The organism is Ensifer sp. EB106-05-01-XG146, from assembly GCF_058791875.1.
Window position 1 is genome coordinate 3843649 of the sequence record NZ_JBYTDX010000001.1, and the last position, 56989, is coordinate 3900637.

General features: G+C 61.1%; 46 protein-coding genes and 1 tRNA gene (2 of these 47 running past the window's edge). 18 read left to right on the top strand and 29 right to left on the bottom strand.

Annotated elements, in window-relative coordinates:
* Together AC3WVQ_RS18875 and AC3WVQ_RS18880 are read left to right on the top strand one after the other, a co-directional pair.
* On the top strand, positions 1–327 hold the 3' portion of the coding sequence (locus tag AC3WVQ_RS18875) for a DUF47 domain-containing protein (RefSeq protein ID WP_043622835.1). It extends 318 nt beyond the left edge of the window; the window shows 327 of its 645 coding nt (coding positions 319–645); its start codon lies beyond the left edge, outside the window; its stop codon occupies positions 325–327.
* Entirely contained in the window at positions 327–1331 is a 1005-nt protein-coding gene (locus tag AC3WVQ_RS18880; RefSeq protein ID WP_034804933.1) for an inorganic phosphate transporter, read from the top strand. The genes AC3WVQ_RS18875 and AC3WVQ_RS18880 overlap by 1 nt, the downstream gene beginning before the upstream one ends.
* A 49-nt stretch (positions 1332–1380) precedes the next feature.
* Here AC3WVQ_RS18880 and AC3WVQ_RS18885 read toward each other — a convergent pair whose 3' ends face one another.
* A complete protein-coding gene (locus AC3WVQ_RS18885) occupies positions 1381–2769 on the bottom strand; it encodes a serine hydrolase (protein ID WP_210187444.1) in 1389 nt (462 codons plus the stop codon).
* Positions 2770–2909: 140 nt separating this feature from the next.
* Positions 2910–3809, bottom strand: coding sequence for a LysR family transcriptional regulator (locus AC3WVQ_RS18890; protein ID WP_090296140.1), 900 nt, complete (start codon positions 3807–3809; stop codon positions 2910–2912).
* A gap of 133 nt (positions 3810–3942) precedes the next feature.
* Between AC3WVQ_RS18890 and AC3WVQ_RS18895 the strand changes: the two genes are divergently transcribed.
* The 3 genes from AC3WVQ_RS18895 to AC3WVQ_RS18905 all read left to right on the top strand — a co-directional run bounded on the left by AC3WVQ_RS18895 (position 3943) and on the right by AC3WVQ_RS18905 (position 6431).
* On the top strand, positions 3943–4692 hold the full coding sequence (locus AC3WVQ_RS18895) for an SDR family oxidoreductase (RefSeq protein ID WP_089043338.1): 750 nt from the start codon (positions 3943–3945) through the stop codon (positions 4690–4692).
* 204 nt (positions 4693–4896) lie between these two features.
* Positions 4897–5532, top strand: coding sequence for a DUF1326 domain-containing protein (locus tag AC3WVQ_RS18900; protein WP_492382893.1), 636 nt, complete (start codon positions 4897–4899; stop codon positions 5530–5532).
* A gap of 5 nt (positions 5533–5537) precedes the next feature.
* Positions 5538–6431, top strand: a complete 894-nt coding sequence (locus tag AC3WVQ_RS18905; RefSeq protein WP_090296142.1) for a DUF2182 domain-containing protein — start codon at positions 5538–5540, stop codon at positions 6429–6431.
* Between the two features lie 63 nt (positions 6432–6494).
* On the opposite strand, the gene dnaJ is transcribed toward AC3WVQ_RS18905, so the two are convergent.
* From dnaJ to AC3WVQ_RS18925, 4 genes are all read right to left on the bottom strand, one after another.
* The gene (gene dnaJ, locus AC3WVQ_RS18910; RefSeq protein ID WP_034804924.1) at positions 6495–7625 is read right to left on the bottom strand and encodes a molecular chaperone DnaJ; all 1131 of its coding nucleotides are present in this window, start codon (positions 7623–7625) and stop codon (positions 6495–6497) included.
* A gap of 251 nt (positions 7626–7876) precedes the next feature.
* Positions 7877–9799, bottom strand: coding sequence for a molecular chaperone DnaK (gene dnaK, locus AC3WVQ_RS18915; protein WP_034804922.1), 1923 nt, complete (start codon positions 9797–9799; stop codon positions 7877–7879).
* A 261-nt stretch (positions 9800–10060) separates the two neighbouring features.
* The gene (locus tag AC3WVQ_RS18920; protein WP_060580539.1) at positions 10061–12331 is read right to left on the bottom strand and encodes a transglycosylase domain-containing protein; all 2271 of its coding nucleotides are present in this window, start codon (positions 12329–12331) and stop codon (positions 10061–10063) included.
* Between the two features lie 236 nt (positions 12332–12567).
* The gene (locus AC3WVQ_RS18925) at positions 12568–12918 is read right to left on the bottom strand and encodes a hypothetical protein (protein ID WP_090296145.1); all 351 of its coding nucleotides are present in this window, start codon (positions 12916–12918) and stop codon (positions 12568–12570) included.
* 570 nt (positions 12919–13488) lie between these two features.
* On the opposite strand from AC3WVQ_RS18925, the gene AC3WVQ_RS18930 reads away from it, so the two are divergent.
* Entirely contained in the window at positions 13489–13977 is a 489-nt protein-coding gene (locus tag AC3WVQ_RS18930; RefSeq protein ID WP_090296146.1) for a hypothetical protein, read from the top strand.
* A 27-nt stretch (positions 13978–14004) separates the two neighbouring features.
* Here AC3WVQ_RS18930 and AC3WVQ_RS18935 read toward each other — a convergent pair whose 3' ends face one another.
* The 3 genes from AC3WVQ_RS18935 to AC3WVQ_RS18945 all read right to left on the bottom strand — a co-directional run bounded on the left by AC3WVQ_RS18935 (position 14005) and on the right by AC3WVQ_RS18945 (position 17505).
* Positions 14005–14964: a lysylphosphatidylglycerol synthase transmembrane domain-containing protein gene (locus tag AC3WVQ_RS18935; RefSeq protein WP_090296148.1), complete on the bottom strand. Its 960-nt coding sequence runs from the start codon at positions 14962–14964 to the stop codon at positions 14005–14007.
* Positions 14965–15438: 474 nt separating this feature from the next.
* On the bottom strand, positions 15439–16830 hold the full coding sequence (locus tag AC3WVQ_RS18940) for a M20/M25/M40 family metallo-hydrolase (protein ID WP_090296151.1): 1392 nt from the start codon (positions 16828–16830) through the stop codon (positions 15439–15441).
* Between the two features lie 231 nt (positions 16831–17061).
* Positions 17062–17505 (bottom strand): MarR family winged helix-turn-helix transcriptional regulator, encoded by a 444-nt coding sequence (locus tag AC3WVQ_RS18945; protein WP_060519455.1) that lies wholly within the window; start codon positions 17503–17505, stop codon positions 17062–17064.
* Between the two features lie 511 nt (positions 17506–18016).
* On the opposite strand from AC3WVQ_RS18945, the gene polA reads away from it, so the two are divergent.
* Together polA and purU are read left to right on the top strand one after the other, a co-directional pair.
* Positions 18017–21025 carry a DNA polymerase I gene (gene polA / locus AC3WVQ_RS18950; RefSeq protein ID WP_492382894.1) on the top strand — a complete coding sequence of 1003 codons (3009 nt, stop codon included), beginning with the start codon at positions 18017–18019 and terminating at the stop codon, positions 21023–21025.
* Positions 21026–21261: 236 nt separating this feature from the next.
* On the top strand, positions 21262–22116 hold the full coding sequence (purU, locus tag AC3WVQ_RS18955) for a formyltetrahydrofolate deformylase (RefSeq protein WP_051659688.1): 855 nt from the start codon (positions 21262–21264) through the stop codon (positions 22114–22116).
* A 57-nt stretch (positions 22117–22173) separates the two neighbouring features.
* Here the strand turns inward: purU and AC3WVQ_RS18960 are convergent, their stop codons facing one another.
* From AC3WVQ_RS18960 to AC3WVQ_RS19000, 9 genes are all read right to left on the bottom strand, one after another.
* Entirely contained in the window at positions 22174–22818 is a 645-nt protein-coding gene (locus AC3WVQ_RS18960) for a TetR family transcriptional regulator (protein ID WP_034804901.1), read from the bottom strand.
* Positions 22819–22869: 51 nt separating this feature from the next.
* Positions 22870–26010, bottom strand: coding sequence for a multidrug efflux RND transporter permease subunit (locus AC3WVQ_RS18965; protein ID WP_492382895.1), 3141 nt, complete (start codon positions 26008–26010; stop codon positions 22870–22872).
* 9 nt (positions 26011–26019) lie between these two features.
* Entirely contained in the window at positions 26020–27231 is a 1212-nt protein-coding gene (locus tag AC3WVQ_RS18970) for an efflux RND transporter periplasmic adaptor subunit (protein WP_472323144.1), read from the bottom strand.
* Positions 27232–27499: 268 nt separating this feature from the next.
* Positions 27500–28501, bottom strand: coding sequence for an ABC transporter ATP-binding protein (locus tag AC3WVQ_RS18975; protein WP_034804877.1), 1002 nt, complete (start codon positions 28499–28501; stop codon positions 27500–27502).
* A 13-nt stretch (positions 28502–28514) separates the two neighbouring features.
* Positions 28515–29579: a Gfo/Idh/MocA family protein gene (locus AC3WVQ_RS18980; protein WP_110818580.1), complete on the bottom strand. Its 1065-nt coding sequence runs from the start codon at positions 29577–29579 to the stop codon at positions 28515–28517.
* A complete protein-coding gene (locus AC3WVQ_RS18985; protein ID WP_060609508.1) occupies positions 29576–30415 on the bottom strand; it encodes a carbohydrate ABC transporter permease in 840 nt (279 codons plus the stop codon). Before AC3WVQ_RS18985 ends, AC3WVQ_RS18980 begins: the two co-directional genes overlap by 4 nt.
* An 11-nt stretch (positions 30416–30426) precedes the next feature.
* Positions 30427–31377 (bottom strand): carbohydrate ABC transporter permease, encoded by a 951-nt coding sequence (locus AC3WVQ_RS18990; protein ID WP_034804869.1) that lies wholly within the window; start codon positions 31375–31377, stop codon positions 30427–30429.
* Between the two features lie 342 nt (positions 31378–31719).
* Positions 31720–32979, bottom strand: a complete 1260-nt coding sequence (locus AC3WVQ_RS18995) for an ABC transporter substrate-binding protein (RefSeq protein ID WP_034804866.1) — start codon at positions 32977–32979, stop codon at positions 31720–31722.
* Positions 32980–33036: 57 nt separating this feature from the next.
* Positions 33037–33933 (bottom strand): N-acetylmuramic acid 6-phosphate etherase, encoded by an 897-nt coding sequence (locus AC3WVQ_RS19000; RefSeq protein ID WP_060519462.1) that lies wholly within the window; start codon positions 33931–33933, stop codon positions 33037–33039.
* A 198-nt stretch (positions 33934–34131) separates the two neighbouring features.
* On the opposite strand from AC3WVQ_RS19000, the gene AC3WVQ_RS19005 reads away from it, so the two are divergent.
* Genes AC3WVQ_RS19005 through nagA form a run of 4 tightly spaced genes read left to right on the top strand, consistent with a single transcriptional unit; the run spans position 34132 to position 37990 of the window.
* Positions 34132–35016, top strand: a complete 885-nt coding sequence (locus AC3WVQ_RS19005) for a glucosamine kinase nucleotide-binding domain-containing protein (RefSeq protein WP_060519464.1) — start codon at positions 34132–34134, stop codon at positions 35014–35016.
* Positions 35013–35777, top strand: coding sequence for a GntR family transcriptional regulator (locus AC3WVQ_RS19010; RefSeq protein ID WP_034804855.1), 765 nt, complete (start codon positions 35013–35015; stop codon positions 35775–35777). Before AC3WVQ_RS19005 ends, AC3WVQ_RS19010 begins: the two co-directional genes overlap by 4 nt.
* A gap of 33 nt (positions 35778–35810) precedes the next feature.
* Positions 35811–36833, top strand: coding sequence for an SIS domain-containing protein (locus AC3WVQ_RS19015; protein ID WP_034804852.1), 1023 nt, complete (start codon positions 35811–35813; stop codon positions 36831–36833).
* Positions 36830–37990: an N-acetylglucosamine-6-phosphate deacetylase gene (nagA, locus tag AC3WVQ_RS19020; RefSeq protein WP_060609504.1), complete on the top strand. Its 1161-nt coding sequence runs from the start codon at positions 36830–36832 to the stop codon at positions 37988–37990. Before AC3WVQ_RS19015 ends, nagA begins: the two co-directional genes overlap by 4 nt.
* 86 nt (positions 37991–38076) lie before the next feature.
* Here the strand turns inward: nagA and AC3WVQ_RS19025 are convergent, their stop codons facing one another.
* Genes AC3WVQ_RS19025 through AC3WVQ_RS19035 form a run of 3 tightly spaced genes read right to left on the bottom strand, consistent with a single transcriptional unit; the run spans position 38077 to position 41077 of the window.
* Complete coding sequence (locus tag AC3WVQ_RS19025; protein ID WP_060609500.1) at positions 38077–38811, bottom strand: copper homeostasis protein CutC; 735 nt, start codon at positions 38809–38811, stop codon at positions 38077–38079.
* Positions 38808–39719 (bottom strand): ROK family protein, encoded by a 912-nt coding sequence (locus AC3WVQ_RS19030; RefSeq protein WP_060609497.1) that lies wholly within the window; start codon positions 39717–39719, stop codon positions 38808–38810. The genes AC3WVQ_RS19025 and AC3WVQ_RS19030 overlap by 4 nt, the downstream gene beginning before the upstream one ends.
* Complete coding sequence (locus AC3WVQ_RS19035) at positions 39716–41077, bottom strand: amidase (protein ID WP_110818578.1); 1362 nt, start codon at positions 41075–41077, stop codon at positions 39716–39718. The genes AC3WVQ_RS19030 and AC3WVQ_RS19035 overlap by 4 nt, the downstream gene beginning before the upstream one ends.
* 194 nt (positions 41078–41271) lie before the next feature.
* Between AC3WVQ_RS19035 and AC3WVQ_RS19040 the strand changes: the two genes are divergently transcribed.
* On the top strand, positions 41272–42003 hold the full coding sequence (locus AC3WVQ_RS19040) for a sulfate transporter family protein (RefSeq protein WP_034804837.1): 732 nt from the start codon (positions 41272–41274) through the stop codon (positions 42001–42003).
* A 75-nt stretch (positions 42004–42078) separates the two neighbouring features.
* Positions 42079–42288 carry a SlyX family protein gene (locus tag AC3WVQ_RS19045; protein WP_034804834.1) on the top strand — a complete coding sequence of 70 codons (210 nt, stop codon included), beginning with the start codon at positions 42079–42081 and terminating at the stop codon, positions 42286–42288.
* Positions 42289–42372: 84 nt separating this feature from the next.
* Here AC3WVQ_RS19045 and AC3WVQ_RS19050 read toward each other — a convergent pair whose 3' ends face one another.
* The 3 genes from AC3WVQ_RS19050 to AC3WVQ_RS19060 form a co-directional block, all read right to left on the bottom strand.
* Positions 42373–43365 carry a BMP family lipoprotein gene (locus tag AC3WVQ_RS19050; RefSeq protein ID WP_034804831.1) on the bottom strand — a complete coding sequence of 331 codons (993 nt, stop codon included), beginning with the start codon at positions 43363–43365 and terminating at the stop codon, positions 42373–42375.
* A gap of 305 nt (positions 43366–43670) precedes the next feature.
* On the bottom strand, positions 43671–44324 hold the full coding sequence (gene msrA, locus AC3WVQ_RS19055; protein ID WP_110818577.1) for a peptide-methionine (S)-S-oxide reductase MsrA: 654 nt from the start codon (positions 44322–44324) through the stop codon (positions 43671–43673).
* Between the two features lie 39 nt (positions 44325–44363).
* Entirely contained in the window at positions 44364–44681 is a 318-nt protein-coding gene (locus tag AC3WVQ_RS19060; RefSeq protein WP_034804825.1) for a membrane protein, read from the bottom strand.
* Positions 44682–45063: 382 nt separating this feature from the next.
* Between AC3WVQ_RS19060 and AC3WVQ_RS19065 the strand changes: the two genes are divergently transcribed.
* Positions 45064–45153 (top strand) — tRNA-Ser (locus tag AC3WVQ_RS19065).
* Positions 45154–45321: 168 nt separating this feature from the next.
* Here the strand turns inward: AC3WVQ_RS19065 and AC3WVQ_RS19070 are convergent.
* Positions 45322–46239: an HNH endonuclease gene (locus AC3WVQ_RS19070; protein WP_492382896.1), complete on the bottom strand. Its 918-nt coding sequence runs from the start codon at positions 46237–46239 to the stop codon at positions 45322–45324.
* Positions 46240–46474: 235 nt separating this feature from the next.
* Between AC3WVQ_RS19070 and AC3WVQ_RS19075 the strand changes: the two genes are divergently transcribed.
* Entirely contained in the window at positions 46475–48277 is a 1803-nt protein-coding gene (locus AC3WVQ_RS19075; RefSeq protein WP_492382897.1) for an AAA family ATPase, read from the top strand.
* The gene (locus AC3WVQ_RS19080; RefSeq protein ID WP_492382898.1) at positions 48274–49566 is read left to right on the top strand and encodes an LlaJI family restriction endonuclease; all 1293 of its coding nucleotides are present in this window, start codon (positions 48274–48276) and stop codon (positions 49564–49566) included. The genes AC3WVQ_RS19075 and AC3WVQ_RS19080 overlap by 4 nt, the downstream gene beginning before the upstream one ends.
* Here the strand turns inward: AC3WVQ_RS19080 and AC3WVQ_RS19085 are convergent.
* The 3 genes from AC3WVQ_RS19085 to AC3WVQ_RS19095 all read right to left on the bottom strand — a co-directional run bounded on the left by AC3WVQ_RS19085 (position 49489) and on the right by AC3WVQ_RS19095 (position 53149).
* Positions 49489–50871: a DNA adenine methylase gene (locus tag AC3WVQ_RS19085; protein WP_492382899.1), complete on the bottom strand. Its 1383-nt coding sequence runs from the start codon at positions 50869–50871 to the stop codon at positions 49489–49491. The genes AC3WVQ_RS19080 and AC3WVQ_RS19085 overlap by 78 nt on opposite strands.
* The gene (locus tag AC3WVQ_RS19090; RefSeq protein WP_492382900.1) at positions 50872–52374 is read right to left on the bottom strand and encodes a DNA adenine methylase; all 1503 of its coding nucleotides are present in this window, start codon (positions 52372–52374) and stop codon (positions 50872–50874) included.
* Between the two features lie 217 nt (positions 52375–52591).
* A complete protein-coding gene (locus tag AC3WVQ_RS19095; protein ID WP_492382901.1) occupies positions 52592–53149 on the bottom strand; it encodes a recombinase family protein in 558 nt (185 codons plus the stop codon).
* A gap of 540 nt (positions 53150–53689) precedes the next feature.
* Between AC3WVQ_RS19095 and AC3WVQ_RS19100 the strand changes: the two genes are divergently transcribed.
* Positions 53690–55825, top strand: coding sequence for a hypothetical protein (locus AC3WVQ_RS19100; RefSeq protein ID WP_492382902.1), 2136 nt, complete (start codon positions 53690–53692; stop codon positions 55823–55825).
* A 143-nt stretch (positions 55826–55968) separates the two neighbouring features.
* Here AC3WVQ_RS19100 and AC3WVQ_RS19105 read toward each other — a convergent pair whose 3' ends face one another.
* Positions 55969–56989: the 3' portion of a hypothetical protein gene (locus tag AC3WVQ_RS19105; protein WP_492382903.1), read on the bottom strand. The gene runs 395 nt beyond the window's last position; only the last 1021 of its 1416 coding nucleotides appear in the window; its start codon lies off the right edge, out of view; its stop codon occupies positions 55969–55971.

A 56989-nucleotide genomic window follows, 5' to 3' on the forward strand; every position in this document is an offset into this window, starting at 1 on the left:
CAGAAGAGCTTCGATCCCGGCATGCGCGAAATGGGCACCACGGTCGTCAAGGCCGCGCACCTGATCGCCGAGGCCATTCCGCTGCTCGATAGGATCGGCGCCAATCACGACCGCCTGATCGCGATCGCCGAAGAGGTCACCCGCATCGAGGGCCGTTCCGACGAACTGCACGAACAGGGCCTCAAGGACCTGTTCCGCCGCCACGGCGCCAGCAACCCGATGGCCTACATCATCGGCAGCGAGATCTATGGCGAGCTCGAAAAGGTCGTCGACCGCTTCGAGGACGTCGCCAATGAAATCAGCGGCATCGTGATCGAGAACGTCTGATGGATGCGACGCTCGCCTTTCCGTTGCTCGTCGGGCTGATCGGCATCGCGCTGTTCTTCGACTTCCTGAACGGTCTGCACGACGCAGCCAACTCGATCGCGACGATCGTCTCGACACGGGTGCTCCGGCCGCAATATGCCGTCATGTGGGCGGCCTTCTTCAACTTCATCGCCTTCCTGTTCTTCGGCCTGCACGTGGCCGAGACGCTGGGCAAGGGCATCATCGATCCCGGCATCGTCACGCCGCTGGTGATCTTCTCGGCGCTGATCGGCGCGATCGTCTGGAACATCGTCACCTGGCTCTTCGGCATCCCGTCGAGTTCGTCGCACGCGCTGATCGGCGGCCTCGTCGGCGCCGGTCTTGCGAGCACCGGTTTCAGTTCGATCGTCTGGACCGGCCTTTTGAAGACCGTGGGCGCCATCTTCATGTCGCCGGCGATCGGCTTTTTCCTGGCGCTCATGCTGGTGCTGATCGTTTCGTGGATCTTCGTGCGCCAGACGCCCTTTGCCGTCGACCGCACCTTCCGCGTCATGCAGTTCGTCTCGGCCTCGCTCTATTCGCTCGGCCATGGCGGCAACGACGCGCAGAAGACCATGGGCATCATCGCGGTGCTGCTCTACTCGCAAGGCTATCTCGGCTCGGAGTTCTATGTGCCGTTCTGGGTGGTGATCACCTGCCAGGCGGCGATCGCGCTCGGCACGCTGTTCGGCGGTTGGCGCATCGTCCACACCATGGGCTCGAAGATTACCAGGCTCAATCCGATGCAGGGCTTCTGCGCCGAGACCGGCGGAGCGATCACGCTCTTTGCCGCCACCTGGCTCGGCATCCCGGTCTCGACGACGCACACCATCACCGGAGCGATCATCGGCGTTGGTGCTGCGCGTCGCGTTTCGGCCGTGCGCTGGGGGCTTGCCGGCAATATCGTCATTGCCTGGTTCATCACCATGCCCGCCGCAGCGGCGATTTCGGCGCTCGCCTACTTCACCATCGATCTGCTGTTCTGATCGATCTGGAAATCGTCTCCCGCCCTCATAAGCAGGCGGGAGGCGCCCGTCATTTCGAGACCCGAGGCGCAGGGCTGCTCTGCCCACCCTGGTGCAAGGTCAGGCTTTCGGCACGGTCGCCTTTGAGCGTGAAGCTGATCTGGGCATCGATGAGCTTCGTAAAGAAGCGGTGCTCGGCCTCCGGAAGGATTTCGAGCCGGTCCTGCCCGGTCGCCTGGGCAAACAGACTATCGCCATCCCGAAAGATCGTGAGTTCGAAGTCGGGCGCCAGCCTGTAGGTGCCGACATAGGCATCATAGCGCGCCGGGTCGATCACTATGGCCGTGCGCTTGACGATCGGCGGCGCAAGCGGCGCGTTGCGATTGAGCAGATGGCGGCCGATGTCGTCGACGCCGACGTCGGTCGACGCATTCGACAGGGCGACCACGCCGACACCCGTCGACGGACGGTAGCCGACGAAGGATCTATAGCCGCCGGTTCCCCCATTGTGCCAGATGAACTGCTCGTCGCCCTTGCCCGAGACGACCCAGCCGAGCGCCTGCTGGTCGCCATCGCCGTTGCCGAGCGGTTGTCGGGTCGACAGCAGCGTGCTGAAGGCGGGAGCGAGCGGCGATGCCGTCTTTCCCATGGCCGCCTCAAGGAAAAGCAGGAGATCGTCCACGGTCGAGCGCAGGGCGCCTGCACCCTGCAGCGCGTCGAGATCCCAATCGCTCACCGGCTCCATGGCCGCATCGTGGCCCGTTGCCCGGCGTTCGGCCCAGTCGGGCTGCTGCGTGATCGCCGTGTCCTTCATGCCGAGGGGAACGGCGATACGGCTGACGACGAGGTCTTCATAGGAGACCCCGGCCTTCAAGGCGATCGCGTGGCCGAGAAGCCCGGCGCCGAGATTGGAGTATTCATGCCCGACGCCGGGGCGGCGCTGCGGCTTGTGACTGGAGAGGAAAGCATAGAGCTTCGCCGCGTCGTAGCCGGCATAGGGATTGCTCATGTCGGCCGGCACCAGATTGCTGGGCAATCGCGGCAGGCCGGACATGTGCGTTGCGAGGTCGCCGAGCGTGATCGGCGTCTGCTTGTCCTCGGGCATGATCACGCTCTCGGGAAGAAGCGTGGCGACGGGTGTGCCAAGGCTGAGTGCGCCTTTCTCCATCGCGTCGGCCAGCAGCAGCGCGGTAAAGACCTTGGTGACCGAGCCGATCTCGAACACGGTCTGCCCGTCGACGGGGCGCGGGTCGCCTTTGGCCGGATGGCCGTGGGCGATGATGCGCCGGCCATTGGCATCGATGATACCGACGACGATGCCGATCGACTGCTGTTGCTTGTCGATCCGGTCGGCCAGGATCTCCCGAATTTCTGCGTCGGTGGGAGCGGGAAGCGGACTTGCGTGAGCGTTGGTGCCAAGCGCCATGAGGACGATCCAGTTCAGAAAGCGGTTCCGCATGAAGGATAGGAATCCAATTTTCGGTTGTCAGGGGATGCGCTGATGATGCCAGCCGGTTTCGGTCAAGCCTTGGTCAAGACTTGATCGGCGATCGGCGCGATACCGTCACCCGCAACGATTGTGCCGGGATTGCGGAGCCGTCACGGATCCCAATAGGGCGGATCGCCGAAGGCTTCCTTCAGGTGCTGGGCGATGGCTCTGAGCTTGGTGGAGGCGCGCCGGCCCTCCGGATGCGCCATGTAGATGAACTCCGGCTCCGGGCTGAGCCCAACGTCGATCTCGTTCAGTTGCCCCTCGCGCACGGCCGGACCGGCGATGAAGGCGGGCAACAGCGCGATGCCGAGCCCGGCGACGGCGGCATCGTGCAGCATGTCGCCATTGTTCATGCCAAGCGCCAGGCGCGCCCGTACGACTGTCGCACCGCCAGGACCTTCGAAACGCCAGTCGGCAGCACCCCGGTTGGTGTAGAAGATGCCGCGATGGCCCTCGAGTTCGGCGAGCGACGCGGGCGTGCCGTGCCGGTCGAGATAGTCGGGCGCGGCGACCAGCAGGCGCCGGCTTCTCGCAAGTTTCCACACGACCAGCCGTGAGTCGGCGATCGCGCCATGGCGCACGATCGCGTCGTAGCCCTCGGAGGCGGCATCGACCCGTCGGTCGTCGACGTCAAGCGTCAGCTCGATCTCCGGGTGTTGGGCCAAGAACGGATAGAGCGCCGGACCGAGATGCCTTCGGCCGAAGCTGACGGGGGCCGCGATCCGAAGCGGTCCCGTCAGCAGCCCGCGGCGTTCGGCAAGATCGCTGGCGGCCGCCTGCACTTCGCTGACAATCCGGATGGCGCGCTCGCGAAACGCGATGCCATCCTCGGTGAGCGTCAGCTTGCGTGTGGTGCGGTGGAGAAGCGTGGCGTTGAGCCCGCGCTCCAGTTCTGCCACTCTTTCGCTGACGACGGATTTCGACAGCCGTAGGCGACGTGCCGCCTCGCTGATCGAGCCGGCTTCGGCCACGGCGACAAAGGCAGCTATTCCTTCGATCTTCATCATCGTTCGGCTTTTCCGAATTCGAGTTCCACAATTGGGAGACTAATCCGAACGACAGTTTTCCGCCATATCTGTGGGCATCGAAGGACGGCCAATCGAACCGGCCTCCTTCTCAACCCAGCAAGAGGATTTCATCATGTCACGTTTGGAGAACAAGACGGCACTCATCACCGGCGGCACCAGCGGCATCGGTCTCGAAACCGCCCGCCAGTTCATTGCCGAAGGCGCACGCGTTGCCGTCACCGGCACCAATCCGAAGAACATCGCCGAAGCCCGATCCGTCCTTGGCGAGGCTGCGCTCATCATCGAGGCCGATGCCGGCAATGTCGCCGGCCAGGCGGCCGTTGCCGAAAAGATCCGTGCCGCCTTCGGCACGCTCGACATCCTGTTCATCAATGCCGGCATCGCCAAGCTGCAGCCGATCGAAGAGTGGGACGAGGCGAGCTTCGACCGGTCGATCGCCATCAACGTCAAGGGCCCGTACTTCCTGATCCAGGCACTGCTGCCCGTGTTCTCCAAGCGCGCCTCGGTCGTGCTCAACACCTCGATCAACGCCCATATCGGCATGCCGACCTCCAGCGTCTATGCGTTGACCAAGGCGGGCCTGCTGTCGCTGGCCCGCACGCTCTCCGGCGAACTCGTCGGCCGCGGCATCCGGGTCAATGCCGTCAGCCCCGGCCCAATCCGCACGCCGCTCCATGACGGCCACGCCCCGACGCCCGAACAAAACAAGCAAGTGGTTGATGCGATCGCCGCGCAGATCCCGCTTGGCCGTTTCGGCGATGCGAGCGAGATCGCCAAGGCCGTGGTCTTCCTCGCTTCGGACGAAGCCACTTTTACCGTCGGTGCCGAACTGATCGTCGATGGCGGCATGGCGACGCTCTAGGACGGACACCGATAAAGAGCTCGAAACCTGATCATCCAAGCGCCGCGGGTCCGACCGACCCGCGGCGCTGTCGTGTTCCCGCCTTTGCCCATCGCCTGCCGTTGGCATCGGCGGCGGAGAAGAGTATATTTTTCTATTCTAATAAAAGGCATCTGTTTGCGGGGAACCGCGAGACGAACACCGATCAGATCTCAGGAGGAGACGATGACGAGTGTCAGATGGATGATGAAGGGGCGTGAGTTCATTCATTGCAATTGCGCCTATGGCTGCCCCTGCCAGTTCAACGCTCTGCCGACCCAAGGCCATTGCAGCGCTGTCGGCGCCTTCGAGATCGAGGAAGGCTATCACGGCGACACGCGGCTCGATGGGCTTCGCGGCGGCCTGATCGCCGCCTGGCCGGGCGCGATCCATGAGGGCAGGGGGCAGGTGGTGCCGATCGTCGACAGCCGCGCATCGGACGAACAGCGCGGCGCGCTGCTGCGCATTATGAGTGGCGAGGATACCGAACCCGGCGCGACCTTCTTCCAGGTCTTCGCATCCACCTTCGAAACCATGCACGATCCGGTCTTTGCCGAGATCGATTTCGAGGTTGATGTTGGCGCCCGAACGGCGCGGCTGAACGTGCCGGGCTGGATCGCCGCACGCGGCGAGCCGATCCTCAATCCCGTGACCGGCGCCGCCCATCAGGCGCGCATCAATCTCCCCCATGGCTTCGAATACGACATTTGCGAAGTCGGGCGCGGATGGGCCGATACGAAAGGGCCGCTGACTTTGGCGCTTGCGGATTCGCATGCCCATTTCGCCCGGATGCATTTGACCGAAAGCGGCGTGATCCACTGACGCCGATGGGAGACACGGCGCTCGAAACCCTGCTTAGACGTGACCGCGTCATCGTCGTGGCGGCGCTGGTCACCCTGACGGCGATCAGCTGGCTCTACATCCTGTGGCTGGCGTCGGCCATGGACATGGCTGTTCCCCCGGCTCCTTCAGCCAGCATGGATATGGGCTCCGGCATGGACATGGATATGCCCATGGACATGCCGGCGGACAAGCCAATGACCATGGGGGCACAGCAGGGCGCCATGGCATCAATGGCGGGCGCGGTTGCCGCTCCCTGGTCCGCCACGACCTTCGCCTATGCCCTCGTCATGTGGGCCGTAATGATGGTCGGCATGATGGTGCCGTCGGCGACGCCGATGATCCTGCTCTATGCCCGTGTCGGCCGCAAGGCCGCCCAACAGGGCAAGCCCTTTGCCGCCACCGGTTTCTTTGCCGCCGGCTATCTGTCGGCCTGGATCCTGTTCGCGCTCGTCGCTGTTCTCGGGCAATGGCTGCTCGATCGCGCCCTGTTGCTCACGCCGGCGCTTGCAAGCGCCAGTGCGGTCCTCAGCGGCATCGTGCTGATTGCTGTCGGCCTGTTCCAGTTCACGCCGCTCAAGGATCGCTGTCTCAGTCAATGCCAGGCGCCGCTGCTTTTCATCCAGTCCCACGGCGGCTTTCGTCGGGAAGCGGGCGGCGCCTTCGGCCTCGGTGTGCGGCACGGGCTCTATTGCGTCGGCTGCTGCTGGGCGCTGATGGCGCTGCTGTTCGTCGGCGGGGTGATGAACGTGCTGTTGATCGCCGCGATCGCCATCTTCGTTCTGGCGGAGAAGGTCGTGCCCGGCGGCGGGATCCTGTCCCGCATCGCCGGGGTAGCGCTCGTTTTGGCCGGGCTGTGGCAGCTCATGGCCCTGCTCTGAAATAGAAGCGCCGCGCAACCGTTTCCGGCGCGCGGCGCTGTAGAAGTCGTCGGGCTTGAAGCCTTAGTCGCTCAGCGTATCGAAGAAATCCTTCATCCGGGCAAAGAATCCGGTCGATTCCGGATTGTTGTCCTTGGAGGAGATCTCCTCGAATTCCTGCAGCAGTTCGCGCTGGCGCTTGGTCAGCTTCTGCGGCGTTTCGATCTGGATCTGGATGTAGAGGTCGCCCGATTGCGCCGAGCGCAGCACCGGCATGCCCTTGCCCTTCAAGCGGAACTGCTTGCCGGCCTGGGTGCCCTCGGGAACCGTGACGCGCGACTTGGTGCCGTCGAGTGTCGTCACGTCGAATTTGCCGCCAAGGGCAGCCGTCGTCATCGAGATCGGCACGCTGCAATAGAGATCGGCGCCGTCGCGCTGGTAGAACTCATGCGGCCTGACCGAAAGGAAGATGTAGAGGTCGCCCGACGGTCCGCCGCGAAGGCCGGCTTCGCCTTCGCCCGAAAGGCGGATGCGCGTACCGTCCTCGATGCCGGCCGGAATGTTGACCGAGAGGGTGCGCTCTTCGGTGACCCGGCCCTGGCCGTGGCACTTGCCGCAGGGGTCGGTGATCGTCTGACCGCGCCCGCCGCAGGTGGGGCAGGTGCGTTCGATCGAGAAGAAGCCTTGAGCGGCGCGCACGCGGCCGGAGCCGTGGCAGGTGCCGCAGGTCTTGGGGCTGGTGCCCGGCTTGGCGCCGGAGCCGGTGCAGACGTCGCAGGTGATCGAGGTCGGAACGCGGATCTGCGCCGTTTTGCCGCCGAAGGCTTCCTCGAGCGAGATCTCCATGTTGTAGCGAAGATCGGCGCCGCGCTCGCGGCCGCCCGATGAGCGCCGCTGGCGCCCGCCGCCCATCATCTCGCCGAAGATGTCTTCGAAGATGTCGGAGAAACCGCCGGCACCACCGCCGCCGAAGCCGTTGCCCATGCCGCCCTGCTCGAAAGCCGCATGACCGTAGCGGTCATAGGCCGCCCGCTTCTGCGGGTCCTTGAGCATCTCGTAGGCTTCGTTGATTTCCTTGAAGGTCTTCTCCGCTGCCGCGTCGCCGGGGTTCTTGTCCGGATGATACTTCATCGCGAGCTTGCGGAAGGCGCTCTTCAGCTCCTTTTCGTCGGCGTTCTTGGCAACACCAAGCGTTTCGTAGAGATCACGTTTCATTCGTAGAAGATTATCCTGTTGGCAAGCCAGCGCGATGGCTCGGCGGCTGCCCGTTTACCTTGCCACCGATTTAGTAAACCTTGAAGCGCGATACCATAGCCCGAACGGCGGTAGATACGGTTTTTTGTCGGAAAAGGTACGTTTGCGGCAAGTCACAGTGCCGATCGCCGATATTGCAGGCCCTGACGGGCGAGACCGGCAACAAAAAAGCCCGGGCGAACCCGGGCTTTTCCGTCTGTTTGAAGGGCGACTTAGGCCGAACGCTTGCGATCGTCTTCGTCGTTGACTTCTTCGTAGTCGGCATCGACGACATCGCCGTCACGGGCAGCGTCGGCGGCGGCATCCGCATGAGCGGCTTCCGTCTGCTGCGCTTCGTAGATCGCCTGGCCGAGTTTCATGGAAACTTCCATGAGCGTGTTGGTCTTGGCCTTGATGTCTTCGGCGTCCGGCTCGGAGGCTTCGACGGCGGTCTTCAGCGCGGCAATCGCGTCGGAGATCGCCTTGCGGTCCGTTTCCGAAACCTTGTCGCCGTAATCCTTCAGCGACTTCTCGCTGGAGTGGATCAGGCTTTCGGCCTGGTTCTTGGCTTCCACGCCTTCGCGACGCTTCTTGTCGACTTCAGCGTTGGCTTCGGCGTCCTTGACCATCTTTTCGATGTCGGCGTCGGAGAGGCCGCCAGATGCCTGGATGCGGATCTGGTGTTCCTTGCCGGTGCCTTTGTCCTTGGCCGAAACCTGCACGATGCCGTTGGCATCGATGTCGAAGGTCACTTCGATCTGCGGCATGCCGCGCGGTGCCGGCGGAATGCCGACGAGGTCGAACTGGCCGAGCAGCTTGTTGTCTGCAGCCATTTCACGCTCGCCCTGGGAGACGCGGATCGTCACGGCCGACTGGTTGTCGTCGGCGGTCGAGAAGGTCTGCGACTTCTTGGTCGGGATCGTCGTGTTGCGTTCGATCAGGCGGGTGAAGACGCCACCGAGCGTTTCGATGCCGAGCGACAGCGGGGTGACGTCGAGCAGGAGAACGTCCTTGACGTCGCCCTGCAGAACGCCGGCCTGGATGGCGGCGCCCATGGCGACCACTTCATCCGGGTTCACGCCCTTGTGCGGCTCCTTGCCGAACAGCTGCTTGACGGTTTCCTGCACCTTCGGCATGCGGCTCATGCCACCGACGAGAACGACTTCGTCGATCTCGGCAGCCGAGACGCCGGCATCCTTGAGGGCTGCCTTGCACGGCGCGACGGTGCGCTGGATCAGGTCGTCGACAAGCGCTTCGAACTTGGCGCGGGTCAGCTTCATCGTCAGGTGCTTCGGACCGGAAGCGTCAGCCGTGATGAACGGCAGGTTGATTTCGGTCTGCTGCGACGAGGACAGCTCGATCTTGGCCTTTTCAGCGGCTTCCTTCAGGCGCTGAAGAGCGAGCTTGTCGTTCTTCAGGTCGATGCCCTGTTCCTTCTTGAACTCGCCGGCGAGGTACTGGACGAGACGCATGTCGAAGTCTTCGCCACCGAGGAAGGTGTCGCCGTTGGTCGACTTCACTTCGAAGACGCCGTCGCCGATTTCGAGAACCGAGATATCGAAGGTACCACCACCCAAGTCGTAAACGGCGATCGTCTTGCCGTCCTTCTTGTCGAGGCCGTAGGCGAGCGCTGCCGCGGTCGGCTCGTTGATGATGCGCAGAACTTCGAGACCGGCGATCTTGCCGGCATCCTTGGTTGCCTGGCGCTGGGCGTCGTTGAAGTAGGCCGGAACGGTGATGACGGCCTTCTCGACCTTTTCACCGAGGTAGGATTCGGCCGTTTCCTTCATCTTCTGAAGGATCATGGCGGAGATCTGCGACGGGGAGTAATCCGTGCCGTGCGCTTCGACCCAGGCGTCGCCATTGTCGGCCTTGGTAATCTTGTAAGGAACCATGTCCTTGTCTTTTTGCGTGGTCGGGTCCTGGAAGGTCCGGCCGATCAGGCGCTTGATCGCAAAAAGCGTGTTTTCCGGATTGGTGACAGCCTGGCGCTTGGCCGGCTGGCCAACGAGACGCTCGCCGTCTTCGCTGAATGCCACCATCGAGGGGGTCGTGCGCGCACCCTCGGCATTTTCGATCACCTTCGCGTCTTTACCGTCCATGACGGCGACGCAGGAGTTGGTCGTTCCCAGGTCAATACCAATAACTTTAGCCATGTCGTTCTCTCCTTGCAGCGGACTGTCGGAACCCGGTCAGGCATTCGTGAGACAGCCCCTAACGGGATGGTCTTTGGATTTCTTCGCAGCTTAGACTGCGCCGATGCGGCGTATATAAGGACCGGCGTTTCGGACTGCAAGGCATTCTGCGGGGCGTTTGGGGGCAAAAGCAAGCCCGGGATTTGTCTAGCCCGAAATGGGCCATCGGCCGCAGCCTGCCTACAGGCCGGATCCCCTGTCAAATCGAGGTTCACGGGCGGCTCAGCCGCCGGTCAGAATATCGAAAAGCGTGGTGCGGCGCGTGGCCCCGGTCGTCTGGCCGACATCGGCCGGCGGTACCATGCCGCCGTTGCCCTGATCCGCCGTCTGGCCGCCCCACGGGGCGCCGCCCTGGTCGACCGGACGCTGCCCGACCGCGACGCCGCCATCGACGCCGACGGGTGCTTCCGGGAAGGCTTCCGGGTCGCCGGACATCAGGTCGCCTGGGGGCGGCGCGGTGCCGTCGTCGAAGACCGGCTGCACGCCGGTCGTCCCGAACAGCGGCGAGGGCGAAAGCCCTTCGTGGGCCGCCATCATGAAATCGTGCCAGGCCTTGGCCGGCAGGCCGCCGCCGGTGACCTTCTTCATCGACTTGCCGTCGTCGTTGCCGAACCAGACGCCGGTCGTGAGATTCGAGGTGTAGCCGACGAACAGCGCGTCGCGGAAGGACTGCGTCGTGCCGGTCTTGCCGGCCGCTTCCCAGCCTTTCAGCTGCGCCTTCTTGCCAGTGCCCTTGGTCAGCACCCGCAGCAGCATCTGGTTCATCTCGCTGACGATCGCCGGATCGAGCACGCGCGGCGGGTTGTCGTAGGTGTTTTCGTAGAGCACCGTTCCGTCCGCCTTGGAAATGCGGCGGATCACGTGCGGCGTCGCCTTGAAGCCGCCATTCATGAAGGGGGCATAGGCCGAGGTCAGTTCGACGAGGCTCACTTCCGACGTCCCGAGCGCGATCGAGGCGTTTGCCTGCATCTCGGAATCGATACCGAGGCGGTGCGCGACCTTGACGACGTTGGAAGGGCCGACCTCCATGACCAGCTGGGCTGCGATCGTGTTCAGCGAGTTGGCGAGCGCATCGGCAAGCGTCACCTCGCCGCGATATTTCTGGTCGTAATTCTCCGGCGTCCAGTTGCCGATCCGAACCGGACCGTCATTGCGGATCGACATCGGCGTGCGGCCGATCTCCATGGCCGCGGCATAAACGAAGGGCTTGAAGGCCGAGCCCGGCTGGCGCTTGGCCTTGGAGGCGCGGTCGAACTGGCTCTCGGCATAGTCCTTGCCGCCGACGAGCGCCCGGATGGCGCCGGTGCCGTCGACCGAGACGAGGGCGGCCTGCGAGGCGTCGAGCTTCTTGCCATCGGCGTCCAGCGTCGCGGCAATCACTTCCTCGGCCTTCTTTTCGAGATTGAGGTCGATCGTCGTGTCGATGACCAGGTCTTCCTTGATCTCGCCGATCATGCCCGGAAGCTGGTCCATCACCATATCGGCGACATAATGCTCGGCGCCCGACCAGTAGCTCTTGGCCTTGGTCGGCGTCTGCGACATCGCCGTCTTGATCTCGCTGTCGGTGACGAAGCCTTCCTCGCGCATCGCGCCCAGCACGATCTGGGCGCGCTCTTCCGCCGCCTTCGGATCACGCGCCGGCGAGAGCCGCGAAGGGGCCTTGAGCAAGCCCGCGAGCAGGGCCGCCTCGCCGAGGTTCACGTCGCGTGCCGACTTGTTGAAGTAGCGCCGCGAGGCCGCTTCGACGCCATAGGCGTTGGAGCCGAAGAACACCCGGTTGAGATACATCGCCAGGATCTGGTCCTTGGAATACTTCTGCTCGAGCCAGAAGGCGAGCAAGACTTCCTGCACCTTGCGCTCCAGCGTGCGCTCCGGCGACAGGAACAGGTTCTTGGCGAGCTGCTGCGTCAGCGTCGAGCCGCCCTGGACCATGCGGCCCGTAGTGACGTTCGTCAGCATGGCGCGGGCCAGACCTAAGGGGTCGATGCCGAAATGGGAATAGAAGCGCCGGTCCTCGATGGCGATGACTGCCTGCGGGATATAGGGCGACATGTTTTCGAGCGAAAGCGCTTCGCCGCCCGTGGTGCCGCGGTTGGCGATGATGTCGCCGCTGACGGCAAGGATCTTCACGTTCGGCGGGCGATCGGGGATCGACCAGCTTTCGGCGCTCGGCATGCGCGCGCCGTAGTAGAGCACCAGGCCGCCGACGCCCATCGCGCCCCAGATGCCGAGCACGATGCACCAGTAGAACAGCGTGCGGACAAGGCCGACCAAGCCACCGCCACCGGAGCCGCGACGGCCGCCGCCGCGCTTGCCGGCTGGCTTCTTCTTGCCGCTGCTCCTGTTGGTCTGGCCGGAAGATTTGCCGCGTGGCGCCTTGCGGCTCGTGGTCACGCGGTCGCTGGCCTCTACGCGAAAATCGTCGTCGTCATCGTCCTCGTTTCCGCCGAACGAGGGCTCGATCCGCTGTCCTGACCTGCCGCTTGCTGCCATGCCGTTTGATCTATCCCTCACCGCCCAGCGGTGGCCCTTGGCGCTATCGTTGCGGCCAATCGATTTCAACGGCGGTAACGGCGTCCCACGCCCATCCGCCACGGCGACCGGGTGAACTTTAAATGCGGCAATTTAAGGGGTGGTTAAGAAAGTCGTTGTGAAAAAGCCTGATGGTTCAAAACCTTGACGCTTAGGCGCGCATGCGCCTCCAGGTCCGAGCCCGTGCTCGCCGGTTCTCACTGGATGGCGTTTCGAAGCGGAGTCTCTTCGACCGATGCCGTGGGGCTCACCGGATAGGGATCGGTGTAATCGTAGAGCCATTGGCTGAAAGGCATCCGCAGCAGCACCCGCTTGCCCAGATGGTTCATGGCCACCTCCTCGCAGTCGGCGGCCGGGTGGGCCCGACGGCCGCACATGCCGAGCGGGCTGTCGATCAGACGGAAGCCATGTCCCTGATAAACGAGGGCCGTCATCGCTTTGAGCTTGAGGGAGCCGGGCGGCAGCACCACGAGACGGAGGCTGGCAAGCCAGGTCGCAAGAATCAGGACAACGATGAGGGCGGTCGGAATCTGGAGCAGCAATTTCATTTGAGCGCCTGCAATTACTGAGTGAAAATTTATTCTTGGCTTACACGTAGATGTATGTCGAAAAAGCTGAACAAAAGGAACCTGCCATCAGTAGTTGTGGTTTCTATCAGGTTATCGGTCGCGGCGGTCCTCCGGATGCACCAACCGCGATCCGACGTCAGGGACGATGCCTTTGGCCCTGCCTTTCCTTCACGATTTTGTGCAGTGCAAAATGATGTCTTGAAATTGTTGCGGCGCATAATTATTATACGACTCATCGAAGCGCTGCACCTCCTCCCGCGGCGCCCGATGCGGATCGGCGGCACTCCTCCTCCCAGCTGCCGATCAAGTTCGAGAGCCCCGTGTACCTCCTCCCACACGGGGCTCTTTTCATTTTGCGCTTATGCCCGCGGCTTTCTGCTCATCGGCGTGACGCCGCCCACCGCCTCCCAAATTTGCTGAGGTCAAACGGATCGCCGGTGCCGCGCCGAACGGTGGCTGGCCTATGTCGTTATCGATCCACTCGCGAATCCTGCTATGGCTTCGCCTCATTGTTGTGTTCGGCTGCCCGCACGACAAAGGAGGACTGCCATGAAGCTTCGATCCACCGTCTTCGCCCTCGGCGCATTTGCAGCCCTGAATGGCGAAGCTCTGGCGCAGGACAGCGTCGCCTATGTCGATGACCGGTCCGATGGGGCCGCGCTCGTCCGCTCGCTCTACAACGCCGTCAACCGCAAGGAATATGCCCGCGCCTATGGTTATTTAGGCGAATCGAAACCCGTCGGCGGCTTCAAGGCGTTCACCCGCGGCTATGAGCGCACGGTGTCTGTCGAGATCAAGGTCGGCAAGGTGAAGACGGAGGCCGGGGCGGGCAGCATCTATTCCGCCGTTCCCGTCGCGGTGAAATCGATCGAGAAGCGGGGGCGGGTGCGGTTCTTCGCCGGCTGCTATGTCGCCCGCATCATCAATCCGTCGCTGCAGGTGCCGCCGTTTACACCCTACCAGATCGAAGCGGCGCGCCTGCACGAGGTGAAGGGGCCGCTCGAACAGGCGCTGCCCACTGTCTGCAACGCGCCCTGATATCCGTGATGGACGCGGTCTCTTCGCCTAGGGGAGGTCGCTTCCCTTCGGCGGCTGGCGCTCCGCCACGAAACGCGCCCGCTCGAACACCAGGATCACGATCAGCGCAAGCACGAACGGGATGACGAGGTAAAGCAGCCGGAAGATCGCAAGCGCCGCAAGCACGGCAGCCGGGTCCATTTCCGGCAAGGCGGCGATGAAAATCAGCTCGAGTACGCCAAGCCCGCCGGGCGCATGCGACAGAAGGGCTGCCGAAAAGGACGCAAGGAAGATCCCGAGAATGACGATATAGCCCGGATTTCCCGCTTCCGGCAGGGCGAAATAGATGATCCCGGCGGCGCCGATCAGCTCCACCGGAGCGATCACCAGCTGCCGGAAAACGATCTTCGGCTTCGGGTAGTGCAGCTGGAACCAGCGCGTGCGGAACGACGGCAGCCCGACGAGACTGCCGATGACATAGAGCCCGATGACGATGAGGATGAGCACGCCGGTTGTGAGCGACATTTCGACCGGCAGGAATTCGGCAAAACGCTCGATGATGTCGGGCCGTACCAGAAGCACGACGGCCGATAGAACCAAGGTCCCGAGAGTGAAGGTGAAGGAGCAGAAGGCGACGAGAACGCCGACTTCGCCCGGGGAAAGCCCCTTGGAACGGTAGGCGCGGTAGCGCACGACCGCGCCGGAGAACACCGAGGCGCCGAGATTGTGCGACAGCGCGTAGGTCGTGAACGAGCAGAGCGTGATGAACCAGAGCGAAATGCGGTGGCCGAGGTGGTCGAGCGCAAGTCGGTCGTAGGCCGCCAGAGCTGCATAGGCGAGGAGCGTCGAGCCGATCGCCAGAAGCCAGCTCCTCAGCGAAATAGCATTGAAGCTTGCGAGAAACTCGTCGAACGACAGGTCGCGCAACTCATGATAGAGCGCGTTCACCGAAAACAGGATCGCCAGAAGGCCGACAACGGGCCAGAAATAGGTCTGCAGCCGCTTCATGCCGGTGCCGCGATGGATGCGAGGGCGTGGCGGGGTTGTTTCAAGGACACTTCCGTTGCAGCGGCCGGAGGGTTTCTCCGAGCGGAGACGTTCAGTTTTCTGAGCCGCTTTGTCATAACGTCACGCCCGCAGCGCGACGCTTCGGTCCTTACCCTTGCCAACGATCCGATTTCCCTTTGTGATTTGTTTCACAAAAAGGAAGCACCTGAGACCCCGGAGGTCAAGGATTGACGGCCCGCCGACAACGGAGAAACCGCCGGGAAACAGTGAAGGGGAAACGGTAAAGCGTGGACATCCCGCCGATCGGGCAGCGATGCATGCGCGTCGATGGAGCGCTTGCGCGCGAGGGCTGCATCATCTCCAGCCACGCAACCAAAGCAAAGAAGCCGTGGCGAGAGCTCCGCCACGGCTTCCGGGGTCAAGTGGCTCGGGCGGGATGCGCGCACAAAATCGCGCCCCGTCCCGCACCGATCATCAGGCGGCGAGCGCGTCGAGGATACGGATCCATGAGCGGATGCCCTTGTGATAGGACTGCAGCTCGTACTTCTCGTTCGGCGAATGGATGCGGTCGTCGGAAAGACCGAAGCCGACGAGCAGCGATTCCATGCCGAGCATCTTCTGGAAGTCGCCGACGATCGGGATCGAGCCGCCCATGCCGATGATGACGGCCGGCTTCGGCCACTCGTCGGACAGGGCCACCTTCGCCGTGTTGAGCAGCGGCGATTCGTACGGAAGATGGATCGCTGGCGAACCGCCATGGGCATGGAACTCGACCGAGCAGTCGGCCGGAACCTTGGAGCGCACATAGGCGCGGAAGGCTTCGCGGATCTTTTCCGGGTTCTGGTTGCCGACCAGGCGGAAGGAAACCTTTGCCGAAGCCTCGGCCGCGATCACCGTCTTGAAGCCTTCGCCGGTATAGCCGCCGGTGATGCCGTTGACTTCCGCGGTCGGTCGCGCCCAGGTCAGTTCCAGCACCGAGCGGTTTTTTTCACCCGACGGGATCGAAAGGCCGATTTCGCCGAGGAACTTCTCTGCCGTCTGGCCGAGCGTTTCCCAGGCCGCCTTGATCTGGGCCGGGGTCTCTTCGACACCTTCGTAGAAGCCTGGCAGCGTCACGCGGCTGTTTTCGTCATGAAGGCCGGCGAGAATGGTGGTGAGGATGCGGATCGGGTTGGCGGCAGCACCACCGAAATAACCGGAATGCAGGTCGCGGTCGGCAGCCCGGACGATGACTTCTTCGCCGACGAGGCCGCGCAGGCCAGCGGAGATCGCCGGCGTATCGCGGTCCCACATGCTGGTGTCGCAGACCAGCGCATAGTCGGCCTTGAGTTCGGCGGCATTGGCTTCGAGGAAGGGCTTCAGCGACGGCGAGCCGGATTCCTCTTCGCCTTCGAACAGGATGGTGACGCGGCAGGGCAGGGCGCCATGCACGTCCTTGTAGGCGCGCACCGCCTCGACGAAGGTCAGGAGCTGGCCCTTGTCGTCAGCCGTGCCACGGCCGGTGATCACCTTGCGGCCGGGTTCGATTTCCTTGATGCCGGGCTCGAACGGATCCGTGTCCCAGAGGTTCAGCGGATCGACCGGCTGAACGTCATAGTGGCCATAGAACAGCACATGCGGCGCATCGGGCTTGGCGCCGTCATGGTGGGCGACGACCATCGGATGGCCGGGGGTGTCGCGCACCGATGCGGTGAAGCCGAGGCTGTTGAGTTCGGCCACCAGCCATTCGGCCGCCTTGCGGCATTCCGCCTTGAAGGCCGGGTCGGTCGAGATCGACTTGATCCGAACGAGGTCGAACAGCCGGTCGAGGCTCCTTGGCAGGTTGGCGTCTGCGCGTTCGAGAACGGGGGTGATGTCAGCCATCATGCATATCCTTGCTTCAAGTTTCGCCGGAACCTACTGCATGTGCCGCCAAAGCGAAATCGATTTGAGCGATTTTGGGCAGAGGTCTCAGGTGACGGTGAACGGAGAGCCCGGCGCGTCGGCAAGGTGAGCGCCGGGGCGCCCGGATCGACGCGTCTGCCCCCGCTTTAGAACGGGCGAACGCCCGCTTTAAGCCAATTTTTTTGATGGAATGATCATAAGGGGGTGGTGCGTTCAGGCGCGACTGTCGCTGCGTGCCACGCTCGCGAGCGCCATGCGCATATATTCGAGCATCAGTTCGCGTTCGAAATTCCTGAGGCCGGCAAGCAGCGACTGGTCGGCGGCAAGCGCTGCCTCCTTGGCGGCCGCCTCCATCTCCTTTGCCTTTTCGGTGAGGTAGATCTGCTGCGAGCGCTTGTCCTGCGGATGCTTGCGGCGGAGGATGAGCCCGTCGCGCTCCATGCGCGAGAGCGTGTTTGCCATCGTCGCCTGTTCGATGTCGAGGCGATCGAGCAGTTGTTTCTGCGTCAGGCCTTCCTCGGCCCAAAGCTCGAGCAGGATGGGAAACTGACCGGGCGCGAAACCAAGCTTCTGGCCGCGCTCGTGAAGCGCGCGCGAAAAGCTCTTAGCCAGCAGGCTGGCCAGGTAGGTCGCAGATTCCATACGATTGAAGGCCATGTCTATCGGTACGCCCGAACCGCCATGAAGACAAGTTACAATGCAGGCGATGGACCTTGAGACCGTCGGGTCTCACCGGGATTTGAGCGGAGGTGATCGGACGGCAGAAACAAAAAACCGTCACGGTGCGGAGGCGGCGCCGTGACGGTCTTTTGAAAACGGGACAAAGGCCCGGAGAGGGGGATAAGGCCTTTGTCCTCATCTGGTGCGGGCGGGGGACAGGCCAATCACCAGAAGACGGCATCACTCGGTGCCGTTGAGTAAGATTTGAGGATTCAAATGTGGCTTTTCAAGGATACCGGGGCTGAATCGGACATTACAAATATGTAACGTTTGCGTGAAGCCGAACGGGCGCTTGCGAAGCCTTTTGGCGCTCGATCCCAAGGCGAAATCAGTCCCTGTTTTCGCAATCCGCGGTGGCGATCGCGGCCACCGCGACCGGTGGAGAATGTAGTGTCTGGCGGGAAAACCGCAATGGACCTTTGGCTTGCCCCGCGCTATCCATTTGCCCATGAAAAACGGTGATCATCTCTTCCTCGTCGACGGCTCCGGATTCATCTTCCGGGCGTTCCACGCCATCCCGCCGCTCAACCGCAAATCCGATGGCCTTCCGGTCAACGCGGTATCGGGTTTCTGCAACATGTTGTGGAAGCTGCTCACCGATGCGCGCGACACCTCGGTCGGCGTCACGCCGACCCATTTCGCGGTCATCTTCGACTATTCGTCGAAGACCTTTCGCAACGCGCTCTACGATCAGTACAAGGCGAACCGCACGGCGCCGCCGGAAGATCTGATCCCGCAGTTCGGGCTGATCCGTCACGCGACCCGCGCCTTCAACCTGCCCTGCATCGAGAAGGAAGGCTATGAGGCCGACGACCTGATCGCCACCTACGCCCGGCTTGCAGAAGCCGCCGGCGCCGGCGTCACCATCGTCTCGTCCGACAAGGACCTGATGCAGCTCGTGACTTCGAACGTGTCCATGTACGACAGCATGAAGGACAAGCAGATCTCGATCCCGGAAGTGATCGAGAAATGGGGCGTGCCGCCGGAAAAGATGATCGACCTGCAGGCGATGACCGGTGACTCCACCGACAATGTCCCGGGCATTCCCGGCATTGGCCCGAAGACGGCAGCACAGCTGCTCGAGGAGTACGGCGATCTCGAAACGCTGCTGGCCCGCGCCGGCGAGATCAAGCAGGCCAAGCGCCGCGAGAACATCATCGCCAATGCCGATCTCGCTCGTCTGTCGCGCCAGCTCGTCGAACTCAAGACCGACACGCCGCTCGACGTTCCGCTCGAAGAGCTGAGCCTCGAGCCGCAGAACGGTCCGAAGCTGATCGCCTTCCTGAAGGCGATGGAATTCACAACGCTGACGCGTCGCGTCGCCGCCGCGACCGGTACGGACGCCGATGCCGTTGAAGCAGCCTTGGTGCCGGTAGAATGGGGCGCCGAGGCGCGCGGCCCTGATCTCGACAAGGGAGATGGCGCGGAAAAGGTCAGCGAGCGCTCCTCCACCGCGGCTGCCGCCCGTGGCGAGGCCGCGCAAGCCGCCGCCGTCCTGTCGCGTGCCGGCGAAGCGAATGGCGCGGACGCGACGCCCGAGGCGCTCGCTGCGGCACGCGCTGAAATCTTCGCCAAGGCGCCGATGGATCAGAGCGCCTATGTGACGATCCGCGACATCGCCACTCTCGACCGGTGGATATCGGACGCGCGCGAAGCCGGTGTCGTCGGCTTCGACACGGAAACGACCTCGCTCGATGCAATGCAGGCCGACCTCGTCGGCTTCTCGCTGGCGATCGCCGACCACAAGGCCGACCCGACCGGCGCCTCGATCCGGGCGGCCTATGTGCCGCTGATCCACAAGACCGGCGTCGGCGACTTGCTCGGCGGCGGGCTCGCCGAAAACCAGATCCCGGTCGCAGAAGCCTTGAGCCGGCTGAAGCGCCTGCTGGAGGACCCTTCGGTCCTCAAGGTCGCCCAGAACCTGAAATACGATTACCTCGTGATGAAGCGGCACGGCATCACCGTCGAAAGCTTCGACGACACGATGCTGATGTCCTACGTCGTCGATGCCGGCAACGGCACCCATGGCATGGACTCGCTGTCTGAGCGCTGGCTGAACCACAAGCCGATCGCCTACAAGGACATCACCGGAACCGGCAAATCCTCGGTGACCTTCGACTTCGTCGATATCGACCGGGCAACCGCCTACGCGGCTGAGGATGCGGACGTCACGCTCAGGCTCTGGCATATCCTGAAGGCCCGATTGGCCGCCAAGGGGCTGATGCGCGTCTATGAGCGGCTGGAGCGGCCCCTGGTTGCCGTTCTGGCACGCATGGAAGACCGCGGCATCACCGTCGACCGCCAGATCCTCTCGCGGCTTTCGGGCGAGCTCGCCCAGGGCGCAGCCGGGCTCGAGGACGAGATCTACAAGCTCGCTGGCGAAACCTTCACCATCGGTTCGCCGAAGCAGCTCGGCGATATCCTCTTCGGCAAGATGGGCTTTGCCGGCGGCTCGAAGACCAAGACCGGGCAATGGTCGACCTCGGCACAGGTTCTGGAAGACCTGGCAGCCGAAGGCCACGAACTGCCGCGCAAGATCGTCGACTGGCGACAGCTGACCAAGCTCAAGTCCACCTATACCGATGCGCTTCCGGGCTTCGTCCATCCGGAGACGAAGCGCGTGCATACGTCCTACGCGCTTGCCGCCACGACCACCGGCCGCCTGTCGTCGTCCGATCCGAACCTGCAGAACATTCCGGTGCGCACCGCCGAAGGCCGCAAGATCCGCACCGCCTTCATCGCAACGCCCGGCCACAAGCTCGTCTCGGCCGACTACAGCCAGATCGAACTGCGCGTGCTTGCCCATGTTGCGGACATTCCGCAGCTTCGCCAGGCCTTTGCCGATGGCGTCGACATTCATGCGATGACCGCATCGGAAATGTTCGGCGTTCCGGTCGAGGGCATGCCGAGCGAAATCCGCCGGCGCGCCAAGGCGATTAACTTCGGTATCATCTACGGCATCTCGGCCTTCGGCCTTGCCAACCAGCTGTCGATCGAGCGCTCCGAAGCCAGCGACTACATCAAGCGCTATTTCGAGCGTTTCCCCGGCATCCGCGACTATATGGAAGGCACCAAGGTGTTTGCCCGCGAGCACGGCTACGTCGAGACGATCTTCGGCCGCCGCGCCCACTATCCGGACATCCGCTCGTCGATCCCATCGCATCGCGCTTTCAACGAGCGCGCCGCGATCAACGCGCCGATCCAGGGCTCGGCCGCCGACATCATCCGCCGCGCCATGGTGAAGATGGAGCCGGCGCTGGCCGAGGCGAAGCTTTCGGCCCGCATGCTGCTGCAGGTGCACGACGAACTGATCTTCGAGGTCGAGGACGCCGAGGTCGAAAACACCATTCCGGTCGTCGTCTCGGTGATGGAGAACGCCGCCATGCCGGCGCTCGACATGAAAGTGCCGCTGAAGGTCGATGCGCGCGCGGCAACCAACTGGGACGAGGCGCACTGATCTAGTCGGTGCACACCGGGTTTTTGATGGAAACCTCTCAGAAAACCTCAAAAGCCGAATGCGACGAATCTTGCAGCGCCCGGGGGCATTCCATGCTCCCGGGCGCCTTTCCATCAGGATGATAGAAAGCGTCAGCCGTCGCAGCCGGAACGATTGCCGGCGCGTTCAACTCCTCATAGGCAGCCTTTGGGAAGGGGCTCGAGCCTCATCCGAAACGGCTGCAATCGGAGGAGATCATGGCGCCGAAGACCTTCATTCTTGTCCTGTCCTGCGACGACAAACCCGGCATTGTCGCCGCCGTCACCACGGAGCTTGCCGCCCTTGGCGCAAACATCGCCGAGAGCAACCAGTTCTGGGATACCAAGACCAACAGCTTCTTCATGCGCATCGCCTTCCAGGTTGCAGCGAGCGTTCAGGCTGGTGATGTCGAGCGGGCGCTTCGCCCGGCCGTCGAGCGTTTCCAGATGCGGACCACGCTCACGGATGCTGCGGTCAAGCCGAAGATCCTGGTCCTCGTCTCCAAGTTCGACCATGCGCTCCTGCACCTGCTTTACCAGATCCGTGTCGGCTGGTTGAACGCGGAGGTCGTCGCCATCGTCTCCAACCACGAAGACAGCCGGCGTACGGCTGAAGCCGAAGGGCTCGCCTATCACTGTTGGTCGGTATCGAAGGACAACAAGGCCGAGCAGGAGGAAAGGCTTCTGCGACTGGTCCAGGAGACCGGCGCGGATCTCGTCATCCTTGCCCGCTACATGCAGGTGTTTTCCGACAATCTGTCGAAGCGCCTCTACGGCAAGGCGATCAACATCCACCATTCGTTCCTGCCGAGCTTCAAGGGCGCCAAGCCCTATCATCAGGCGCATGAGCGTGGCGTGAAGCTGATCGGGGCGACGGCGCACTACGTCACGCCGGACCTCGACGAAGGCCCGATCATCGAACAGGAAACCGAACGCGTCAGCCATGCCTTGACGGCGGAAGATTTCGTCGCCACCGGCCGCGACATCGAAAGCCGGGTGCTGGCGCGCGCCGTCAAGCTGCACCTGGAGCGGCGCGTCATGCTCAACGGTCACAAGACGGTCGTGTTCAGCTAGAGGGTTCTGGAAGGCGCTTCATGTAGCCGGTACTCACAGGGGTGCCGGCTACAGCTGTTACAGGCGGGCTACGACGGCGGTCGCGGTAACGGCCGGCGCGCGGAAGCTGGCAAAGAGCCGGCTCAGGCCCTCGCGTCCCTCGGCCGTCAGATCGAAGGTGCGGCCGAACAGCAGCCATTCCGTACAGAGCCCGAGCATCATCCAATGCAGGGTCCGCGTCGCGGAGGCGGGGGTCCAGGTCTCGTGCATCTGCCCCTTGGCGAGCGCGCGGGAAAAAGCGAGTTCGAGCACGACATTGTGGTGCTCGTCGAGTTCCTTCTGGCGGGCGAGGACCTCGCCCAGGTCGCCGTCGTAATTGGTGCGCAGCATGATCGTCAGAATGCGCTGGCGCTGCTCGTCGGCGGCCAGAACATCCAGCCAGTCGCCCATGGCACCTTCGAGGATGGAGAGTGTATCGGCAGCTTCCGCTTCGATCTCGCGGGCGACCATGTCTTCCTGCGGCAAGGGCACAGCGTCGTGCAGCGCGAGGAACAGGTCGGTCTTGTTGGCAAAGTGCCAGTAGATGGCGCCACGGGTCACGCCGGCGGCCTTGGCTATTTCTTCGAGCGTCGTGTTCGAGACGCCCTTTTCGTAGAAGACGCGCTCGGCGGCGCTCAGGATCTTCTGTCTTGTTGCTTCTGCATCGGCCTTTGTTCGGCGCATTCATTCCTCCTCATGCGACGGCCCGCCAGAGGCGGGCCGTCCAGTCTTGTTTTATTCGGCGGGTGTCGGGTTTTCTGCGGCTGTCGGTGTGTTCTCCACCTTCGTTCGGCTGAAGAGCTTCGTGACGAACACGAAGAAGACAGGAACGAAGAAGATAGCGAGCACCGTTGCCGAGATCATCCCGCCCATGACGCCCGTGCCGATGGCGCGCTGGCTGCCGGAGCTGGCACCCGTGGCGATTGCGAGCGGCAGAACGCCGAGCGTGAAGGCTAGCGACGTCATCAGGATCGGCCGGAAGCGAAGATGTGCCGCCTCCAGCGTCGCGTCGATCAGCGACTTGCCCTGCTCACGCAGTTCCTTGGCGAACTCGATGATCAGGATCGCGTTTTTCGCCGAGAGACCGATGATCGCGATCAGGCCAACCTTGAAGTAGACGTCGTTCGGCATGTCGCGCATCATCACGGCGAGCACCGAACCGATGACGCCGAGCGGAACGACCATGATCACCGCCACCGGGATCGACCAGCTCTCATAGAGGGCTGCAAGGCACAGGAACACCAGAAGGCACGACAGCGCGATCAGGAGAGGCGCCTGGGTGCCGGACTGGATTTCCTGCAGCGACTGGCCGGTCCATTCGTAACCGAAGCCTGCAGGCAACTGGCCCGCCAGCCGTTGCATCTCGGCGATCGCGTCACCCGAAGAGTAGCCGTGGGCGGCTTCGCCGCTGATACGGACCGACGGGTAGCCGTTGTAGCCGATCGTCTGGGTCGACGCCTTGACCCACTCCACCGTCGCGAAGGCCGACAGGGGCACCATGCCGCCATTGGCGTTGCGGACGTTGAGGTTCAGGAGGTCGGCGGTCTGCATGCGCTGACCTTCGTCCGCCTGCACCGTCACGCGCTGCATGCGTCCGGCATTGGGGAAGTCGTTGACGTAGGACGAGCCGAGGTTGGTCGAGATCGTCGAGTTGATATCGGCGAAGGTCACACCGAAGGTGTTCGCCTTCTCGCGATCGATCGTGACGCTGACCTGAGCCGCATCGGGCATGCCCTCGAAGCGGACGCCGGAGAGCACCTTGCTCTCAGCAGCCATGCCGAGCAGCTGGTCGCGGGCCTGCGACAGCGCCGCCTGGCCGAGACCGCCACGGTCCTGCAGGCGGAACGAGAAGCCGCCGGTGGTGCCGAGGCCCTGGATCGCCGGCGGCGACAGCGCGAAGCTGATCGCATCCTTGATCTGGCTCATCGCCATCGTCGCCCGCATGGCGATCGACTGTGCGGCATTGTCGGCGTCACGTTCCTTCCAGTCCTTCAGCGTCACGAAGGCGAGCGCTGCGTTCTGGCCGGTACCGAAGAAGGAGAAGCCGTTGATCGCGATGATGCGTTCGACTGCCGTTTCCTGGCCGAAGATCTTCTCGGCCTGCTCCACCACCTCGGTCGTGCGGTTGCCCGTTGCTTCCGACGGCAGCTGCATCATGACGATCACGAAGCCCTGGTCTTCGTCCGGAAGGAACGACGACGGCAGCTTCATGAACAGCCAGCCGAGACCGGCGAGCACCGCGACATAGACGATCATGTAGCGGCCGGTCCGGTGGACCAGGCGCTTCACGATGCCGCTATAGCCGTGCGACGTCTTGTCGAACGAGCGGTTGAACCAACCGAAGAAGCCACGCTTGGCGTGATGATGACCCTTCGGAACCTGCTTCAGGAAGCTCGCGCAGAGCGCCGGTGTCAGCGACAAAGCGAGAAGTGCGGAGAACAGGATCGAGACGACCATCGTCAGCGAGAACTGGCGATAGATCACACCGACCGCGCCCGGGAAGAAGGCCATCGGAATGAACACCGAGGCGAGAACCAGCGTGATGCCGATGACGGCGCCGGTGATCTGCTTCATCGCCTTGCGGGTGGCTTCTTTCGGCGTTGCCCCTTCCTCGGACATGATGCGTTCGACGTTTTCGACGACGATGATCGCATCGTCGACGAGAATGCCGATCGCCAGCACCATGCCGAACATGGTCAGAACGTTGATCGAGAAGCCCATCGCCAGCATGACCGCGCAGGTGCCGAGGAGCGCCACCGGCACGACGAGCGTCGGGATGATGGTGTAGCGGATGTTCTGCAGGAACAGGAACATCACGATGAACACCAGCGCGACCGCTTCGACCAGCGTCGAAAGCACCTTCTCGATGGAAACGGCGACGAAGGGCGAGGTGTCGTAGGGAACCGAATATTCGAGGCCCTGCGGGAAGAACTTCGCCAGTTCGTCCATGCGTTCCTTGATGGCGGCCGAGGTCGACATGGCGTTGCCGCTCGGCGAAAGCTGGACGGCGATAGCCGCCGACGGCTTGCCGTTCAGGCGCGTCGAGAAGGCGTAGCTTTCGCCGCCGATCTCGATGCGGGCAACGTCGCGCAGGCGGACGGAGGAGCCGTCCGGATTGGCGCGAAGCACGATCGCACCGAACTCTTCGGCGCTTTCGAGCTGGCCCTTGACGACGACGGGCGCGCTGATCTGCTGGGTGATCGGGTTCGGCTGTGCGCCGATCGAGCCCGAAGCGATCTGGGCGTTCTGCGCCGTGATCGCATTGGTCACGTCCGCAGCCGTCAGGTTCAGACCCAGCATCTTGTCCGGATCGAGCCAGACGCGCATCGAGCGTTCCGTGGCAAACAGCTGCGCACGGCCGACGCCGGGCACGCGCTGGATTTCGCTAAGCACGTTGCGGCTTAGATAGTCGCCGAGGCCGATGGCGTCCATCGAGCCGTCGGTCGAGGTGAGAGCCACGATCATCAGGAAGCCGGAGCCGGCTTCATCGACCTGCACGCCCTGGCGCTTGACCGAATCGGGCAGGCGCGGTTCGACGCGGCGAACCCGGTTCTGGATGTCGACGGCCGCCTGTCCCGGGTCGGTGCCCGGTGCAAAGGTGGCGCTGATTTCGACCGAGCCGGAGGCGCTGGAGGTCGACTCGAAATAGAGCAGGCCTTCGACGCCGTTCAGCTCGTCTTCGATCAGTCGCGTGACGCTCTGATAGGTGTCTTGCGACGAGGCGCCGGGGTAGCTCGTGTTGATGGAGATCTGCGGCGGCGCGACGTCAGGATACTGCGATACCGGCAGAAGCGGAATCGCAATGACGCCGGCGACCATGATGAAGATCGCCACCACCCAGGCAAAAATAGGCCTGTCGATGAAAAAACTAGGCATCAATCAAACTCACTTTGTAGCTTCGGCAGGCTTTTCGTCGGCAGCGGCCGTTGTCTGCGCTGCTTCGGCAGTCGGCTTGGCGTCCGGGTTCCAGTCCGTCGGCTCGACGGGGGCACCGGGGCCGATCTTCTGGAAGCCTTCGACGATGACCTTTTCGCCGGCCTTGATGCCGGAGGTCACCTGCCAGCGGGTGCCGATCGTGCGGCCGAGGGTCACGTTGCGGAACTCGACCTTGTTGTCGGCGCCGACGACATAAACCTGCGACTGGCCGGCGTTGTTGCGCTGGACGGCCTGCTGCGGAACGGTGATCGCGTCCTTCTCGACGCCCTGCTGCACAAGTACGCGAACATACATGCCGGGAAGCAGGTCGTTGTCGGGGTTCGGGAATTCGCCGCGCAGGGTCACCTGGCCGGTCGTCGCGTCGACGGCGGCCTCCGAGAACAGGAGCTTGCCCTTGTGCTCATAGGTGGTGCCGTCGTCGAGCACGAGCTGGACTTCGGCTTCCTCGCCGTCGCCGTTCATCATCTGGCCGTCCTCAAGCGCCTTGCGCAGGCGGATGAGGTCGGTCGCCGACTGGGTGAAGTCCGCGTAGAGCGGGTCGAGCTGCTGGATCGTCGCGAGATTTTCCGAGCTGTTGGTGCTGACGAGCGCGCCTTCGGTAATCAGCGCACGGCCGATGCGGCCGCTGATCGGTGCCGTCACGTCGGCATATTGCAGGTCGAGCTTGGCCGCAGCGAGGCCGGCTTCGGCGATCGCGACATCGGCGTCGGCCGTCGCAAGCAGCGCAGCCGCATCTTCCAGCTGCTGCGCGGCGACGACGTTCGCCTTCTTCAGCTGCTCCTGGCGATCGGCCTTCTGCTGGGCCTGCTGGCGAATGGATTGGGCGCGCCGAAGCGTGGCCTCTGCCTTTTCGACCTGGACGCGGAAGGGGGCGGGATCGATGCGGTAGAGCACGTCACCGGCGTTGACCTTGGAGCCCTGCTGGAAGACGCGTTCGACGACAATGCCGGAAACGCGCGGACGAACCTCGGCGACACGGGTCGCGGCGATGCGGCCCGGAAGCTCGTTGGTGATCGGCAGGGTTTCGGTCTTGGTCGTGAAGACCGCGACGGCGGACGGTGGGAATGCGGCGGCGCCCTGTTGTGCTTCCTCTTTCTGGCAGCCGGAAAGAAGAATCACAGTTGCCAAGGCGGCGGCCAGTGTCGGTCGGTTCATGCGCATAGCGATGTCCATATTCGGTGACCGCAGGCGACAGGTGCATCTCGCAAGGTGCCCGTGCGGTCCGGAAGTGAAGGGGAGCGGAACCGGTATCGCTTGGGGAAAATACCGGAAAGCTAATATACAAACACAAATGTATGTTAAATCGCTTTGCAGCGCAACAGAGTCATTCAGCACGGCTATTCAAAAAATAATTCAGCCGCCACAAGGGGTTAGTCCCGTGGCGGCCGGTTTTCACGCAGCTGTGATGAGGCCTTAGCCTCAAAACGCATCAGGCGAGGACGCGGTCGTCGTCGCCGAAACGGTGCATGGCACCGACCGTCGGCGTCGCATAGACGATGTCGTCAGGCGCGTAGCGATGTTCGCCGAAGAGGCGGACGGTGATGGTGCCGACCTGCTCGGAATCGATATAGACGATGGTGTCGGCGCCGAGGTGCTCGACATGCACGACCTTGCCCTTCCAGTCGCCGCTCTCGCGTGAAAGCGCCATGTGCTCCGGGCGGATGCCGATCGTCTTGGCTTTGACATCGCCGAGCCGGGCGCCCTCGATGAAGTTCATCTGTGGCGAGCCGATGAAGCCAGCGACGAAGACGTTGGCCGGGCGGTTGTAGAGATCCATCGGCGAGCCGATCTGCTCGATCTGGCCGGCGTTGAGGACGACGATCTTGTCGGCGAGCGTCATCGCCTCCACCTGGTCGTGGGTCACGTAGATCATCGTTGCCTTCAGGCTTCGATGCAGCCGGGCAATCTCAAGCCGGGTGTTGACGCGCAGCGCCGCGTCGAGGTTCGAAAGCGGCTCGTCGAACAGGAAGAGCTTCGGTTCGCGCACGATCGCGCGGCCGATCGCCACGCGCTGACGCTGGCCGCCCGAAAGCTCGGCCGGGCGACGGGCCAGGTAGGGATCGAGCGACAGCATGTTCGCAGCCTTGCCGACCTTGTCCTCGATCTCCGCCTTCGGAGCGCCGGCCTGTTTCAGGCCAAGGCCCATATTGTCCTTCACCGACAGGTGCGGATAGAGCGCGTAGGACTGGAACACCATGGCGATGCCGCGCTTGGCGGGCGCCACGTGGCCGACTTCCGTGCCGTCGATCTGCACGCTGCCGGAGGTCGCGTCCTCGAGGCCAGCGATGGTGCGCAGCAAGGTCGACTTGCCGCAGCCCGACGGGCCGACGAAGATGACGAACTCGCCGTCCTTCACCTCGAGGTCGATGCCCTTCAGCACCTCATGGCTACCGTAGGCCTTGCGGATGGATTTGAGTTGAAGCGATCCCACCTGGTTGCCCCCTTTAAAGTTTGACTGGTCTGCCGGTGCGCACGCTTTCGTCTGCGGCAAGGCAGATGCGTAGCGACTGCACGGCGTCGTTCATGTGACGGTCGAGGTCGATGTTTTCGCGAATGGCCTTCAGCACATAGGCCTGCTCGCGGTCGCAGAGTTCCTGGTGGCCGGGCTCGCCGTCCATCTTCAGGTCCTCGTCGGCTTTCAGGAAGCGGCCATCGGGACCAGTTTCGGCGTTGTGCAGCCGGATCACCGCGGTCTTTGTGTGCATGTCGATGTCGTCGGACTTGGCATTCTGGTCCATGACGATCGACACCGATCCCTTCGGCGACATCACGTCCTTCACGAAGAAGGCGGTTTCCGAGATCATCGGCCCCCAGCCGGCTTCATACCAGCCGGCCGAACCATCCTCGAAGATCACCTGCAGGTGACCGTAATTGTACATGTCGGGCGCGATCTCGTCGGAGAGACGGAGCCCCATGCCGCGCACTTCCACCGGCTTGGCATCGGTGATCTGGCACATGACGTCGACATAGTGCACGCCGCAATCGACGATCGGCGACGTCGTCTTCATCAGCGACTTGTGCGTCTCCCAGGTCGGTCCGCTGGACTGCTGGTTCAGGTTCATGCGGAAGACATACGGACCGCCGAGCTTGCGCGCTTCGGCGATCAGCCGGATCCACGAGGGGTGATGGCGCAGGATGTAGCCGATCACCAGCTTGCGGCCGTGCTTCTTCGCAGCCGCGACGACGCGCTGGGCGTCGGCGACGGTGGTTGCGAGCGGCTTTTCGACGAAGACGTCGGCGCCGGCCTCGAACGCCATGACCGCAAAGTCCGCATGGCTGTCCGAATAGGTGCAGATCGAGCAGAGCTCGGGCTTCAATTCGGCCAGGGCCGTCTTGAAGTCCGGATGGATCGTGTAGCCGCTCAGTTCCTCCGGCAGCGGCACCTTCGAGCGGTTGACGAGGCCGACGATCTCGAAGCCGGGATTGTTGTGATAGGCGAGCGCATGGCTGCGCCCCATGTTGCCGAGCCCCGCGACGAGGACCCGGACCGGTTTGCTGCTTGCACTCACTTGACTGCTCCTGCCGTGATGCCGCGGATCAGTTGCCGCGAGAAGATGACGTAGAGGACGAGAACCGGAAGGATGGCGAGCGACAGCGCCGCCAGAACCGCGTTCCAGTTGGTGACGAACTGGCCGATGAAGATCTGCGAGCCGAGCGTCACGGTCTTGGTGGTTTCCGCCGGCGCGAGGATCAGCGGGAACCAGAGATCGTTCCAGATCGGGATCATCGTGAAGACCGCGACGGTTGCCATGGCCGGACGGACGAGCGGCAGAACCAGGCGGAAGAAGATCGAATATTCCGACAGCCCGTCGATGCGCCCGGCGTTCTTCAAGTCATCCGAGACCGTGCGCATGAACTCCGAGAGAATGAAGATCGCGAGCGGCAGGCCTTGGGCTGTATAGACGAGGATCAGTGCCGTCAGCGTGTTGACGAGGTTGGCAGCGACCATGCCCTGCAGAATGGCGACGGTGCCGAGACGGATCGGGATCATGATGCCGATCGCGAGATAAAGGCCCATGAGTGTGTTGCCACGGAAGCGGTATTCCGACAGCGCGAAGGCGGCCATCGCCCCGAAGAGCAGCACCAGCGCGATCGAGACGATCGTGACGATGAAGCTGTTCTGGAAATAGGTGGCGAAGTCCCCCTGGCCGAGGACGGTCTGATAGCCGATCAGGCTGAAGGTCTGCGGCGTCGGGATCGTCAGCGGCGCCCGAAAGATCGCGTTGCGATCCTTGAACGAGTTGATGATCGTCAGGAACACCGGAAACAGCGAGATGAGCGTGTAGGCGATGAGCGCTGCATGCACGAAGCCGGTGCGGAGAAATGAATCGCGTGCTTTCGACATCTCCGGTCTCCTCAGAACTGGTAGCGGCGCATGCGGCGCTGAATGACGAAGAGGTAGAGCGAGACGCCGGCGAGGATGATGAGGAACATCACCGTGGCGATCGTCGCGCCCATCGAGCGGTCGCCGAGCTGCAGCTGGAAACCGAAGAAGGTGCGGTAGAGCAGCGTACCGAGAATGTCGGTCGAGCCGTCAGGACCGGCAAGCGCGCCCTGCACCGTGTAGACCAGGTCGAAGGCGTTGAAGTTGCCGACGAAGGTCAGGATCGAGATGATGCCGATGGCGGGCAGGATCAGCGGCAGCTTGATCTTCCAGAACTGGCTCCAGCCGGTGACGCCGTCGCATTCGGCAGCCTCGATCACCTCATCCGGAATGTTGAGCAGGGCGGCATAGATCAGCATCATCGGGATGCCGACATATTGCCAGACCGAGATCAGCGACACGGTGATGAGCGCCGAGCCCGGCTTGCCGAGCCAGGGGGCAAACAGCGACTTCAGGCCGACGAGGTCGAGCATGCCGGGTGCCACGCCCCAGATCGGCGACAGGATCAGCTTCCAGATGAAGCCGACGATCACGAAGGAGAGCAGCGTCGGCAGGAAGATCGCCGTGCGGTAAAAAGTGACGAAGCGCAGCTTCGGGATCGACAACATGGCGGCGAGCGCAACGCCGATCGGGTTCTGCACGCACATGTGGATGATGAAGAAGATGACGTTGTTTTTCAGCGCATTCCAGAAGTCGTGCGCCCAGCGCTCTTCGCCAAACAGCGTCTGGAAATTCGCAAGGCCGACAAAGGTCGACTGGCCGTCGACCGTGTTGAACAGCGAAAGCCTGAGCGTCTCGATCAACGGCAGGATCATCACCGCCGAATAGACCAGGAAGGCCGGCAGCAGGAAGACGAGGATGTGCCAGCGTTTCGGCCGCCTTGCGGTCGGCTGTCCCTCTTGCACTGAAAGAGCGTCACTCATGGATCCATCCGTTTCTAGAAGACCGGTCCCCAGACAATCATGATGCGCACCGGCGCCACGCGGCCGGTCGCGCCGCATGCCGTCTGCCCCTTTATCGAGGGCTCATGACGAAGGTTAAGTCTATCGCGTTCTTTTGCAAACGACTGCGTCGGTGGCCTCCCACTGTGGGAGGCCGGTGACGCTTCGGCTGGGGGAGTGCCGTGATTCGGCATGTCGCCCCGCCCGGTCCCTACGGCATCCTTAAATCCATCCGGCTAAAGGTGCTCTATGCACGTCCAGAACGTGCGGCGCTGTAGGGCCGACCCTCCCCAAGAAGGGGAGGGAACCTGTTGCGCTTACGTCTTACTTCGCCGGCTTGTACCAGGCGTCGAGGCCCTTCTGCAGCTTCTCGGCGGCAACCTCAGGCGTATCCGTGCCGTTGATCACGTTGGCCGATTCGACCCAGGTCTCATTTTCCAGGCTCGGGGTGCCGCGTGCCAGGATCTGGTAGGTCGAGCGGATCGTCGGCTTGCACTTTTCGCGCCAGGAGACGAATTCCTGGGCGAGCGGATCGGTCATCTTCACCGGGGTCGAGTTGAGGCTGAAGAAGCCCGGCAGTGCGTTGGCGTAGATGTCGGCGAACTCAGGCGAAGCAACCCAGGTCAGGAAGGTCTTGGCCTGCTCGGCATGTGCGCTCTTGGCATTGAGGCCGATACCGATGTCGTTGTGGTCCGAAATGTAGCAGGTGTCGCCAGCGTTTTTGACCGGCGGCGGGAAGGCGCCCATCTTGAACTGAGCCTGGGTGTTGAACAGGCCGATCTCCCACGAGCCGGCCGGATAGATCGCGGCGCGGCCGAGCGTGAAGAGGTTCTGGCTGTCCGGGTAGGTCTGGGCTTCGAAGCCGTCGCCGAGATAATCCTTCCACTTGGCAAGAACGCGGTAGGGCTCGACCCACGGCTCGTCGGTCAGCTTCTGCTCGCCCTTGATCAGCGCGGCGCGGCCTTCCTCACCCTTCCAGTAGTTCGGGCCGATGTTCTGGTAGCCCATGGTTGCGGCTTCCCAGAGATCCTTGGTGCCCATCGCCATCGGGATGTAGTTACCGTCGGCCTTGATCTTGTCGAGGGCAGCGAAGAATTCCGCTTCCGTCGTCGGGATCTGGATGCCGAGCTGGTCGAAGGCGTCCTTGTTGTAGATGAAGCCGTGGATGACCGATGCCATAGGCACGCAGAAGGTGGCCTTGCCGTCATCGGTGGTCCAGGCGGACTTGGCGACCGGCGAGAAGTTTTCCATGCCCGGCAGGCTCGTCAGGTCGGCGAGGTGCTTCTTGTTGTAAAGTTCGAGCGAGACGTCGAACGGACGGCAGGTGACGAGGTCGCCTGCGGAGCCGGCGTCGAGCTTGGCGTTGAGCGCGGCATTGTATTCGGTCGGTGCCATCGGGGCGAACTTGACCTTGATGCCCGGGTTCTTGGCTTCGAAGGCCGGGATCAGCTTTTCCTGCCAGATCGCCAGGTCGTCGTTGCGCCAGCTTTCGATGGTCAGCGTCACGTCCTCGGCGTGCGCCAGCCCGGCCGTGCCGAGAATGCTCGACGCAAGCAGCAGGCCCTTGATAGTCGTACGGGTCATTCAGCTTCTCCCTCTTATGTTGCGCCGTTTTGGCGCGGTTTGAATCCCAGGCTTATGTCAGGCCGTGACGATATCGATCGCCCGGCGCAGGTTCTGTCTGGCCTCTTTCAGTGCCGCCTCCGCGACCGCAACGTCCTTCGCGCCAGAGGCGAGAAGGATTGCGACCTTGACCGAGCCGGAGGCCATGTTGATCAGCCGGCCGGCCTCGCCAGCGCTGATGCCGGTAATGTCGGTAACGATGCGGATTGCGCGGCCGTGCAGCTTGATATTGTCGGCGCGCAGGTTGACCATGTGGCCGTCGAGCACATGCCCGAGTTGAATGCCGACCAGCGTCGAGAACATGTTGAAGGCGATCTTCTGCGCGGTACCGGCACCCATGCGCGTCGAACCGGAAACCACTTCCGGGGGCGTCTGCAGAAGGATCGAAACGTCGGCGTCCTTGAACAGCGCCGCACCAGGATTGTTGGCGACAGCGATCACCTTGGCGCCCAGCTTGCGGGCCTCGTCGGCCGCGGCGAGCGCGTAAGGGGTGGAGCCGCTGGCGGAAACGGAAACAAGGCAGTCGCCCGCGCCGATGCCGGCCTTGCGGACGTCGTTGCGGGCAAGGTCCATGTCGTCTTCATAGCCGCCCGCAAGGTCGCTCAGGCTGGCGGTGCCGCCGGCAAGCAGAACGACGATCTGGTCCTGGGGAATGCCGTAGGTGCCGGGCAGTTCGAGCGCATCGGCCATGGCCATCAGGCCGGAACTGCCAGCGCCCGCATAGGCGAGACGCCGGCCGGATGCGAGGGATTCGGCCGCGAGCGATGCGGCAGCCGCAATCGACTCGATCGCCGCGTCGACGGCCTTGGCGGCCGCCTGCTGGCCGGACGCGAGCAGCCGGAGCGCCAGCGCCGGATGCATAAGATCCAGGCCCTTGGCGTTGTCGTGGCGCTCTTCGGTCTTGGCTGACGGCATGGGTTGTATCTCCTCTTGGTCAAATTAATGCCAAAAAAATACCAATTGTCCAGCAGAATTTAAGTTTTGACGTCTTAAAAAACTAAACAGCTAAATTAGCCATTGAATTTCAACGTATTGCAACGAAAACGAAACTGCAGACGGATTCAGGCTTGGTTATTGGTATTTTTTTGGTATCCTCAATGGGCGGAGGTACTCATGACAAATTACCTGATCGGAATCGATGGCGGCGGAACGAGCTGCCGGGCTGCTGTGGCATCGGCGGACGGGCGCATTCTCGGGCGCGGCAAGGCGGGTGCGGCCAATATCCTGACAGACCCGGAAACCGCGCTTGCCAATATCGGTGAGGCCGCACGCGCCGCCTTTATGGAAGCGGGCCTTGATCCCCAGGGCATAACCGCTGCCAAGGCGATCGTCGGTGTCGCCGGGCACAATGTCGGCGACGCCGTGCATTATGTTAAGCGCCGCCTGCCGTTCGCCGCAGCCGATATCGAATCCGATGGCTTGATTGCCCTTCAGGGCGCGCTCGGCAATCGTGACGGTGCGGTCGCTATTCTCGGTACCGGCAGCATCTATATCCTTCGCCAGGGCGAAACCGTCAGCTATGTCGGCGGCTGGGGCTTCACCATCGGCGACCATGGCAGCGGTGCACGCATCGGCCATGCGCTTCTGCAGGAAAGCCTGCTTGCCTTCGACAATATTCATGAAGCCTCGGCGGTCACCGACAGCGTCCTTGCCGAATTCAACAACGAGGCGCGCGACGTCGTCGATTTCGCCCGCCTCGCCAAGCCCGGGGAATTCGGCCGCTATGCGCCGCGTGTTTTCGAAGGCGCCGCCGCCGGCGACCCGGTTGCCGTGCGCATCCTGAAAGCCGCTGCCCTCACAGTGGATGAGGCGCTTGATGTCGTCGTTGCAAGAGGCTGCGAAAGATTGTGCCTTCTTGGCGGATTGGCGCCGCTCTATCGCCCCTGGCTTGCCGATCGGCATCAGGCCCTGCTCGTCGAGGCGGAAGCCGACGCGCTGACCGGATCGGTCGCCGTTGCCGCCCAGCGTTTCGGCACCCAGGCGAGGGCAGGCGCATGACGCACCAGCTCGCTTCCATTCTGCCGCTCGAGGGTCTGCAGTCCGGAGGGTCGGGGCCGCTCTATCTCAAGCTTCGGCAATCGCTCGAAGACGCGATCCAGTCGGGCAAGTTGAACCACGGCGACGCTCTGCCGCCCGAGCGTGATCTTGCCGACTACGCCAACATCAGCCGCGTCACCGTGCGCAAGGCGGTGGACGATCTCGTGCGCGACGGCCTGCTGGTTCGCCGCCACGGCTCCGGCACCTTCGTCGTCAAGCCGGTCTCCAAGGTGCAGCAGTCGCTCTCGCGGCTGACCTCGTTCACGGAAGACATGGCGCGCCGCGGCCTGAACACCCATGCCCGCTGGCTGGAGCGCGGCCTGTTTCACCCCTCTCCGGATGAGATGATGGCGCTCGGCCTTCCGGCCGACGCGCTGGTTGCCCGGCTCGGGCGCCTGCGCATCGCCGACGACATGCCGCTTGCCATCGAGCGCGCCAGCATTTCGGCGGAGTTCCTGCCGGACCCGCAGGCCGTCACCTCGTCTCTCTATACTGCGCTCGACAAGACCCGCTCGCGACCGGTTCGCGCCGTGCAGCGCATCTCCGCCTGCAACATCAAGGATCCGGATGCCTCGATGCTCGGCGTCGCCGTCGGTTCGGCCGGCCTTTCCATCGAACGTGTCTCCTATCTCGCATCGGGACGCGTCGTCGAATTCACCCGCTCGCTCTACCGGGGCGATGCCTATGACTTTGTCGCGGAACTGACGCTGTCGGAATCCTAAAAGCGACGGCTCCGCCAAGAAAGGGAATTGACCATGCAGACCAATATGCGCCGAGAAATCGACGAGATCCCCGAAGCCGCCCAGCGTCTGCTGGAACGCTCCGCCGACCAGCTGAAGGCCGCCGGCGCCGCACTGCGCGCCAAGGATCCGGCCTTCCTCGTCACTATCGCCCGCGGCTCCTCCGACCATGCGGCGCTGTTCCTCAAATATGCGATCGAGCTGCAAGCCGGCGTGCCCGTCGCTTCGCTCGGCCCGTCGCTCGCCTCGATCTACGGTGCCAAGCTGAAGCTCGGCGGTGCCGCGGCGATCGCGATTTCGCAGTCGGGCAAGAGCCCGGATATCGTCGCCATGGCAAAGGCTGCAACCGATGCCGGCGCGGTCTCGATCGCGCTCACCAACACGCTGCCGTCGCCGATTTCAGAGGCCTGCACCAACCCGCTCGACATCTTGGCCGGTCCGGAAATCGCCGTTGCCGCCACGAAGTCATACGTCAATTCGATCGTCGCTGGCCTTGCCGTGCTCGGCGAATGGACCGGCGACGCTGCACTTCAGCGCGCGGTCGCCGACCTGCCGAACCAGTTTGCCAAGGCCGTGAAGCTCGACTGGCAGGCCTTTGCCGACGATCTCGGCGAAGCCGAATCGCTCTATGTGCTCGGCCGCGGCCCGGCGCTCGCCATCGCCAGCGAAGCGGCGCTGAAGTTCAAGGAAACCTCCGGCATGCATGCGGAAGCCTATTCGGCGGCCGAAGTGCTGCACGGGCCGGTGGCGCTCGTCGGCGCCAAGTTCCCGGTGCTCACGCTTGCCGCCCGTGATGCGGCCGAGACGTCGGTTGCCGGCATTGCCGACGGTATGGCGGAAAAGGGCGCGGTGGTTCATGCTACTTCGAACCTCGCCGTCAAGGCCAAGCGCCTGCCGTTCGTCGAGACCGGTCACCCGATCACCGACGCGCTGACGCTGATCCTGCCGTTCTACGGTTTCGTCGAGGCCTGGTCGCGTTCGCGCGGTCTCAATCCCGATGCGCCGGCAAGCCTCAAGAAGGTAACGGAGACGAGATGAGCGAGAGGAAGGCAATCACCGGCGCCCGCCTGTTCGACGGCGTCGAATGGCACGACGGCTGCGCCCTCGTCATCGAAGCTGGTCGCGTCAAGGCGATCGTGGCGTCGGCCGACATTCCCGCCGACGCCGAACGGATCGATGCCCACGGCATGCTGCTGGTGCCGGGTTTCATCGACCTGCAGGTCAACGGCGGCGGTGGTGCGCTTCTGAACGAGGAGCCGACCGTCGAAGGCATCCGGCAGATCTGCTCGGCCCATGCCAAGTTCGGCACCACGGCGCTTCTGCCGACGCTGATCACCGATACGCGCGAAATCCGAAGCGCCACCATCAAGGCCGGCCTTGAGGCAAAGGCGGCCGGTGTGCCCGGTTTCCTCGGGCTGCATCTCGAAGGCCCGCATCTTTCGGTCGCGCGCAAGGGTGCTCATGATCCGAAACTGATCCGGTCGATGGACGATGCCGATCTCGCCGAAATGCTCGATTGCGCCAAGGCGCTCGGTGTCCTGATGGTGACTGTGGCGCCGGAAAACGCCACCAGGGAGCAGGTAAAGGCGCTCGCCGATGCCGGTGCCGTCGTCAGCCTCGGCCACACGGATGTCGGCTATGAAACTGCGGTCGCCTACGCCAAGGCGGGTGCACGTACCGTCACTCACCTCTTCAATGCCATGAGCGGTCTCGGCCATCGCGAGCCGGGCGTGGTCGGTGCTGCGCTTGCCACCGGCACGCTGCATGCGGGCCTGATTGCCGACGGCTATCACGTCGAGCCGGCGTCGATGGGCGTGGCGCTGCGCGCCAAGGTGGGGCCGGGCCAGATCTTTCTCGTCACGGACGCGATGTCGCCGATCGGCACCGACATGAAGAGCTTCCAGCTCAATGGCCGCGAAATCCTGCGCGAAGGTGGCCGCTTGACGCTTGCCGACGGCACGCTTGCCGGCGCCGACATCGACATGCTGTCTTCGGTGCGCTTCGTGCACGAGAAGCTTGGCCTCCCGGTCGAGGAAGCCCTTCGCATGGCGTCCGCCTATCCGGCCGATGCCATGGGGCTTGCCACTCACAAGGGACGGCTGAAGCCCGGAGCGGACGCCGATTTCGTGTTGCTCACGCCTGAACTCGGCATGGGCTCCACCTGGATTGGCGGCGACCAAGTCTACGCAGCCTGATTGCCGCTTACGAGAAGATTTGACAAGAAGACCCGGAAAGCGCTCTGCTCTCCGGGTCTTTCCTTTGAGGGAAGGAAAGGCGCCGATCAGCGCGGGCTGCGGGCCGCAAGCTTCGCCTTCATCGCCCGCACCGTCTCCGGATCGGTGCGGCGCCGATCGGAAGAAACGAACCCCATATCGACCAAGCGTTGATCCTGAGCCGGCTCACTAATCGAGCAGGAGGAGTGCACTTCGCTGACCGTGAGGTGATCGAGCAGAGCGTCGACCGTCTTCAGCGTGACGCCGGATCCCGGCATGATCGACAGCCTGGCCTTGGCAAGGCCGATGATTTCGCTAAGGCGGTCGATCGCCTGCGGCGCGCTCCTGGCCCCGCCTGAGGTGAGAATGCGCTCGAAGCCAAGGTCGACTGCGATTTCCATCGCCTCGGCGAAATCCGGGACGAGGTCGAAGGCCCGGTGCAGCGTCATGCCGAGTCCGGCTGCATGGCCGCTGAGCTTGGTGAGCATCGACGTGTCGAGCCGGCCATCGGCAAGCGAGGCGCCGAGCACGACGCCGGCCAGACCGGCATCCCGTACCGCGTCGATATCGCGGCGCATCGCGTCGAGGTCAGCGGTTGAGAAAATGAAGTCGCCGGGCCGCGGCCGGATCATCGCGTAGACGGGCACTCGTGGCGGGCCAGCCAGCGCCATAAGGCCGGGATTGGGCGTGAGGCCACCGACGGAAAGGGCGGCGCAAAGCTCGATCCGGTCGGCGCCGCCTTCGATGGCCGCGTAAAGTCCGTCGGCATCGTCGACGCAGACTTCGAGTTTGATGTCGCTCATGCCTTGTCTCCTGAAAGCCCGAGCAGCGCCGCGCCAATGAGGCCGGGCTCGATCCGGCATTCGCCGCGTACAACCAACGGCCGGTCGAACCGCCGCAGAATCCGGCTACGCACCGCCTTGTCGATCTCGGCGAGCAGTTCCTCGGCATTGGAAAGGCCGCCGCCGACGGGCACGATCGTCGCACCCGTGATGTTGACGACGAGCGCCAGCGGTGAGCTGACGAGATCGACGAGCAGGTCGACCGTGCGTTTCGCCTCGGCGTCGCCAACCTTCCAGGCCTCGATGATCTCTTGGCTCGAAAGCGTCTTGCCGTGAGCGGTCTGGTGCAGCCGTTCCAGCCCGCGGGCGCCGCCGACGGTATCGACGCAGCGCTTCTGGCCGCAGCCGCAGGCGTAGGCGGGAATCGCCATTGGTGGATCCCCGGCCTCCGACGCGATCGCCGGGCCATGGCCCCATTCGCCGGCGAATCCGCCATCGGCATTGATCAGCCGGCCGTCGATGACAAGGCCGCCGCCGACCCCGGTGCCGAGGATGGCACCAAAGACGATGCGATGACCGCGCCCTGCACCCGCTCCGGCCTCGGCCAGCGCAAAACAGTCGGCGTCATTGGCGATCTTTACCGGCAGATGCAGCGCCGCCTCGAGTTCAGCAACCAGTTCGAGCCCGTCGATGCAGGGAATGTTGGCGCATTTGATGCGCCGCGTCTCGGGATCGATCACGCCGGTGATCGAGATCGCCACGCAGTCCGGGTGTCCGCCCGCTTCGTCCAGAACCGATTCGAGCGCCTGCACGAACTGGCGGAAATTGGTAAGTGGCGTGGTTCGGCGCGGCAGCGGAAAGATCCGGTCGCGCGAATGCACGATCGCGCCTTTGATTGCAGAGCCGCCGATATCGAAACAGACGATCATGCCTCACCCCGGATGATCGCCTCGGCCGAAAGCGCCACCGAAAGCAGCCGGTCGTCCTGGTGATGCGGGGCCGCAAGCTGGAAGCCGACCGGCATTTCCGCCGCCCCGAGCCCGCAAGGAATGGAGATGCCGCAGAAATCCAGGAAGTTGCCGATCGAGGTGTTGCGCAGCGTCTTGCCGTTGATCTTGAAGAACAGTTCGTCGTCTTCGAGAAGCGGCGCGATCGGCGGGGCGACATGGGGCAGCGTCGGGTGGGCGATGAGTTCGTTCGGCTTCAGACTTTCGACCGTCTCGTGGATCAGCTGGTCGCGCGCGTCGAGGAGCGCGATGTAGTCGGGCATGGAGATCTTCTCGCCGAGCCGCGTGCGGGCGACGACGCGTGGATCCATCGCGTTGGCCTCGGGCCCGGCCAGACGCTCGCGGTGCAGCGCATAGGCCTCCGCCGTCACCAGGGCGCCGTGGCGGGCCATCAGCCCGAACACGGCCGAGAAGGTTGGAAAAGCGCGGCGGCTGACGGCAACGCCGGCCCGCTCAAGTCGCTTGATCGCGTCCTCGAAGGCCTCGACGACTTCCGGCTCCGCATCGTCGAACACCACCGTTTCCGGGATCACCAGCGCGATGCTCGAGAGGTCGGCGCGGCGCACGGTCGGCGCCGTCAGCCCGTGCATGGCGGCGTCCACCCAGACGGCATCCTGTACCGTGTGGCAGAGTGGCCCGAGCGAATCGAGGCTTTCAGCCAGCGGAAAAATGCCCTTCATCGCATAGCGGCCGCGCGTCGCCTTGTAGCCGACGATGCCGGTGAAGGCTGCGGGAATGCGGACAGATCCGCCGGTGTCGGTACCGATGGCCGCCGGCACCAGTCCGGCCGCAACCGCGACCGCCGAGCCCGACGACGAGCCGCCGGGAATGCGCTCGACGTCGGTGGCCGCCGGGTTGCGCGGCGTGCCGTAGTGCGGGTTGAGGCCAAGGCCGGAGAAGGCGAATTCACTAAGGTTGGTGCGACCGACACTGACCATGCCGGCGGCGGAAACGGCGGCGACCACAGGCGCGTCGCTCGTTGCCGGCGCGTTCGTCCGAAGCACGGCCGAGCCGGCGGTCGTAACGTTGCCGGCGGTGTCGAACAGGTCCTTCCAGGCGACCGGCAGGCCGTCGAGCAGACCGAGCGAGCGCCCGGCCCTCAGACGCTTCGAGGCAGCCTCCGCATCCCGCGTCGCGCGCTCCGGCGTCAGCTCGACAAAGATGGCGTAATCGCCGTGTGCGTCGATCGCCGCATAGGTTTCCTTGGCGAGCTCCACCGGATCCAGCTTGCCGCTCTGCACCAGCACTGAAAGGCTGGCGAGTGTCTTTTGTTCTGTCATGTCATCCTCCGCGGAGCGCTGCTGCCGGCATCCCGTATGTCTACAATATCGCCGCTCCCGGCGTTTTCCATGCTTCCCTTAGACGAGGCGCATGAATCTTGCATAAAGACGGGTGCCTGCCGGGACTATCTTGTCGCCGGTAGCGCCTCTGCCTACATGCACCATCGAACCTTGGCCCATGCTGGAGAGCGATGATGATCCTGGACGCGGCGCGACTGTCGCTTGCCAATCTGTTTGCACCCGAGACCCGATCGGTCTTCTGGAAGGTGCTGGGCCTGACGATCCTTGCGCTTGTCGCCCTGTGGTTTGCGGTGCGCGAAGTGTTCATCTGGCTCGCCTTGCCCTGGATCGACACGCTGATGCCGGGCACACCCGTCTGGGCCGGCTGGCTGACCTTCGTGCTCGGCATCTTCGCAAGCCTTGGCCTGGCCCTGGCGCTCGCCCTGCTTCTTGCGCCCGTCACCGCACTGATCGCCGGCTTCTTCCTCGACGACGTCGCCGACGTCATCGAGAAGCGTGACTATCCGAACGAGCCCCCGGGACGGCCGCTGCCGCTCGGCGAGGCGGTTGCCGGCTCACTGAAGTTCCTGGGCGTCGTGATCCTCGGCAACCTCCTGGCGCTGGTGCTGCTGCTCGTTCCGGGCGTCAATCTCGTCGCCTTCTTCCTGGTCAACGGCTATCTGCTCGGCCGCGAATTCTTCGAGTTTGCGGCGATGCGCTATCGCGCGCCGGCGGAAGCGCGGCTCTTCCGGGAAAAGCACCGCTCGACCGTCTTTCTCGCCGGTCTGCTGCTCGCGGGCTTCCTGGCTGTGCCCTTCGTCAACCTTTTGACGCCGCTCTTTGCCGCCGGCCTGATGGTGCACCTGCACAAGCGTCTTTCGGCTAGGGATCCCGGGTTCTCGCTGCGTGTGGCGGCGAAGGCATAAGGCCTTGCTTGACATAAGGCCGGCTGTGGCCAATCTGCCGGCAAACGGCGCCGCGCGCCCATGGAGTTTGCAAGAATGAGCAACACCGACGAACGGATCACCCGCCTCGAGGAGACCGTGGCCCATCAGGCCAAGACCATCGAGGAGCTTTCCGATCAGCTTGCCGAGCAATGGAAGGTGGTCGAGCAGGCGCGCGCCAAGCTCGACCGGCTGACCGAAAGGTTCCTGACGCTCGAAGAGCAGTCGCTCGACGCGCCGGCAATCACGAAGCCGCCGCATTACTGATCGCCGCGCTCACGTCAGGACAAGCAAAAAAATGGCCGCCGGTCCAATGAACCGGCGGCCTTTTTCATGACGCAAGCGCTGCTCTTAGTAAGGGCAGGACTCGTCGCTCATGTAGTCGTGGACCTGGACCTTGCCGGCAATGATTTCGGCCTTCACCTTTTCCACCGCGTCGAGCATCTCCGGCGTGATCAGCGCCTTGTTGTTGTCGTCGAGCGCGTAGCCGACGCCGTCTTCCTTGAGGCCGAGGTTGGAAATGCCGAATTCGAACTTGTCGTTCTTGGCTGCCGTGAAGGCTTCGTAGACGGCGACGTCGACGCGCTTCAGCATCGAGGTCAGGACCTTGCCCGGCTGCAGGGCGTTCTGGTTGCTATCGACGCCGATGCCGAGCTTGCCCGCATCTGCGGCTGCCTGCAGAACGCCGACACCGGTGCCGCCGGCTGCGTGGTAGACGACATCCGAGCCCTGGTCGATCTGGGACTTGGCGATTTCGCCGCCCTTGACCGGGTCGTTCCAGGCGTCCGGCGTCGTGCCGGTGTAGGCTTCCAGAACCTTGACGTCAGCGCCGGTCGACTTGGCGCCGCCAACGTAGCCACAGGCGAACTTGTGGATCAGCGGAACGTCCATGCCGCCGACGAAGCTGACGGTCTTCGACTTGGAAGCGAGACCGGCGAGAACGCCGACGAGGTAGGAGCCTTCCTGTTCCTTGAAGACGACCGACTTGACGTTCGGCTTCTCGACGACCATGTCGATGATCGCGAACTTGATATCCGGATATTCCGGCGCGATCTTCTCGAGCGAAGCCGCCCAGTTGAAGCCGGCCATGACGATCGGGCTGTTGCCGTCGCTGGCGAAGCGGCGCAGCGCCTGTTCACGCTGGGCATCGTTGGCGATTTCGAACTCGCGGTATTCGACGCCCGATTCCGTCTTGAACTTCTCGGCGCCGTTAAAGGCAGCCTCGTTGAAGGATTTGTCGAACTTGCCGCCGAGATCGTAGATGATCGCCGGCTTGATGTCGGCGGCCAGTGCCGTGGCGGACATCATCGAAAAGGCAAAAAGACCGAGAATTGTTTTTTTCATCGTGCAGCCCTGTTGTCGCTATTGATCTTATTGGGTCCTCCCGCCGGCTCCCTGACGGAAGCCTGTCTGCGGAACCCACCCCCTTCTCCTTGGGGCTAGGGTGGCGCATCCTTGCACGGTCACGGCAAAAAAACACTCAAAATTTTTCAGATGGTAAAAATTGAAGCCACGGATACCGGCACTCGTAAGGCACCGGTTCTGTTGCATTTTTTGAGATCACGACAAGGTGTCCCGGTCGGTCCGGTGCGGCCTCAGGGTTGTGGGTATCGCGACCGCGCGCGGGATGCCACCCGTGGGGTATGCGTCTAGTGGCCGATCGGGCAGCTGACGCCGGTGCCGCGCAGGCCGCAATAGCCGCTGGGGTTCTTCGCCAGATATTGCTGGTGGTAGTCCTCGGCGAAATAGAACGGTCCCGCCATGCCGATCTCGGTCGTCACCCTGCCGCCGTGATTGGCGTGCTTCAGCGCCGTCTGGAAAGTGGTGCGCGCGGCCTTGGCGTGCGCCAACTGCTCGTCGTCATAGGCATAGATCGCCGAGCGGTAGGTGGTGCCGATATCGTTGCCCTGGCGCATGCCCTGCGTCGGGTCGTGTTCCTCGAAGAAGGTCCTGAGCAGGCTCGCGAGCTTCACCTTTTCCGGATCATAGACGACCAGGACCACTTCGGCATGGCCGGTAAGCCCTGTCGTCGTTTCCTGGTAGGTCGGGTTCGGCGTCAGCCCGCCGGCATAGCCGACCGCGGTCACGTAGACGCCGGGGATGTTCCACAGCAATCGTTCGGCGCCCCAGAAGCAGCCCATGCCCAGAAGGATGCTCTTGGTGCCGTCGGGGTAGGGGCTTTTCAACGGCCGGCCGGAAACGAAATGTGTCTCGGCCGTCGGGATCGCGGCGTCACGGCCCGGCAGCGCCGTCTGCGCGTCCGGCATGATCGTTTTCTTGTTGAACATGTCGATCAGGAACATCAGCACACTCCTTTCGATGCGAAGGCCGCCTGCAATGCGTCAGGCGGCGAATCGTCCGGCCGCCGGCCGCTTCTTGTATCCGACCATCCATAGCACGAGGGCGATCAGCGCCAGCACCGCAAAGGCCGGCTGCTGCAGCAGCCAATGCAGCATCCCGTGCCAGATCGTCGGTGCGGTATCGGAACGTTGCGCAAACTGGACCCAGCTTGCCGTGTCGGCGCCAAGCGCTTCCAGGTCGTCGCCGAGCGACGTCATGACCAGTTCCGATGCTGCGACCGACTGGATCGCGTCGACGGCACCGGCAAGCACGGCGGCAAACAACACGACGGCGCTCGCCAGCCTCAATAGAAATCGCATCGGACGGCATTCCCTTCAATTCGCTGGCTGGCGCCGGTCATCGGCTCGGCGCGTCGCCCTGCCGCATCTTCTCCGATCGCCCGTGCCTCGGACAAGGCCCGACAATGAAAATATGCGGCAATCTGGCATGCCGGAGGATGTGGCCGAGACGGGCCGGACGCATCGGACACGCCCTGACGCAAGAGATAAGCCCCTTGCCCGGAGTGCACAATGGGAACCGGGAACCCGCCCGCGTCACAAGATGTCAATAATCTGTCAGAAAGCAGTTGATCCCGGGCAAATCATCGGTATATAGACGCGCGTCCGCCGGTTATCAGCCGGCTGACGCCGAAGGGCCCCGCCCTTCCCATCCAGCCGGATTGACCATCGGCTGCTGACGGATGGACAGGTGGCCGAGTGGTTGAAGGCGCACGCCTGGAACGCGTGTATACGTGAAAGCGTATCGAGGGTTCGAATCCCTCTCTGTCCGCCATTCATGTCAATAAGCCATTGATTTTTCGTCGTATATTCACAGTTGCGGATGGCGCCCCACGAAATGCCCCACATTATTGTTTGCATTTCAGCGGCCTTTGTCGACCATGCTTGGGCAACGCGCAATATCTCGCGCGGCGAGTGCACGAATTTTGCCGGGCTTCCGTTCTCATGTCCGCCGTAATATCGGAGATAGGCAAGTGGCAAGATTGGCTCGGAATCTTTCGTAATGGATTGCAAGCCGTTCTCTGTTGGCGAGCGGTGCGAGAAGGCGTTTTCCTTGCAGGTCGGTGTACTCGCCGCTCATCTTCACTGTATCGCTGATGACAACGGTCGTTGTTTCCGGTTCAATGCTGATGTGGAGCGCGTCGAATAGCAAGTGAATGTCTGAACGAAGCAACAGCCCATTTTCCATCGCGTTAACACCCGGGCCGCCGTCCTTATGCGGAACAATGTGGGCAGCCTGCAGGACCGCCTCAAAATTGGTCCTGGAAATGCAGCACTTTGCTTCATACGCCGCAACTAGGCGCATGCGAAAGTTAGCTTGTTCGGGCCGCGTCTTCGTCAGTCTGAGCTGAGGTTCGCGAGCTTCTGCCGCTCTTTCATCTAAGCCGGTCGCCGCTTCATGAGAGTCGAATTCGTCGGCCTTCACGCAATTGATCAATCCATCGTGATATTCAGTTAGATCCTCCGACGTCCTGCGGAACTTTAGCGCCTCTTGGATTTCGGCGGGAAGTGCGTGCCGATCGACGGGATCACCTCCATTGAACACGTGTACACGGCGTCTGAATGATGTGTCCTCGCCCCTCTTCTCGTCTCGATAAAATGGCTCGCCCTCGACCCGCGCAAAGTAAATGTCTGATTTATGCGGCACCACCACGATGGAACCAACTTCCATTTCATGGAGAAACCGCAACATGTGTGCCGACCCATTTGTTGCGTCCTTATAGCCGAGGTTACTAAGGGCCGATTTTATGTTCTCGCGATCCGGGTTGCCCCCCAGAAGGTCTTTCGCATGGCTCCACCCAATCGCGATTTCGCCTTCCGAGATCAAAGTTTGAACACGGTCGACGCCACTGATTTTCATCCGCAAAGGCAAATGCTTTTGACGACATGGATACCCCTGCTGTAGTCCTCACGGAGTGTTGCAAACGAGGATTAACAACCTTTACCGATCGCCTCCAATCAAATTCATGATCAGCGAAATCGAAGCTGACAAGAAGATACCAACCTGCTGGCACTGCCCCTCGCGCACCTTGCGGAATCACCGCAGAAGTTGCACCAATGAGATCATCGTCCAGAGGCCATAAAACAGGTTTTGAATGCCCGATCCCAAATTCAGCGACGGCGACAGGTCACTTCTGTCTCAAGTGCTTGAGCTTCAACCATCTACAACCCGCAAGAATACGCCGGCTCTGAGTGGATTATCGTTGTATTCGTCGGAGTTGAAGTCTCTCAAGCACATTGCCAATCTTCTGGCTTCTGTTGATTCGCATAACGGGTTGAACGAAAACGAGATTAGCCGAAACCGATATTTCAACACACTTTCTAATCAGGGATTGGTAACGGGGACCGCTCTCCAACCGGAGTTAACTGCTTCCGGCTTGTCGCTCCTGAAAGTCAGATCATCCTCGCCGAGCGACGAGTATTGGAGGGTAAATGGTCCCGAGATCGAGCTGGCTATTGTTCGGCCGTTGGCCACAAAGTTGGCAAACGGCGAGCATGTCAGTGAGACCTTCAAGCACGTCTGGTACAATGTCCAATTTTTCTTAGACTTGGTGCCTAAAGAGGAGCTCGGATCGATCCTTGCGGATCCGGAGAAGGCGTTATTTCTATTCCATATTAATTCGGTGGGTTGGGAGGTGGGGCGGTACTATCGTCTTCCTAAGGAGCAGCGGGCCGAATTCGAGCAGGTTTTCGCGAAGGTTCCTACGAGCGGCGAGTGGACACCGCCTACTCCGATCGAGAAGGCCGCATCCCTTTATAAAGATGCTGCCGGGCAGTTTCAAAGTGATGTGAGGTTCAGGATCAACGGCTTCTTGAATGCCTACGTAGCTCTTAGGGACGAACTGAAAGACGCGTTCCCCCGCCTAGATAAACAGCTTCAAGTACGCTCCCGAGCAGGAAGTGTCACGAACCCATCGAAACTGATCTCAGGCCCGGCACCTAAGCTGCCCGTACCATATCAACTCATAGTCGCGGGCTGTCCCGGTTCGGGAAAAAGCCACTACATAGATGAAGCCGTCCGCTCAAACAGCATGAAGGCGATCCGTACGCAGTTTCACCCGGAAACTTCATTCTTCGACTTTGTCGGTGCCTACAAACCCTATCCGGTCTACGAGACATTTGAAAGCTCCGGGGCCGAACTGATCGAAGCAGATGGCACTCCGGTTGAGATTGGTAAGCCTGTCATCGACTATCGTTTTGTCCCCGGACCGCTGGTTCAAGCGATTACCTTTGCTCTTCTTAACCCAGGAGAGAATGTCGTCGTCGTCATCGAAGAGATAAATCGCGGCAATGCAGCCGCCATTCTCGGTGACTTTCTTCAGCTACTCGATCGAGACGGTTCTGGCGTCAGCCGATATGGGATTCAACCGTCGTTGGAGCTGAAATCTTACTTTGCGCGAGCAGGTATTGAGAGTGATGAAGTTAAGCTACCTTCGAATCTATTCATTTGGGCGACGATGAATAACGCAGACCAAGGGGTCTTTCCCCTCGACACAGCCTTCCGACGACGTTGGAACTATATTTACAAGGGTTACAGCGAGCCCTGCCACTACCCATCAGCTCTGGCCAACATCAAATATGGTGGTGTCTCACACAGCTGGGATGTCTTTCGAGAGACCCTCAATGATGCTCTTATCCAGGCGGGCATTCACGAAGACAAATTGATTGGGCCTTATTTCCTTACGGTTGAACAGCTGGCCTCACCGGCGAACGTACTGGAAAAATTGATGCTCTACCTCTGGGATGATGTCTTACGTTTGAGACAAGAGATCCTCTTTTCGGTCAAGAGCTTTTCAGTGGTCGCACGAATGTGGGCTGATGGTGAGGGTGCCCCTCTCTCTCTCAACTTCGTGCAAGCGTCGCCCGAGGTCGATGACGATCAGAATAATTCCCAATGACTGTAATCAACGTTCTAGAGGGACAATGCCTTCCAATTGCCTCCTGGAAGTCACTCTTGAACATCGGCGATGAGAAGATCTCATGGTTACGTGAAAGACTGATTCTGCGACGCAGCGAGGGCAGCCCGAGTTGGCGCCTATCGTTTGTAGGCATAATAATCCTCGACGATCGCCTTATATTTGCGAGACCTAAGTTTGATGTCGCTGGTCGATACGATGTTTCAACTGTAGTCAAGCTCCTAAGGGTATACTTCGCACGCAGCCGGTCACGCAGGTCATTCACACAGGCTCCGCAGGAGCCCATGTTTGATGCAGATGAAGTTTTGCGGGAATTCGATCTTGCGATTGCTTTAAGGCAATGGCTCCTGGAGCATGGCATATACAAACGCGAGGCGACAAAAAAAGGTGATTCCGGTCGGATCAATTGGGCACGGACGGTAGCGCAAAATACTCCAGTCATGGCGTCAAATGGAAGCTTTTACCCTCGGACGATCGGGTCTAGAAATATATCGGTCATGAATGATATTACAGATCTGCAAGTCGGGCTAACGACTTACCTGTGTGAACGCTACGATCTTGCTGTTCCTTCTTCGTCCGAAGAACTGGCTGCATATAGTACCGTGCGAAGGCAGCTGCCGTTCTCCGATCCAATTCGATCCTATTACGAAAGGCGCCTGCTAAGTGAGCAACAGATTGCTTTCAGAAGCGACGTGCTGCGCTTATTGCACCTGATGCAAAGTGCGCTGCGCCCCAGTGAAGCGTTTTCCCGGTCCCCGCAAATTTATGGCACAACTGCGTTTTACTCAGTTTGGGAGGATGCCTGCAGAACTGAGATCGCTTTGGACGTGACGCCCGATGACGCCGTGATTGCTCACCCTACATGGCAGCTGCCTATCGGCGCCAATTTCGCGCACAAACAAATCCCTGATCTCATCGTAAGCACGGAAGATAACGATTTCATCATAGACGCCAAGTATTATTATCCATTCCCCGATGCGCGGCCAGGATCGTCCGATATCATAAAGCAGATGTTTTATGCTGATGCTTCGGATCGGACGAAAGTGAGATCGATTTTCTTACTGCCTTCTGTGGATGCCTTTCCGCCGCGGCTGCTAGGCACGGCTGCGGTAAAACATCCTACAAGGATTTTTCCCCTCATTGAAGCTTGGGGGCTCGACCCCTATCGGCTGTTGGGATCCTATCCTGCAAAGTCAGCTAGATACGCGAGCGACGTTTTCACCGTATTGGGCGCTGCTCCTATAGTAACCAAAGGCACCGTCCAATCCTAGCGCTCGGTTGGCGGGAAGGGCTTCCGCCTCGTCAGACGATTTAATCTGATTACTTTTTTTTATGCCGTGAAACAGGTACTCGTCCACGAGGCCTTTCTTTTCGCCGCCTCGGCTTTGGTAATTTTGCCGTATGTCCAATACAGGTACGATCTCACACTGAGAGAAGATTCCTTCGTCCTGGAACACCGTAGAAATCTCGCGCAAGCCCATGTCAGTGGGAATCGTCACATCAGACCAGTGGTTCCAGTGGTTTCTACCGCCAAAGTAACTCAAGACTACGTGTTCGGCCTTTACTTCGGAAAGGAGGGAGCGGAGGCTGGCGATAAAGGTCTTTTTAGATGAGAATTTGCTTGTGAAATCATCTTTCGGATTTTGCCCCCGCACAAACTCAAGGCACTCGGCGTACTCGCTCACGTCGTGCAGGAAAGGGTAAGCAGCTATGAAGTTTAGTAGATGATAATACGCCGAGTATTGACGAAAGTTGTATGGTGGATCGAGGTAGCAGACATCGGCATATCCGAACGCACGCGCAGCAGCCTCGGCGTCTGCATTTGCGGTTTCACTATCCGTGTGTTGCGGCGACACTATTGGCAACCTCAGCTGAAAACTCTGCATAGCATTTGGCCATAGCTTGGTTCGGTTGAAGTCATGAAAAGTGCCATTGACGTTTGCAACGATCACAACCTCTTCGATCACGGCGGCCAACAACACAAAGAGCTCATCGTCCGTAATAAGCTGCCCGAGTCGCCAGTTCCTGATCTGGCTGAGAATGCCGTCCAGAAAAAGCGCATTCTGCATCGAAAAGTAGTTTCTTCGGCCGGTGCCGCCACGAACACTCTTGAAGCTGGATTTTACGCCACCAATTGTAAAATAGTCAGTGATAATTCCGGGAGATACATTGCGTTCGCCCACTTCTTGAAGGTAGCACAGAACCTCCGCGGCAGGCTCTAGAAAGCCGTAGATCTCTAGAAGACTCTGTCCGGGAGCGTAAAGATTCCCGTATTTGGCAAGAGCCCTGCTGAGTTCTGCTTTCATCCTTCGTTGCAAAAAGGCAGATGGTTGGGGAAGGCACAATCCGCCGAAGTTTGGCCTGGAGGCTAGACCCAAATAGGCTCGGCACAGCACGTAGCTGAAGCGGTTTGCGTCACAGGTCGCGGTTCGCCAGCCTCTTCCTTTGAAATATCTCGCAACATTTCCGGTGCCGCTGAATAGGTCCGTCACGCTACTAGCTCCGGGTGCTGAAGATGCAATAAAGTCTTCTATTAAAGGCATCAGAGAAGATTTATTCCCGATATACTTTTCCATTTATACCTCAAGTAGCAGTATTCGTTCGCCATCTAAGCGAGCGTCGGAATTGCGTTCCTTCACATTTAGCTTTCTATGGCGGTGCTCGCTTACAGTGATGACACTTACCTTCCCGAAGTGCTTCTCTGCTAAAGCCTTGAGGTGAGCTAGGGGAAGAGCGCGGGGCCGCTCTCCGTCTGCGGGATCAAAAGGGGAATATGAAAGAATAAGAGGGATGCTCTTTGACGCCGACGCTTCGAAGAGGCGATTGAATGCTGCGGGAGCCTTCGAGGGGATAGAAAACTCGGACTGGGTGCGGTCTGACCGATAAACCCCCCGCATAGGCACCAGTCGACCACTCCGCCTATGGCCATCTAGAGCTGGGGTATCTCTGAGAACCAAAGTCTCCAGGACATGGTAAAATCGAGAATAGTGATCAATCGTGTACGGGGGGTCCGCGTAGAAAACGCTGCATTCTGTATTGCGCTGAACGTATTCAAGCGTATCGCAGCGTTCTACGCGGTGCTCGAAGGTGCTAGGAACGAGATTTTCGGACCACTTCCGCAACCACGCGAGAGCGACCCCTTTAGTGTCGAGAGACCGATCTCTCTGCGTGCGTTGAAGCATGAGCGCCGGGACTCGGCCGTTTGCCTTCTGCAGCTTCATGGGCTGGGCAAATTGCTTCCCCACCGTGTTCACCAATTCGCTTGCGATGCTCAACAATACTCCCTGCATGCAATAGTGTTGAGCAGGGAACTGACGCCGAGCCGCGATGTCAATCGCGTCCAGACAGGCGGCTTGTCGATAGCTGAAATAAGGTCCTCCGTAAAACCTAGTGGCTGTCACTTCTGACGTCTCGAATCGCTCCAGCAGAGCATGATCAACAGCCTTCACTGCTCTCTTCAGCCACTCAGGAGCTAAAGGTAATGTGAACTGGGCGTGGCTAACGATGCTACCACTCTCGATTAGGGCGGTAAGCTTCTGAACCTCTCCGCCAGCCGCTCTGGCTAGAGCGTCTTCCTCGAGCTCAAGTAAGGGTTTAGTGCACTGCAAGATCGATTCAGTTATATCCTCTACAGCGTCCCAGTAGACGGAGGTAAAGAAAGGTGAAAGCGCCTCAGCCGATCCCTGCAACATTGACGTAGAAAGGGTTGCGGAGAAGTGTTGGATATCGACTGCCGTCACAGGTCGGGTATGCCCAAGAAAGTGGCCAACGACACCACTTCCCGAAAAGAGGTCCCCAACACGCCCCCCTCCCGGCGCTACTTCGTCCAACACTTCAGCTATTGCGGTACAGAGGCGCTGTTTACTGCCAAGGTACTGAATAGGGCGAAAGGGCAAAGGAGACAGGTTCGGTGCGTTTGCTTCGAGAGCAGAGAGCTTCTGAACGTGCTCGCTACTTGGTTTGGATCTACCCGTTTCCCAGTATCCTACCGCGATTGGCGTGACGCCCAAGTTCGAACCGAACTGTGCTCGGCTTTGCTTGAGTCGGTTTCTGAGGCTTCTAATGTATAGCGCGTCCATAGATGTGTTGTATAACACATCTAGTTGATGTCAATGCGAGTTCCCATGATGGATGTGAAACTCTCGTGTATACATGCGCGTGAACAGCCAAACTCACGAGCGATGCAGATGTTGCGACGAGCGGTTCTGGCATCGCCTGTGGCATTGGCCGACCAAGGGCCGCGCATGGCACGCGGAGCACGCCGACGACGCGCAGTCCACCTCGTGTGCGGGACGGTCATAGACTGTGCTCGGCTATTCTAAGAATTCGGTAGACCTGCATCCGGGAGCACTTGGCCGCCTTCGCTATGGCCGATGGATTGGATCCTTGAGCGTGAAGCCGATAGATCAAGGCATAGTCAATCCGGATGTTTCCGCCTCGATACACTCCTGCTTCTTTTGCCCGGTTGATTCCTTCGCGTTGCCGCTCCTTTATGAAACGCCGCTCCATTTGCGCGACCATGCCCAGTACCGTCAGAATGATGTGCCCCAATTCGCCGCGAGTCGAAACATGCGGGTCAAGAATGGTGACAAACGCTCCGCGCTGCTGGCAGTCGTGAACAATGTTTAGTACGTCGCGCGTATCGCGCCCCAGCCGGTCGAGCCGAGTAACGACCAACTCGTCTCCCGACCGCAGGAATTCGATCACGGTTGCAAGCTCGGTGCGGCCCTGACGACTGCTGCCAGAGACTTTCTCCGAGCGAATGATCTCGCATCCTTCCGACCTAAGCCGATCAAGCTGTAGCTGTAAATCCTGGTCGGTGGTGCTGACGCGGGCGTAACCGATGCGTGCCATGTGTAACCTCAAGCTTTAGGCCCAAAGCTACCCTGTCACAAATAGGCGTCGTCAACCCAGATGTTACGCGTTGAGGGCGATCGCATAAACCGCAACATGAGGGTATACCCTGATGTTATGCGCCGTGTCGGCGGCTCTGTTGGGAGGTAACAGTGAAGTGCAGCAAAGCTTTCACTCGATAAGGTCGTGCGAGCTGCCTCGATCAGCGAGGCGCGCCCTTGGGGCTTCGAAACTTCGACACTGGCGAAATGCGTTCAACACAGCAAACGGCCCCGCATTATTCTATGCGCCCGCACCCTCATCATAGCACCGAGCCGGCGATCAACGCGGACCAAGCTCAAGCCGAGCGTCGCGGTATGGGGCTAGGAACAACGTTGGGCTTGAAACAATGCCAGATTGTCATATTATAACTCTCTAAAATTAAGAGCAGTAGCGCCGTCAACTCGAAATCAACGCCGATACGCGTCTTAGAACTCACGCTGATTAATGCATCAGAGAGGGTTGGGGGTTCTCCTCGGTTTGCCACGAAAGGAGAGGCCAGTGAAGAACCGTGCTGCAATTTTGATTATCCTCAGCGCAATCATCCTTGGTTCGACGGGTTCGCTTCATGCTGCTTGTGTAGCTCACGCCTTACCTAAATTGTCGCATCAGGAATTTCGGACACGCGTAATACAACATTTTAACGCAGCTAGGTTCCAATCTCTCCTGCAGCCAGCACCAGCGGGCTTGTTTTTCCAGCAACAGCAGTTTCACAACGATCTAGCCAATCGTCTGAACAATGCACTAAAGAACTACTATGAAGGGATTTACGATCCTAGAGATATTGTATGCATTGCTACTGACGTTGGCGCTATACTGGAAGCTGATAGTCTGAATACGTTCCATGGAACGAAATTGGTTCTTTTGCCGTCTCCCAGTGGCATACCCGGAAAGCAGGATGGTTTGTTTGGCCGCGATCTGGAGCTATTGCACAAACTTCACGAAATCATTGTCCGACGCAGTAGGCAGTTCCGAGATTCATTTCCACCTCCAGGGGCATGCGGTGCAGCAGTACCTTGTATAACGCGAACATGGGCTAATAGTCTGTATCATGAATTTAAAGAAGCGCCGCAAAACTTTCTTCCTGTACCTCAACTCAGTTATGTCGAATTCCCATATCTAACCGGCGATATTGATTCTCCCGACTTCAATGAAGCTGAAATATCGAATTTTTACCACAGAGTATCTGCGGAAAGTTACTTAGACAACGCCGTCGGCGCCCGGCGGACTGTATCTGTTCAGATAGGCACATCTAAAGTTTCGTTCACAACCGCACTATACGATCCGACGAGTTTGCAATTCGTTTCCGCGAGATCCTTGCTTGACTTCGTCGAAGGTGAATGGATAACGAGAATGACGCCTTTTTATTCCGATCTATTTCAAAATATACTAGCAGGCTCCCCTAATTGGGAAGTGAATTTTGGCCAGTCGTCATCGCTAGTAAACTCGGATCGGCTATTTAAAGTAAGTCAAAGCAATGCACTGCCGAACGGAATATCTAATTTTTACTGCGCGTCTGCAAAATCCAGTAGCGGGGATCTTCCGTACGGCGAGCTAATTTCTAGCAACAAAAGGGTCTATCTCGGAAATCATATTGCATTCTTTTGTGATATTGTGATGAATGGTGATGCTAAGCTGCTCGGCGCAGAAGAAATAATTAAGACGGATCACACGTTTCCTACTACTCTTCCCATTCTTGCGGGTGAATCCGGGAACCGGGATATGCTAGAACAATTAAATGTTCTCGCGGAGCTGAACATCGATCAAAACGATTTGTTAAACGACATAAAAAATCTGATTGGTACCGAACAATTCCTGAATAAAATATCCAACCTTCAGAAGGCAATTCAAGCCGCGGAGGCGGCTGCCCGAGGTCCTGGAATAGGCGAGATCGTGAATTTGGCATCCGCTGTCGCGCAGTTTTATCCTGGCATCGGGCAAATAGCCAGCGGCGCTCTCGTTGTTGCGAGTAACCTTCATGGTGCAGCTACGAGTAGTGACGGGCCCGCAATTTATCTTCTTAACAATCAGGAGGCGTTGGCGGACGGAAGCAAAAAAATCGGAGAAGGCGCAGCCAACGTTAACAAATTAATCGATTCAATTGATAAACTATCGGATCGAGATCGAGCGCGCTCCGAAGTTGGAGATCTGCGTGCTCAGTTGGAGGAAGTCCAGAAGCGATATCGGGAATTTCAGGAGGAGATCCAGCGCGTATCGCAACGACAACAGGAGCAATATCTGCGGGCTGTGGAGGCATATGAACTTCTGCGTAATCGTCGGGCGGGCATCGTCGTTGATATCCAAACTGCTTTGAACGAGGTGTCGCTCAAGGACATTATTGGAGGGCGTGTCGTCGGGGCCGAGCCGCCCTCCCAGAGACAGTGCCGCCAAGCAGCAGATGCCTTCAATGCATCTCCCAACGAAACGACCTTCGGTTCCCTTAATGGAAACTGCTCGCGGTACCTCACAGCATTCACTGCTCTCGCCGACTGCATCAAATCTTTGCCAGAGGATCGCGAGAAGTATGTGGAGTACAGGGCCAATAATGCCAAAATCGGTCTGCTTTTGGCGAGAAAGAAGGGTGACGGGGAGTGCCTTCACGATATCCGGTGGCGTTTTCAGAACTTCGACCCTTAGCGCGTGCAGTCAGACCCTTGCCTTAGAGGGGGATGGCGCAGCTCATTCGGACGGCGCCAACTACAGGACTATGTCACGACCGACATCTGGAGCCGTCCGCCGGACGGTTTGCGGTGCGTCAGTCATGTGCGATGCAGCTGGGATTATCTTCGAGGACACATTCGAACGTTCTCGTTCTCCCAGCAGTCGCCGTTCCTGCTCAATTTCCCGAGATCGGTGTGCGCATGAACCGAGTTTGCGGTTTCGTTCCAATAACCGATGGCGTTATCGGCATCCTCCATCATCAAGAGTGCGAAGAAGCCGTTGGCCGTCATCTGCATAGCAGCTCCGTCCGATCGGTAGGGCAACCACGAGCATGGTCCGTCGATCACTTTCTGGCCCCTGATTTCCAGTAGGCACGATCGTTCGCGCTTGTTAGCCGGCTGCGCGTCATTTTGCGAGCCTTCAGCGCTGGAAGCGGGCTTTGGTTTGGCGACACACTCGGAAAATGCCACGAGCGCCTGCTGCGCCCCCTGAAGTGGGACGACGAGGCGTTTTTCACCCAGCTTGGCGATCCTTAATTCATTGCCGACAGCGACATCGGCGACAAGCGCTGCCGACACCTCTTCGAAGCCGTACCAGCCAAAATAGGCGTCCTCATCTCCATCGAGAATATGAGGTGCCTTGTTGTCGACTGTCCACGTCGTCGTTGTTTGACCACTAAACGTTCCCGCTACGTAACCATCAACGTCCCCGCCGGGGCGAGCCATGAAGCCGACCTTTACGTCGCCGGCCTCCGTTTCGGCGAAGCAGATATTCGATCCCTCTTCCTCCACGCTCTCGAAGCGCCATTCCGTCCACGCTTTCACCCGAGCAGAAGCTGACGCCGCCGAGTTTTCGTCGGAGGTGGCTGGCGTGGGCGTCGAATCCGAGGCGCCCGATTGATCGAACGGTGATGTCTTGCCTTCGCGCTTCCCGCCATCTCGTGAATAGTAGTCTGATGCTTTGCTTCGAAGGCTGGCAATGCACTTGTCGAGCGCGGACTTGACCTCGTATGTTTCCAGCCGTCCCATCGGCGGGATAAACCACTCGGGTTCGCTGCCAGCAAATTTGACGCGCATGCTGATTCCTGCGCGCCGTGAGTCGAGCATGTAGCCCAACGCGACATTGAGCGCGAAGTTGTTC

What these genes read in the sequence shown, in the direction of transcription:
- AC3WVQ_RS18900 (WP_492382893.1), top strand. Translation starts at nt 4,897, where the DNA reads ATGACGAGTGTCAGATGGATGATGAAGGGGCGTGAGTTCATTCATTGC.
- AC3WVQ_RS18885 (WP_210187444.1), bottom strand. Translation starts at nt 2,769, where the DNA reads ATGCGGAACCGCTTTCTGAACTGGATCGTCCTCATGGCGCTTGGCACC.
- AC3WVQ_RS19000 (WP_060519462.1), bottom strand. Translation starts at nt 33,933, where the DNA reads ATGCCGTCAGCCAAGACCGAAGAGCGCCACGACAACGCCAAGGGCCTG.
- AC3WVQ_RS18940 (WP_090296151.1), bottom strand. Translation starts at nt 16,830, where the DNA reads ATGATGGCTGACATCACCCCCGTTCTCGAACGCGCAGACGCCAACCTG.
- AC3WVQ_RS19040 (WP_034804837.1), top strand. Translation starts at nt 41,272, where the DNA reads ATGATCCTGGACGCGGCGCGACTGTCGCTTGCCAATCTGTTTGCACCC.
- AC3WVQ_RS19080 (WP_492382898.1), top strand. Translation starts at nt 48,274, where the DNA reads ATGACTGTAATCAACGTTCTAGAGGGACAATGCCTTCCAATTGCCTCC.
- AC3WVQ_RS19095 (WP_492382901.1), bottom strand. Translation starts at nt 53,149, where the DNA reads ATGGCACGCATCGGTTACGCCCGCGTCAGCACCACCGACCAGGATTTA.
- AC3WVQ_RS19025 (WP_060609500.1), bottom strand. Translation starts at nt 38,811, where the DNA reads ATGAGCGACATCAAACTCGAAGTCTGCGTCGACGATGCCGACGGACTT.
- AC3WVQ_RS19015 (WP_034804852.1), top strand. Translation starts at nt 35,811, where the DNA reads ATGCAGACCAATATGCGCCGAGAAATCGACGAGATCCCCGAAGCCGCC.
- AC3WVQ_RS18995 (WP_034804866.1), bottom strand. Translation starts at nt 32,979, where the DNA reads ATGACCCGTACGACTATCAAGGGCCTGCTGCTTGCGTCGAGCATTCTC.
- AC3WVQ_RS19090 (WP_492382900.1), bottom strand. Translation starts at nt 52,374, where the DNA reads ATGGACGCGCTATACATTAGAAGCCTCAGAAACCGACTCAAGCAAAGC.
- AC3WVQ_RS18890 (WP_090296140.1), bottom strand. Translation starts at nt 3,809, where the DNA reads ATGATGAAGATCGAAGGAATAGCTGCCTTTGTCGCCGTGGCCGAAGCC.
- AC3WVQ_RS18945 (WP_060519455.1), bottom strand. Translation starts at nt 17,505, where the DNA reads ATGGCCTTCAATCGTATGGAATCTGCGACCTACCTGGCCAGCCTGCTG.
- AC3WVQ_RS18965 (WP_492382895.1), bottom strand. Translation starts at nt 26,010, where the DNA reads ATGCCTAGTTTTTTCATCGACAGGCCTATTTTTGCCTGGGTGGTGGCG.
- AC3WVQ_RS19030 (WP_060609497.1), bottom strand. Translation starts at nt 39,719, where the DNA reads ATGATCGTCTGTTTCGATATCGGCGGCTCTGCAATCAAAGGCGCGATC.
- AC3WVQ_RS18930 (WP_090296146.1), top strand. Translation starts at nt 13,489, where the DNA reads ATGAAGCTTCGATCCACCGTCTTCGCCCTCGGCGCATTTGCAGCCCTG.
- AC3WVQ_RS19085 (WP_492382899.1), bottom strand. Translation starts at nt 50,871, where the DNA reads ATGGAAAAGTATATCGGGAATAAATCTTCTCTGATGCCTTTAATAGAA.
- AC3WVQ_RS19035 (WP_110818578.1), bottom strand. Translation starts at nt 41,077, where the DNA reads ATGACAGAACAAAAGACACTCGCCAGCCTTTCAGTGCTGGTGCAGAGC.
- dnaK (WP_034804922.1), bottom strand. Translation starts at nt 9,799, where the DNA reads ATGGCTAAAGTTATTGGTATTGACCTGGGAACGACCAACTCCTGCGTC.
- msrA (WP_110818577.1), bottom strand. Translation starts at nt 44,324, where the DNA reads ATGTTCCTGATCGACATGTTCAACAAGAAAACGATCATGCCGGACGCG.
- AC3WVQ_RS18895 (WP_089043338.1), top strand. Translation starts at nt 3,943, where the DNA reads ATGTCACGTTTGGAGAACAAGACGGCACTCATCACCGGCGGCACCAGC.
- AC3WVQ_RS18925 (WP_090296145.1), bottom strand. Translation starts at nt 12,918, where the DNA reads ATGAAATTGCTGCTCCAGATTCCGACCGCCCTCATCGTTGTCCTGATT.
- AC3WVQ_RS19075 (WP_492382897.1), top strand. Translation starts at nt 46,475, where the DNA reads ATGCCCGATCCCAAATTCAGCGACGGCGACAGGTCACTTCTGTCTCAA.
- AC3WVQ_RS18880 (WP_034804933.1), top strand. Translation starts at nt 327, where the DNA reads ATGGATGCGACGCTCGCCTTTCCGTTGCTCGTCGGGCTGATCGGCATC.
- AC3WVQ_RS19005 (WP_060519464.1), top strand. Translation starts at nt 34,132, where the DNA reads ATGACAAATTACCTGATCGGAATCGATGGCGGCGGAACGAGCTGCCGG.
- AC3WVQ_RS18905 (WP_090296142.1), top strand. Translation starts at nt 5,538, where the DNA reads ATGGGAGACACGGCGCTCGAAACCCTGCTTAGACGTGACCGCGTCATC.
- AC3WVQ_RS18935 (WP_090296148.1), bottom strand. Translation starts at nt 14,964, where the DNA reads ATGAAGCGGCTGCAGACCTATTTCTGGCCCGTTGTCGGCCTTCTGGCG.
- nagA (WP_060609504.1), top strand. Translation starts at nt 36,830, where the DNA reads ATGAGCGAGAGGAAGGCAATCACCGGCGCCCGCCTGTTCGACGGCGTC.
- AC3WVQ_RS19045 (WP_034804834.1), top strand. Translation starts at nt 42,079, where the DNA reads ATGAGCAACACCGACGAACGGATCACCCGCCTCGAGGAGACCGTGGCC.
- AC3WVQ_RS19010 (WP_034804855.1), top strand. Translation starts at nt 35,013, where the DNA reads ATGACGCACCAGCTCGCTTCCATTCTGCCGCTCGAGGGTCTGCAGTCC.
- AC3WVQ_RS19060 (WP_034804825.1), bottom strand. Translation starts at nt 44,681, where the DNA reads ATGCGATTTCTATTGAGGCTGGCGAGCGCCGTCGTGTTGTTTGCCGCC.
- dnaJ (WP_034804924.1), bottom strand. Translation starts at nt 7,625, where the DNA reads ATGAAACGTGATCTCTACGAAACGCTTGGTGTTGCCAAGAACGCCGAC.
- AC3WVQ_RS19070 (WP_492382896.1), bottom strand. Translation starts at nt 46,239, where the DNA reads ATGAAAATCAGTGGCGTCGACCGTGTTCAAACTTTGATCTCGGAAGGC.
- AC3WVQ_RS19050 (WP_034804831.1), bottom strand. Translation starts at nt 43,365, where the DNA reads ATGAAAAAAACAATTCTCGGTCTTTTTGCCTTTTCGATGATGTCCGCC.
- polA (WP_492382894.1), top strand. Translation starts at nt 18,017, where the DNA reads ATGAAAAACGGTGATCATCTCTTCCTCGTCGACGGCTCCGGATTCATC.
- AC3WVQ_RS18920 (WP_060580539.1), bottom strand. Translation starts at nt 12,331, where the DNA reads ATGGCAGCAAGCGGCAGGTCAGGACAGCGGATCGAGCCCTCGTTCGGC.
- AC3WVQ_RS18960 (WP_034804901.1), bottom strand. Translation starts at nt 22,818, where the DNA reads ATGCGCCGAACAAAGGCCGATGCAGAAGCAACAAGACAGAAGATCCTG.
- purU (WP_051659688.1), top strand. Translation starts at nt 21,262, where the DNA reads ATGGCGCCGAAGACCTTCATTCTTGTCCTGTCCTGCGACGACAAACCC.
- AC3WVQ_RS18990 (WP_034804869.1), bottom strand. Translation starts at nt 31,377, where the DNA reads ATGAGTGACGCTCTTTCAGTGCAAGAGGGACAGCCGACCGCAAGGCGG.
- AC3WVQ_RS18985 (WP_060609508.1), bottom strand. Translation starts at nt 30,415, where the DNA reads ATGTCGAAAGCACGCGATTCATTTCTCCGCACCGGCTTCGTGCATGCA.
- AC3WVQ_RS18970 (WP_472323144.1), bottom strand. Translation starts at nt 27,231, where the DNA reads ATGCGCATGAACCGACCGACACTGGCCGCCGCCTTGGCAACTGTGATT.